The following is a 57,671-nucleotide window of genomic DNA, read 5'->3' on the forward strand; positions in this document are numbered from 1 at the left end:
AAATATCATGTCATGCTGGAGAAGCCGATGTCACCTGATCCAAAGGAATGTCTTGAGATGGAACAAGCGGCCAGAGATAATGACCGGCTGTTGACGATCTGTCATGTGCTGCGGTACACACCGTTCTGGAATACAATCAAGAGGGTGATACAAGAAGGGCGTATCGGAGAAATTGTCTCCATTCAGTTGAATGAGAATGTGGGTTACTGGCATATTGCCCACAGCTTCGTGCGAGGAAATTGGAACAATTCCAACACATCCAGCCCGATGATCCTGTCCAAGTCATGCCATGATATGGACGTATTATCCTGGCTCGTGGATCAGCCTTGCCTCAAGGTCAGTTCGTTCGGATCTCTTAAACATTTTCATGAAGGCAATGCACCGGAAGGTTCCGCTGATCGATGCTTGGATTGTGCTGTAGAACCAACCTGCGCGTATTCTGCACCAAGATTTTATTTGAGTGACCCGTTCAGGGGTTGGGCAGGACATTTTACACAGGAGCTGACGAAGCCGAATATCATACAGGGCTTGCGTGATACCGATTACGGCCGGTGTGTATACCGGAGTGACAATAATGTAGTAGATCATCAGGTCGTGAATATGGAATTTGAAGGAGGAGCTACGGCCATGTTCAGTATGTGCGGCTTTACATTTGAGCAGGAACGTAGAATCCAGATCATGGGTACGAAAGGAGAACTTCGCGGTGAGGAAGATCAAATTACGGTGTACGACTTTTTGACACATCAAAAAACAGAAATCACAATCCCTTCTCAAACCAGTGGTCATGGTGGGGGAGACAGCGGCATTGTGAGGAATTTTCTGGATGAGGTGCGTCACTATAACGGCCAGGAGAGCCTGACATCGGCTGCAGCTTCCGTCCGGAGCCATCTGATCGCATTCGCAGCTGAAAAGTCACGGCTGAACGGGGGCGAGTCTATCGATCTGAATGAATATGTCCGTCAGCTTATGGTGAAGGAAGAGCTATCTAAATAATCAGCAGTGTATCGATAAGCTGCCCCTCAAGGTATGAATATATTTTGAGGGACAGCTTTTTTACGCCTGTACAATCATCATGCCTCTAGGATGCACTCGACCTTCTTCACGGATCTTCACCACCATCCCATCCACTAAGATAAACAGGAATCGGCTGTCGACTAAGGGCCGGTTATTCCATGCCCCTTCCATAGGATCTAACTGTAAGCAGAGGTCTGACACAGTAGACTTGGAAAACGCCATGCCACAGAAGTTCGCCGGTAATCTGAGTAACTTTGCGAATTACTCCTTGTGTAATATACTTAGTATATTAATATTATGATGTCAGGGTGGTTTTGTGGAATTGCATTTATACGAGCAGATATATGTCTATATTGTACAAGAGATTAAAGAAGGTCGATTAAAAGAAGGAGACCGGGTCTCTTCTGAAAAAGAGTTGGCTGAACAATTTGGCGTCAGTCGTATTACATCTAAAAAGGCTCTGGAGAAATTGGCAGATTCTGGGGTTATTAAACGAATACAAGGAAAAGGATCATATGTGGCCGATGGTATAGTTGGAGGACAAGAACCGAAGCACTATTCAGAGGTGAAAACGACCTTGGTGCCTGAGGATGATAAGCGGTTAATCGGGTTTATTATACCGAATTTTTCTGACGAGTTTGGCCTACAACTTCTTAGATCGATGGAAAAGCGGAGTGCTGAGCATAATTATCAACTCATTATCAAGCGAACTTGCGGGGATCGGGATGAGGAAAAACGCGCGATCGACTTATTTATTGGTTTAGGCATCAAAGGATTAATCGTGACCCCCATTCATGGCCAACACTATAATTCGGAGCTGCTTCGACTTGTATTAGATCGGTTTCCAATTGTTTTAGCTGATAGATATCTAAAAGGAATTCCGGTTTGTTCCGTATACACAGACAATAAGAAAGCTGCCATGGATCTTACGCGTCATCTGATTAGCAAAGGTCATAAAAAAATTGCCTTTTTATCTCCGCCGGAAGAGAACACGTCAACATTGGAGGAAAGGCTGCTCGGATATACGTTTGCCTTCACCCAAGAAGGAATGAACTTGAACAAAGATTATGTATTGACGAACTTGAAGGGCACCCTTCCCATGAACATAAACGGAACAGCGATTGAAAGTGATAAAGAAACAGTAAAGCATTTTTTGAAACAACACCCTGATGTAAAGGCGTTTGTCGCGTCGGAATTTCTAATAGCTACCATGCTGGCTCAGGTCATCCACTCCATGGGGAAATCTCTGGAGGAATTCGAGATTGTTTGTTTCGACTCCCTGAACGATCACCTGGGTCAACCCATCTTCACTCATATTAAGCAGGATGAGAATCAGATGGGTGAATTGGCAGTGGATATGCTAATCTCTCAGTTGCATGGAACAGCAGTTCCCGAGCTGAACATTATTGAACATCGTATGGTCATAAAAAATAACAGGTAGGGTTAATACAAGCGCAGCTCAACAAAATCAAGCATTTTGTTAAAGGTGTCGAGAAGTCCCCAGGGGCTTATCGGCACTTTTTTTGATATCAGAAATATAAACTTTGAAGCATGGAGGACCTCCCAGACCTGGGAGCTTATCGAACCTTGAAACGTCGATTTATATATCTAATTATGGCCATACGTCATAAATATTTATGTCGTAATATTGCAATTGACATGCTTTATGATGTCATATTAATATACTTAGTATAACTGGTATAACCAGTAGAATTCTTATAAAAAATTCACTTCGTTCATCATTTTCTGATTTTAATAGTTCATATCATCAATCTTGTTAGCGCTTACATAAATCGTGGAACTATCAGAAAATGGAGTGGATTCTATAGGAATTCAAGTTAAACGAATGAATTTAACTTAAGGGGGACTTTGAATGAGGAGATCCAAAAAAATCGCATTTCCAATTCTTGTTTACTTTCTGGCTATGTCACTACTTGTAACCGCTTGCTCAACGAATGGAGGCTCAAGCGATCAGGCCGGAGAGGGGAATACAACGGTTACGATGTGGCATGGTCTTACCTCCATTGATTTAGATAATTTGAATAAAGTCGTGAAGGCATTTGAAGAGAAAAATCCTACCATTAAAATGAAATTGGTTTATACAGAATCCAGCGAGGGATCTGATCAGAAGCTGCTGACTGCAGTCGCAGGCGGCAATCCTCCTGACGTTGCACTTTTCGACCGGTTTAAGGTCGGTACTTGGGCTGCGCAAGGTTCTCTGACTGACTTATCCTCGATGGCAGCAGAATCCGGAATTCGCAAGGAAATGTATTATCCATTTGCGTGGGAGGAGTCCAGTTATCAAGGGAAGCTTTATGCCATGCCGATGGATACGGACTCTCGCTTGCTATTTTACAATAAGGATCATTTCAAAGAAGTAGGGCTGGATCCCAACAAACCACCACAAACGATTGCCGAGCTTGAAGCGGCCGCCGAAAAGTTAACCATCAAGGAAGGTAAACGTTTCAAACGGATCGGGTTCATCCCATGGTATTCGCAAGGCTGGCTGTATACTTGGGGATGGGCTTTTGGAGGAGAATTCCAGGACGCTTCCACCGGCAAAATTACCGCAAATGATCCTAAAGTCGTTGAAGCGCTGCAATGGATGACCGACTTCGGCAAAAAATACAATGTCGAGGATATTGCCGGATTCACAAGCGCAGCTGGCACGGAGGAAATGGATCCGTTCATTTCCGGTCAAGTCAGCATGAAGATAAGTGGAAACTTTACGGTGAAGGGTATCGAAAAATTTAAGCCGGATTTAAATTACGGTGTTGCACCAATACCGACCCCAACAGGTACTAATTTTACGACATGGTCGGGAGGCGGGTCCGCTATTATCCCTAAAGGCGCCAAGAACGTCGCTGCTGCTTGGAAATTCCTCGAATTCTTAGGGAAGGAAGAGGGGCAAACGTTATTAAACGCTGACTCTCAAATTTCCGTTATCGATTCGGTTAACGACAAATACGGTTACAAGGACGATCCGATTATGAAGGAATTTATTAATATTTTGCCCAATTCACACAACCGCCCGGTTATTCCTGAAGGACAGCTGTTGTGGAATGAGTTAGCTTCCGCAACGGAAAAGGCTACCCGCGGTAACGGTACTCCGAAAGAGAACCTGGATAGAGTAACAGAGACGGTTAATAAGGCTTTAGAAAAATACGACAAATAGGGTGCTCGGTAGGCAGGGAGTGAAGCGAACCTCTCTCCTTGCCTATTCATGAATGACTTTTGGAAGGAGAATGCACATGGCGAAACTAGCCGATTCAGCTCAAGTAAGCGCAATTCCATCGGCAAGGAAACGAGCACTCCACAGAACTAACGTGACTGGGTGGCTGTTTGCTTCACCTTGGGCTATAGGGCTGCTATGCTTTTATGCAATTCCGATGCTAATGTCCATCTACTTCAGCTTCACTACTTACAGCATTCTGCAGCCTGGTGAATTTGTCGGAATGAATAATTATAGAGATCTATTTCATGATCCTCTGTTTTGGAAATCCATATACAACACGATTTATTTTACCGTATTTTTTGTTCCATTAAGTATATTTTTCGGTGTGGCACTCGCTATGATGTTGAATATGAAGGTCAAGGGAATGGCTATATTCAGAACGATCTTTTTCTTACCTACTCTCGTGCCACAAGTGGCTCTGGCTGTACTGTGGATGTGGCTGTTACATCCAAACTTCGGATTGGTGAACGGGATGTTAGCGCATATCGGTATCGATGGGCCTTCTTGGCTTGGTGGTGAGGCGTGGTCCAAACCTTCGCTCATCTTGATGTCGCTTTGGGGTATTGGGCAAGCTGTCGTTATCTACCTTGCTGGACTAGGAGACATCCCTGATGAGTACTATGAAGCAGCACAAATCGATGGAGCTAACTGGTTTCAGAAAACGAGAAAGGTAACCCTGCCTTTGCTCACGCCCGTTATTTTCTACAACCTTGTCATGGGAATGATCGGTGCATTTCAACAGTTTACTCTTCCCTATACGTTGACCAAAGGGCAAGGAACTCCTGCAAATTCCATGACTTTTTACGTCATGTATTTATATGAGAACGGATTCAGGTATTTCAAAATGGGTTATGCCTCCGCAATGGCCTGGATCTTATTTATTATCGTCATGGCATTAACCGGAATTATTTTTATTACGTCTAAACGCTGGGTTCATTATCAAGGGAAATAAGGAGGAGGAAGTAAGGGATGAATCCTACCGCTATCAAAAGAATCAATCGTGCGTTAGCCTATGTATGTCTAATTATTGCTTCTGCATTTTTCATGATTCCGTTCATTTGGCTGCTTTCGACTTCTCTTAAACCACTCACACAAATCTTTACATTCCCACCAGAGTGGATTCCTCATCCAATTCTGTGGAGTAATTATTCCCGTGCCGTTGAGTATATCCCTTTCTGGACATATCTGAAAAACACGGCGATTATAACAATCGTTAGTACGCTTGGTGTGATCATATCCTGTCCCTTGGTTGCCTATAGTTTTGCCAAGTTAGAGTACCGTGGGAGAGGTTTACTTTTCTTTGTTACCCTCGCTGTTATGATGATTCCCGGACAGGTGACGATGATTCCTTTATTCCTGTTGTTTACTAAATTAGGTTGGGTAGGAACATCTCTTCCACTGATTGTACCCCAATTTTTTGGAGTGCCCATTTACATTTTTCTACTACGGCAGTTTTTCATGGGACTGCCTGATGCCCTGCGCGAAGCGGCCCGCTTAGACGGTGCTAGTGAGTTCCGCATATATTTACAGATCATGTTTCCACTAGCCAAATCCGCCGTTTTAGCGGTGGCATTGTTTCAATTTATGGGGAGCTGGACTGATTTCATGGGCCCCTTGCTCTATTTAACCAATGAACCATCTTACACGGTTTCGCTCGGATTGCAGCAATTTCAGAGTCAAAAGGGATCCGAATGGGGTCTATTAATGGCCGTATCCACCTTGATGACATTACCTATTATTGTTTTGTTCTTTTTCCTTCAAAAGACGTTTATTAGCGGCATTACATTTAGCGGTATAAAAGGTTGAACATCATTTGTATGAATAAAGCTCCAGCGATTCGGAACCTCAGTGTAGATGGAGCCTTGGCCTGCGAGATGGGTTTCGATGAGGCATGAGCAAAAGCAGCCCATCCTCTGATGAACTGCACCCCAATTGTTAGACACCATCTAACAATTGGAGGTGCAGTTTTTTTGTCAAAATTTAATTTAGACTTGAAAATAGAAGCTATTCATCAATATTTATCAGGAAATGAAGGGATTAAAAGCATTGCGAAATCCTTAGGAATTAATCATGAAATCCTGCGTATGTGGATCAAGCAATACGAATATCACGGTTTAAAAGCTTTTGAAAAAACCTATACAGCTTACTCTCTAACCTATAAACTAGACGTACTCAACTATATGAACGAAAATGGGACGTCTCCAAATGAAGCTGCGGTCATTTTCAATATCTCTTCTCCAGGGGTTATTCGAAGGTGGCGCAGTCAGTTCAATGAAAATGGGATCGACGCCCTAAAACCAAAGATAAAGGGGCGTCATTGTATGACGGATAAGAATAAAAAAGGACTTCAAAAGCAAGAACCTGCTGAGGGATCGACTGAAGCTCTACAAGCTGAATTAGAACGTTTGCGTATGGAAAACGCCTACTTAAAAAAGTTGAATGCCTTAGTTCAAAACAAGGAAAAATCACCAAACAAGACAAAGCGCAAGTCGTCTATGAATTAAGGCTTGAATTCCCGGTGGTTGCATTATTAGCGTTCGCTGAAGTCCCACGTAGTACCTTCTATTACTGGGTGAAGCAGTTTGACAAGCCCGATCTAGACGCAGACCTGAAACTCCTTATTCAATCCATTTATGAGGAACATCACGGGCGTTATGGATATCGTCGTATCTGTGATGAACTAGTTAATCGTGGACATCGAGTTAACCATAAAAAAGTACTGCGTATCATGAAAGAATTAGGCTTGAAATCAGTGGTGCGTATGAAGAAATATCGTTCCTATAAAGGAACTGTAGGTAAAATTGCACCCAACGTACTGGATCGTAATTTTCTAGCAAAAAAACCAAATGAGAAATGGGTTACGGATATTACAGAGTTCAAGTTGTTTGGAGAAAAGATGTATTTATCACCTGTTCTGGACTTGTATAACGGTGAGATTATTACGTACACAGTAGGGTCTCGCCCTACGTATTCCTTAGTCTCCGAGATGCTAAATAAAGCCTTTAAACGCTTGTCCAACGAGGATAAACTCCTCCTGCATTCGGATCAAGGCTGGCACTACCAGATGAAACAGTATCGACAGGCTTTAAAGGGACAAGCGATTACCCAGAGCATGTCACGCAAAGGGAATTGTTATGATAACGCAGTAATGGAGAACTTCTTTGGCATTATGAAGTCAGAGTTTTTTTATCTTCATGAATTTGAAAGTGTAGATCACTTCAAACAAGAGCTAGCACGATACATGGATTACTACAATCACAAACGCATCAAGTCAAAACTAAAAGGCATGAGTCCGGTACAATACCGGGCTCATGCCCAACAAATTGCATAAAAATATTTGTCTAACTTTAAGGGGTCACTTCACTGACGAGAACGAGCTGCTTATTACTTTTCTATCTCTTTTTCCATCTTAGAGTACTTATTCCCTCAAAATTGAGGTTTTTATAGGCTATCATTCAAGTGCTGAGAATTGGGGAAAATGGTATCAGGTTCTCGTTTTAACGGCTAGCCCACTAAACGATATAGGCCCAACAACATCGGCTCTTGTATTTGCAGTAAGGTTTTCTGCTGTGACTGTGTAAACATGAGAACCGGCTTTTACATTTCTATCTTCTGCCTGGAACGTAACTGCATAATTTTGTTCAGAACCACTAGATTCGATACCTTGTTGGGTGTTGAAAATCTCTCTTCCATCGCGGAAGACTCTAAAGAGTATTTGCGCAATGCCAGTGACACCTCGAACCCCAACGGTTGCTACTAAATCTACCCGATTAGGTTGAGCATTGACTGGAATCCGTAAAGTGATTGTTGCAAGGCGAGATCTTGCTGGTGAACGCCGGATAATAAACGAGTTTGCTAAGTTGAACCTACGGCGCGGCTGTACGGCAGCTTTATCGAGAATACGTACCAAAATATCAACTCCTCTTGTTTGATATCTTTAAGATATGTTGGACACATAGAGAGTGATTGGACAATGATATAAGATGTGTGTTAGGTCGTCTGATTCCCTAATAGGGATGAGGGGGCCTTCTTTTTTTCCCTTACAGTGCTATTTTTTATCATTGAAGCTGATCTTTATTTATTTTTCCATCAACAATTTCGATGATGCGATTGCATCTTTTGGCGACTTCCAGATCATGGGTTACGATAATGACGGTTTTTCCTTCCTGTTGGAGCTGCTGCAATAGATTCATGATCTCCTCTCCGGTTTTTCGTTCCAGATTTCCAGTCGGCTCATCGGCCAGAATTAATTCAGGTTCTCCGACCAAAGCTATCGCGAAGGTAAGTATTCATGCCCAGAGGCACTCCCTCGCCACTCATTTGCTGGAGAATGGGACAGAACTACGGTACATTCAGGAGCTACTCGGTTATACAAGAGCGAGAACAACTCAGCAGTTAGTAAGAAAAGTATTCAGCGTATTCAAAGCCCGTTGGATCGGATGGACATGGGGATTGAGTGATTCTCTAAATATTCCTTTTTCCCTAATTTTTTCTACGCAAATGCCACAACATGGGTTATCATATACGTAGTTCAGATACGTGACCGAATGTTTGGTATTTACGAAGTACATAAATTAGCTGTTATCTGCAATCAGGCTATAAGATAAAGCGTTTTATAGAAGGGGAATTGAATGATACAAATATTAGAAGAGCCGACAGGAGTAACATATAAACAATTAATATCTTTGGCATTTACCATATGTGATGAGTTCATATTAGTCAAAAGAGATCAAATTGAATTGAGTGAAAAAGCAAAACATTCATTGAGGAACTACAACACATATAAAAGAGATTACAAAGCAAGAAGAATGGTTAGTGACAATAGTACACGAAAATGAAGGATTTATAAAGACAACGGAACGCCAGGAGATATTAAAAATCAGAGCAATTGAAGGCATGATGATTTATTAGTATTTCGAAGAAGAGCCTGACAACATATAACATAGTATGCAAGCAGCGGCTCCTTCTGGAGCCTAGGTCTGCGGGAAGGATTTCGGAGAGGAATTTAAGAAGCAGATAACCCCACCCCAAAAGAAATAGGAGAGAATCTTATGGATCGCTTGGTAGTCATGACGGTTGGGAAAACTCATAGTGGCAAAACCACCTTTGCCAAAGAATTAGAATCCGTATTACAACAATCTATTGTAATTGATCAAGATAATCATGCTGAATTTATTAATGAGCACTACAAGAAACTTCGTCCTATAGAAGGTCCGAACACTTTAAAATTCTCTGTAACTGACGCAATTGTTAACTATGCTACGGAGCAAAGCAATTTCCACATTATTTTAAGTAACTCTAATTTGAATAAATCAGGAAGAGCAAAAGTTCTCCGATATTTTCATAATAAAGGATTTAAAAGTATAATTGTTTATTTTGATTTACCCAATGATTTACTGAAAGAACGTGTTATACGCTCCCAAAGAAGCAAAGCTATATTTAGAAGTGCATCAAGCTTTTTGGAAGTATTGGAGAGACAAGAAAATTTGTCAGAAATAGAACCAAGTAAAGATGAAGCAAATTATATATTTATCATTAATGACCTCAATAATACCGTGGGAATTATTCAACAAATAATAGCAATCACTGGTACTAGATGATTCGATGAAGGCCGATCCTTCAGATAACATTATATCCACGCTGCGGGGCTTACACCCCTTGATCGTCCGATGTATAATCATGGTAGATAATCGGACTTACACGAGCCGACCTAAGATAGGAGCTATCTAAGGCCAGCTCGCGTCGTGAATACAAAGACGTTATCGGGAAAAGTATTATGAGCTGAAAGATGACTTAAGGGAGTTCCAAACATGACAAAAATACCAAACGTTTTACCTCACAGGTATCCTTTTTTATTTGTAGATCAAATTCTTGAAATTGAACAGAACAAGTGGGTTAAGGGATACAAGAACATAACAATTAATGAATGGTTCTTTTATGAAAATAATAATTCAGTTCCAAGCACTTTGATTATCGAGGGCCTTGCCCAATTGGGGGCATTTGCAACAATGTCAAACAATAACGGGCTAGGCTTCTTGTCCGCTTTAAAGGGTATTGAAGTTCTAGGCCAGGCATACCCAGGTGATCGATTAGATTTGTACTATAAGGTTTTAAAGAACAAAAGAGGCTTCATTATTGGAGAAGGAGTAGCTACTGTGGGGAATAAAGTCATTATAAGAGCAGATGAAATTATGATATACTTACAAGCCAACACCGAGTATGTATATTGAGGAAAAGGAAAAAATCCGATAACAACGCATTCAAGTTGATGGACTGTCGTTCCTTGGTCCGCCCGGGGTTTTCGACGAGGTTCCGGGCTTTATTTCGGAAGAAGTGAAAATCGATATTCACACATCAGACTTCCGTCCTTGGACCAAGTAGGAGAACAGCACCTCAACACACGCTGGGTCGTATTGCAATTTTTGAATTTCTTCAAGGCAGTGTGCTGTGGTGTTGTAATAATGACAAAGAAAATGAAATTAATATGCCATCGCTATCAATCTTACCGTCCTACATTAACAATCCTTCTTGTCCACTCGGGCTCACTGGTCGCCGCACGCACCAGGCAGTCGGCACAGTCTTCAAAGGGAAGCGCCCCGAGCGGGTTGATGCGAGCCAGTGGTCCTGCCGTATAGTGCAACGTACCCTCCGCATATTGAAGCACGGATGCACGTACAATGACCCAATCCAGTTCACTCTGGATGAGTGCTTTCTCTGCCATACTTTTATCCTGAATCGCCTTCCGAAAGATGCTGCGCATCAGACACACCGCCAACCCGTTGAAAAGAGAAAGCTCTTTCCCATCGCTCAAATTAATGCCGCTCTGCATAACTATGCGCTTCACACCTGTACGCTGACAGGCTGAAACGATATTTGGAATTCCTTCGGACATGACCGTACCTGGTGAGAAATTAGCCGCGATTGTATGTATTCCAGCTCTGATATTTCCCAAGTTCTTCGCGGCGGACTCCGGCGACAAATTACTGGGAGGACCTATGCAGCTGATCACAACGTCTGCCCCCGTAATGGCGTTGACCATGCTATGTTCGTCTAATACATCTCCTTTTCTAACGGTGAGTCCCTCTTTTGGCGATAGGGATTCCGGCCGACGAGCAACGCCGATAATCTCGTGTCCTAAAGCAAGCGAACGGTCCATTACTTTCCTTCCAGTTCCTCCTGTAGCCCCAATAACTGCAATTTTCATGTTTGTTAACTCCATTCCCATTCATGCATAAATGCACGATAGTGTATTATTTATCATGTATGTATAATGGTATACAGAAATAAAAACGCTACAAGTCTTAAAAAGTCGGATTTCGTGCATTAGTTCACAGGTTCACTGAAATTGTGTAAGAACTATGAAGAAAACTGGGGGTTTTCAAGTGTTAAAGGTGGATCGAAGGGTACGTAAATCCCAGGAAGCCATCAAAATGGCAGTTATTGAACTGATGATTGAAAAGGATTTTGATCAAATCACGATACAAGATATCTCCGACAGAGCGGATGTTAGCCGCAGAACGATCTATCTTCATTACACGGACAAATTCGATCTTCTCGATAAGCTCATCGAAGAACATATTACGAACCTGCGCGAGATCTGTGAATCTACAGAAGATGATGCTGGTTATAACGATATGGGGTTAGTGTGGTTCGAATATTTTGAAAATCATTCTTTATTTTTCTCCGCATTGCTGGCGAGTAAAGGAAGTTCTTTTTTCCGAAATCAGTTTCTGGCCTTTTTCATCGGAGAATTGGAGAAAGGGAACAGTGTATCCGAAGGTGGAAGCATTGCAGCAATAACGGAAGGGATAAATGTTGAGGTTCAGTTTCTGGGGGCGGCGATTGTTGGCGTAGTAGAATGGTGGTTTAAAAAAGAAAAGCCACTTCCTCCATCCGTTATGGCGGAGCGTATAGGTGCATTGCTCGAAAGGAATCTGGATACGGATAATTGAAAGAAGCTGCATGCGATTGGTATCATGCAGCGGGGAGGAGCGCCACGACGACGTGATCGTGGCGCTTATTGGCGTGCATCACAGTTGCACCAACGTGATGCTGCACGTTTTGGGCATCACGAGTAGCCGTCGTGATGCACGCACATGCTGACATCACGGTCATGCACCCGTGATGTCAGCATGAGCCCCGCGATCACATATCGCGGGGTAACCTACCCATGAGGTGCTGCACCCAATGGGAGCAGCACCTCACCCTTACGCGGCTTGTTACTGTACAGCCGCGTCCCGCTTCACCTTTTACAAAAAAAAGTGAATCGCCCTTCTATTTCCCTGACGAAAGTTCTGGCTGGAAAGCAAGGCACATTAACAAGACAGCACAACCTAAGCGCAAAATAAGTGTGGTTGATAATCCTGAATTGACAATGCTGAGAGAAAATGTCATGTTTTTAACATAAAAGTGAAGCTATTTTGAACGATGAGTATATATCCCAAAAGCAAAGGAGTGAGCACGTATGGAAATTAAAAATAAAAGCGGTGATTTTCTTGGGAAAATTCAGATCGAATCGCTTGAAAGTGATCATATCATGGACCATATCATACGTGATCTGCGGCCGGGTGGATGGGAAGGCGATTTATATTGCGGATGCCACAGAAAACCAATTCACGCAGCAAACAAACTATGCAGCTGTTGAGTGGGAGCATGGCTTGGATCGGTTATCGGAAACATTATCTCTGTGGCGCCCAAGGTTTCCGGCTCATGTTGATGTGCACACCATTCAAGTCTATTATGGGTTCGATAATCTAACACCGGATGAGATAGATGAAATGGTGGAAGAAAGCAAAACATCTGGACAAAATGTTGTGGTGCGCGACCTGAAACCAAACACCAAGCTTGTGGGTGTCCGTATCACGTACAAAGAATACGGTACGTTTAAACTTAACATTTTCGGAACGACCAAAAGCCGAATTCAACTGTCTGACCATGAACTGTCTCAGGTGAAATCATTGCATGTACGGGGTGCGGAAGCATTTTACTTTTCAAATCACGGAACAGATCGCTTGATTTGGATTGAAGAGGGAAGCAGCAGAAAGGCGCTGCAGTATGAACTCATCGGCCAGCAGACGTCGGCAGAGAAATTAATCCAAATTGCAGAATCGATGAATGTTCAGTAATACAGTGAGAGGACAGATTAAAAGATGAGGTAAAATGATGGGTGTAAGGAAAAAATATAAACGCAAGATCATCGTTTTAGTCGATTGTTGTATTTGTACGTGGAACCGGATATTGATGATGAAGGGATCATTAAATATGAATTGTCACACCAGGCTTGATTGGGGAGATTATTGACTGGTGTCTTTTGAAAGACAAAGAGATCAGAAGGGTGAACTGGAAAGGCGAAATCTTTACATTAGAATGAAATGTTTAAATGGAGATGGGAGTCAATCATCTGATGAAGTCACAACAAGTCACAACATGTTTCTGGAGGAGTCATGGGGACAGACATTTGGTTTTATGTAGAAAAAAGACACTACCAAAGAGAATATCAATGGACGAATGGCAGCGTGATCGAGATTCCCAAGAGTGAAAAAGAACTGAATGATACAGCCCGCTGGGTCAGTGAGGATCGCTGGAAGGTTAATCCTAACCACTACCTGTACCCGGAAGAAGATATTTCTCAGCTCATACTAAGTGATCCAAGTGAATTTTATAGAGGGAATAGAAATTATGATCTATTTGGTATTTTGTCTAATACTAGAAATGACCGCAATCTTAAATTTATATCCTCTCCGCGAGGCTTACCGACTGATCTGTCTCCTGAATTACGCGAAGTTGCATTGGAGAATAAGGATGACTTCTATGACCACAGCTGGCTTCTAGTAGAGGAATTATTGCATTTCAAATGGGACGAGCGCTTTTATTGTGATACGTTCATGGAATACAGAAATGTTAAACACGTATGTTCCGATTTCATTCATGAAACTATCCCGAAACTGTCAGCGTTAGGAGAGCCCAAAGATGTGCGGGTGATTTTCTGGTTTGGTTAGTAAAAGCTAAATATGGAGGGAATGATTCCGAGCGTATTATGAAGGCTGTAGAAGAAGTGTTGGTTACCTTTAACGAAATGAATGAGGCCAATGATTATTTTATTGAGACGATGGAACGTGAAGAATTGGCTGATTTTATCGACAAGGCGGCTAGGCTGGCTGGATTAGAGATTGAAGAGGACGAAGATATTACGGAAGAATGGAGAGACTCAAACGAAGCTATACATTGGCAAACGTTAATAAAACATAGCGATTGTTTTCATGATCAATCTGGTGTGGGATAAATTCTGGAAGGGGGCAAAATATGTTTGCGGAGCTCTTTAACAGAGTACAAGAGAGAGCATGTGAGATTATTGGTTTCCATCGTTACACTCCGACTAGAGAAAAGTTGATAGAGGTCTCCAAAGACGGAATGCATAAGGGGAAACTAGCGGCCAAACGAGCACTAGTCAGAATGAGAGAATAAAAGATGTAAAAAGAAGTATGCGAGATGAGTAGAGCAGAGCAGTAAGTTTACTCAAGTATGGAGGTGTTTCTTTTGCAATCTTCTGAGCTTGTCCATCAATTTATGAATTGTTTTAATCAACTGAACGTATACGATATTTCACCCGTATTTGAAACGAATATGCCGGGATTTCATCATCATCCATCTCTCGGCATTGTGGAGAATCATCGCAACTTCTGCCATCATGGATACTATGCACAGACGTTAATCATATCAGAGCATACGGGCTCACATGTGGATGCCCCAGTGCATTGTCACGGAGAACAGGCAGCGATTGATCAACTTCCGGTGGATTGCCTGATTGGTCCCTACAAGAAATATGATCTGGAAAATTTCACTCTTGAAGCAGGCAAACCTGTTGGATTGGACATGATCCGAGAGGTAGAGAAGCGGGATAACTTCACTCTTCAGGCAGGTGATATTGTGCTGATTGACTTTGGCTGGGACCAATACTATAAGCCGGATGCGAGCGGCAAGGAGAGAGACTGGTGGGGGAAAAATGAGCCTGGACTCACCCGTGAGGTGTGCAAATATTTTTACGAGTCGGGCATTAAAGCTATTGGAGCAGATACACCAGGGGTAGATATTTGTATGGTGAACGGGGAAATCCTGAGCGCTCCAGGTCATGTAGAATATTTTTTGCCTAACCATATCTTGATCATGGAAGGGTTCAGCAGAATGAATCAGGCTCCAGCAGCAGGCATATTTATGGCACTTCCTTTGAAAATTAAAAATGGATCAGGCTCACCTATTCGTCCAATTTTATTGGCGTAGTCACCTGGGAGATTAGGCTGAAGGCTAGTAGACAAGGAGTTCTCGACATGAAAATAGAACCTAATAAAGAGTTTGCTTGTAAGCTAGGCATTATGCTGGGGAGTAAATTAATCTGGTACAAGCATTTTCAGCCTTTTTGTGATGACATGATCCTTGCATACACGAAACCGCCGTATTGGATCATCGAGTTAGCTGCGGTGCGTTATCAAGGCAGTGCTATTGAAATCGTTAACAAATACATTCATTCAGAACCTTGTATTACTTATTACAATAGTAAACATTTCGATCAATACATTGCTTGTTTGTACATAAAGTACGAAAGAAGAGAAATATCCTGGGCCAGCTTTCTGCTGGAATCTGGTCAGTATGCTGACAGTTGTGAAGCTGTGAAAGAGCCTTGTGAATACTTTTTTGATCTGTTAAGTCAATATGAAGCTGAAGAATTCAACATGGAGCTTGAACATAAACAAAGAGAAGAGATAAAAGATAAGTTTCGAAACGAAATTATTGAAATGCAGGAGATTAATGATGTGTTTAGGGAGTATTTTAAACAATATATTATGAAGGAAAGAGAAGTATCTAATTAACTTGGCAGAAGATTTCGTTGGAAAAATGATTCATGGGACACATAGCTTCGAACCAAATCTTTTATTCGATTCTGGTTCTAGGATGTATAAAAGCTATAAGGGAAGGCCTTATGACTTGGGAATTTTTTTGGTATGTGATTTGAATGGCAGCACCAATTCTAATGATAAGGGTGGATGAATATGGAACGAGGACTCATTATATTTTTGAACGGAACGTCAAGTGCGGGGAAGACAAGCATCGCGATGGAATTGAAAAATCAGGGAGAGGTTCCGTTTCATCATCTGTCTGTAGATCAATTTGCCCAAAATTATGATCAGTTTATCGACAATACATACCCAGATATGAAACCAACGAGAGAAGTGGAACACCATGTGATGACAGATATCCTGTTCGACCCTATCAATTCGTTGTACTGTGCAACCATTAAACTGTTTTCGGAAATGGGTTTGAATGTCATCGTAGATACGGTCATCAGCAATGACAAGTGGTTTAACGGTTTTTATGATTTACTATCGGATTATCCGATATTGTTTGTAGGTGTGCAGTGCTCGAAAGAAGAACTCACCAGAAGAGAGCAGAGCAGGGGAGATCGTGAGATTGGACTTGCCCATTCCCAGTTCGACTACATCTACTCTTATGATGAATATGATCTGGAAGTGAATACGGAAGAGCTTAGCTCAGCTGCATGTGCGGAAAAGATATTAAGTTATATATATTCCGAGCAGGAATACTTGGCATTTAAGAAGTTAAGCAGAAGAGAGGTGAAAACATCGTAATAGAAATGAATTTAAGACCAAAGCGGGTAAGCTGGCGTTTTGATGATGAGGTTAGGTCGGATCATCCGAGAGAATGCTGAACGTTTTTGATGAAGAAGATAAATTGATCGAGGCATCAAGGGAATATCCAGAGTAGCTTCGAAATGATGAGTTCTATATCAGATGTGTTAATACATGTTATGTTTCAAATGATTGGAAGGTTGTCTGATTCTCTATGGAATAGAGAAGGGCCTTCCTCTTTTTGATTTTATAATTTTGGTGGACAAGGGGGAGAACGCTATGAATCCTGAAGATCATATTCAACACATGTTACAGGCAATCATTGAAAAAACACAATCCATTATCAACGATAGTCATAAACAATCCTTCGGCTCTTTGGAGTATTTCTTGGAACATGTTCTATTGTATCGAGATAAACAGCAATACATGTCTAACGAGTGGCATATCCGCACACCGCGCTGGCTAGGGGAGTATGGAAATACGCCGGAGGAAGAAGAGCTTCTTTCAGACATTTACCGACTGCAAGCGTATATCGCTGAGAAATTAAAGGGCGGATAAGTCGCTCGCCATGTCGTATTAGTCCGGCCCAAATGTCGCAAAAGTACATGGTAACGCGATGCGGAGATCGTTTATACTCTCTTTATGTTTCGATAATGAAAATCATTATCAGTATTATGCATAAGGGGGATTCATCATGAATCAAGGAACAAAGGGGCAGGCTGCCGGAAGCAAGGCATATGCTGCGCACAAATCACGATTATTCATGGGCTTGATGCTGGCCCTTATTCTTGTCCTGACGGCTTGCGGTGCCGGAACAGGTACAGATAGCGGCAAACCGTCTGCGGCAACGCCAGCGGAGACACCTGCGAATGCAGAAACTCAGACTGACGGAGCTTTTCCCGTAACGATCACGCATATGAAGGGTGAGCTGACGCTAAACGAAAAACCTAAGAAAATTGCGGTGCTTGATGTTAAGTTTCTCGATCAAATGTTAGCTGTTGGCGAGAAGCCGGCTGGCAGTGTCATCGCTGGAGGCAACACCGATTTTCCTGAATACTTAGGAGATCAGCCGAGTGATGTACAGGTTCTGGGTACACGGGACGAGCCTAATCTGGAAGCAATTGTAGCCTTGGACCCGGATCTGATTATCATGACGGACTTCCAGGAGAAGCAGTATGAGAGTGTAAGCAAAATTGCACCTACCCTGGTACTTGATTTTTACGAAGACTGGCGTGATACGTTAGCCACAGTTGCTAAGATTACAGACAAGCAGGACGAGGCAGAGACGGTGCGTAAAGCGTATGAGGAAAAAGTTGCTGGATTGAAGACCAAGCTTGCGGAGAAGTTGGGTGATGAAACGGTAGCGCTGATTCGTCCGAGAAAAGAAGGCATTCGTGTTCATGGTATCGAGCATCGCACAGGTGGCATTCTTTATCAGGATTTGGGCTTGAAAATGCCTGCACTCGTTGAGGGAATCAAGGATGATACCTCCGTTGAAATCTCGATGGAGAAGGTTCCTGACATTGGGGCAGATCGTTATTTTGTTCTGTCGGATGAGCTGTTTGCCGCAGAGGCAGAGGCTATGATGAGTAATCCCGTGTGGAAGTCCCTTGATGCTGTGAAAAATAACCGCACGTATGACGTAAACTCAACACTGTGGATTGCATACTACGGACCGCTTGCGATTAATCTGATTGTAGATCAGGCATCGGAAGCCCTGCTCGGATCGAACTAATATGAACCCATATCTCTCGACAGACTTATGGAAAGAGACCGTGGAGGATCATTCGATTTTGCTTGGTGAGCCGCCTGAACATAGTGTCCGTACCATTGCTCTAAGTGAACTGCATGACGAAGCGGCATGCCGAGAGTATATCAGCTGGTTTCAGGAGTACATCGATGCCCCTGACATGAAGGTTGCCGCTTCCATGTTAGCCAAGCGAATTGGCTATCTGTGGACGGCTCCGCTGATGACCGCGATGACTTTTCATCACCAGCATGTTTCGTTTCAGCTGGAGAACAGCTTTCTCTATCATCCGAAGCTCGAAGAACATGAGGGCGGTACACGATTTCCTTTTCTAGCAGTGAACGGAATTGGGGCTGAAGCACTGACTGGAGACAGGAACGTGTGGCGGGAAAAGGTGGTCGAGGAGATGTTTGCGGTACAGCATACACCCCTGTTAAAGACGCTTGCTGCGATTGCGCCTCTTTCCATGAGTATTCTCTGGGAGAACATTATGGTACGCATTGGCCCGCTATATACGCCTGATGCCGACGAGACAGAGCAGGATAGTGAGCACATCCAGGCGGACTTTTCATATCTGACGCAAGTGGCGTCCGGGCAAGTGTTCGGTGTGAGAAAGAATCCGTTGACCCGCTTCACCGATTGTAAGGACAATGTGCACGTTGCGAAAAGCGAGCGGATCACCTGTTGTTTTTATTATCAAATGTCAGGGGAATATTGCAGAAAATGTCCGAAAATTGACAATGAGAATAAATCTCAATTAAAATGACAACAGCAACAACTTTACCTTTGCTATTGTCAGGAGATGAGAGAAATGCCGCTGCAAGAACAGACAAGTCTATGGAGTGATACGACGATCAAGATGCTTGACGGGTATAGCGGTACTTTGCAGACAGGCAGTGTTCTTAGCGAAACTCAATTAACTTCAAATGTGCTGCTGCTGGCATGCGGAGGGGAAGGGGAGCTTGCAATGAATGGTGAGGTTTGCCACATTGGAGCTTCTTTTGCCTGTCATGTGGTGGAGGGCACATCCTTCACGCTGACCGCCAGATCAGACGAACTTTATTATATCGTGATCATGTACAAGGCTTCTTCCATGGAAGGAGCCTCTCATGTTATACCCTCGTATCGCAAACACCCACTGCAAACTTCGTTTATTCAGAACCCTGTGACTCAAGCGGAATGGATCGAGAATGCGGAAAAAATCGTTGCCAAATGGCGCCGCGGCGAAGGGCTGGAACGTTTTTATGCCAATGCGTTGCTCCAGGTGATGATCTACGAACTGATCATGGAGTATGAATGTGGTCAAGGCGGAGCAGAGTCCGACATGGTGGATGTTGTCGTGTCATATATATCATCGCATTATCGTCAGAATCTGGAGCTGAAAGAGCTGGCAGCCCTTGCCGGATGCAGTGTAAGACAGCTGCAGCGACGATTCAAACAGGAGAAAGAGCTCGGACCAATGGAATACGTCATTCAGCTGCGCATGGAGAGTGCCTCGCGAATACTGCGTCATACGGATGTTTCTATCGGCGAAATTGCTGATAAAATGGGCTATCGCGACATGTATTATTTCAGCAGGGCGTTTAAGAAATATTATGGAATCCCACCACTGCATTACCGGCTTGCCGCCGCTTCGAAAACGGATGCAGACTATGTTCATTCCTTGCTGGGGAATCGTGTAGCTTCTTCGTATGAGTCGGCCCAAGGGCCTGTGATCTGCCATATGCGAGGGGAATATCTTGTCACCGAGTCACCACAGCGTATCGCTGTACTTGATGTCCAGTATGCCGATCATTTGCTTGCGCTTGGGTTGTCTCCAGCGGGAAGTGTAGGAGTAGGAAGTGCAACGTTCCATTTCCCGCAATATATCAGGGCAGGACTTCAGGCTACCGAATTGCTCGGAACGTATGAGTACCCTGATCTGCTTGCAGTGGAACGACTGTCTCCAGATCTGATTATTTGCACCGAGGTGCATGATCAGCACGTTGAACGTCTAAGCCGGATCGCTCCGGTTCTTATGTTTAAGCGTAATGAGAGCTGGCAGACCATTCTAAGCCTGTTCGGTGAACTAACTGGTAAGCGGGCAGAGGCAAAGCGAATACTTGCGGATTATCATCGACGAACCGCATTGCTGTCCGAAGAACTTGCTCCCGTGCTGGCAGGTAAGAGCGTGGCGCTGATTCGTCCGCTTGATTCTCTGGTTCGCGTACATTCTGCCTCGCATCGTACAGGTGCTGTGCTGTACCGTGACCTAGGTTTACCTGTTCCATTATTTGTGGCAGATACCTCCGACACGGCTTATCATATTTCAGTTGACAGGCTACCGGCTGTACATGCCAGCCACTACTTTTTGCTTAGCAATGAGATCATGCAGGAGGGCATATCCGCGACAGAGCAGCGTGTCTGGGGGATGCTCGATACGGATGAGCGACAGCAAATACACTCCGTAGATGCCGCGACATGGATCGGTTGTTATGGGCCAACAGGCATCAATGGCATTGTGGACCAGGTCGCTCAGGCGTTGTTGGCTTAAGCAGGCGGTTGCTGGCGCTAACCGCTTGCAGCGAAAGGCCGTACGCTGCTGGTCGTGGCACCAGCAGCGTGAAGGGCAGCGGGGCATATTACATGCTGCTGGTACATGTGCTGCTGCCAGGTAGGGCGGGCGGCTTGGGGTGAGCGCCGCGATCATTGACGCGGTGCATCCTTTGTGAGGTGCTGGCCGAATTGGGCGCAGCACCTCCCTCTTGATGCGGCTTGCCATTGCACAAGCCGCGATACGCTCTACCTTTTATAAAGTTGATATGTTCCAAAAGCACCGGAAGGTCGTCGGATTCTCTATGGGATGAAGAAGGGCCTTTTTGTTTTATTACTATAATGAAAGGTTCCACTGCATACTCGCATCCTGTACAACCCTGCATATATTCAGCATTCAAAGCCTATTGGATCATCTGGATAAGGGTTTAAGAAAACTAATAAATCTCCCCTATTCGCCAATTTGCCTGCGCAATTGTAACAATATGGGTTATCATATACCTAGTTCAGGCACTAGTAGATGGGATATGTTGTATTTGTGAAATACAAAAATTAGATATTATATGAATTCAATGACATGATTACGAGGTGATTTAATGAGAAAAAATATTGCAATAATCATACTAATGGTTGGATTGATAATAAGCATGTACTTCAACTATCAATTCAAAGCGTACAAAGACAATCAAGAAGTTGATTACGCGGTTAAACTAAATCATGGAACTCAAATTGGTATAAAAGAATCAATCCAGAATTTAGATTATGTGATAAAGAGCTTAGAAGACAATTCTTCGAAGGAAACAGTCATATACACATTAGGGAATCTGGCGGTATCTTTGAAAGTGGGTGAAGAATCATTCATCTTTCTGGATTCCGATTTCAAAGAAGATCAATTATCATCAACCGATTTAATCTATAATGTGTTTAGAGATATGTATTGGTATATAAGAGCAGATATCATAGACGACATTTTATCAAATAAGGTGTCGCTAGAAAAAGAATCGAGAAATCAACTTATTCAGGATATAGGAGTGCTTAAACAAGATTTAGAGTATATTGATAGTCAATTTAACGAGGATATTCTGAAAGAACAAAGTCCTAAGTGGATTGAAAACAAATGGAAAGAGTTAATTGGAGAGATTGTAAATAGGAATAAGGGTTTTAAGTTATATGAAGGAATTAAAATGAAGTACAATCTATAAGTAGTAGTTTGCGGAAGGCAATTGACATCTAGATAACAACATATCTACGCCGTTGCATTCCTTCTTGGTCTGTTGAGGATATTCGAAGAAGTAAAGTTGCTAGGTGACCCCTGCACTACCTTACCGCATCGCGGCAAGTTGCTGCAATCTTTAAGGTAGTGAGGGTTTGTAGATACACGAACGTTATTTGAAATACCACAAAACCTAATAAGGAGAAGCTATGAACGAAAAAGCTAAAGGCAAATTAAAAAAGCAATTTCTATTCATCGTTCTATTTATTTTTATAATCGTAATTCAAGTAACTACCAATAACTTAGCATATCATCCTCCTGCATGGACAACTGCGTTATCAATTTTTTGCTTTATTATATTTTGTATACTTGGCCTTGTAACATACCTTGATCTCAAGAAACAAGAGCAGTTCAACACAATTGGACAAATAGTAGATGTGAATAATAACATCGTAATAGTCAAAGGATTGGGACGAGGTAATACCAAAATTAAAATAAATGATAGTCACATCGTGAATATGATGCAGCCAAATGAACTGATTGAAATAACGAGATTAAAATATTCAAAAATGATAACGAAAATAGTATATAAAGACCAAGAGATCTATCCTTGAATTAGCATTGAAGAAGTGTGATATTTTACATAAAAACAGAGGATATATCTTCATACACAAGCATGATGGATATATATTACACTTAGTAGTAATTTTGTTGAATTATTGATGATGAGGATAGGGACAGCATATACACTCGGTTGATGCGGTGAAGGGGAGATAGTAAGAGTTTACAACAGTGATTTCAAGATGCTAACAATAGCACTTTATAAATAGATAAATAGGTTGAAAGTTCTAAAAAATAGTTCTTTAAGCACAGGAAATCTCTTCGATAATGTCACAAAATGGGTTATTATGTACCATGTAAAGGAGATATAGTATCCATTGAATATAAGAACATATTAAATTAATTAGTTATTGTCTAAAGTTCAGAACTCTGACTATTCATTTACAAAATCAGGTTTAATTTAAAATTGAAGATGGAAGTAGATTGGGCACAACTTTAAATAGTAATGATTGCAAGAGAACATTGAATAAAGATGCAGAAATGCTATCGTTCTGGAACGGGATTATTGATTATTCAAATTCCAATGTACAGTTTTGTGGGGGAGTTGAAGACAGCGGCTCATACGTGCAAGCCCTTTGTACAGCAAGCTGTGGTGCGGCAGACGAGGGTCTAGGAAATGATGAGACAACGCATCGCTATACAGCTTATGGAACTGAAAGATCCGTCCGCAGCGAGCACCCAACCGATGAGAAGATAGAGCTGGATGCAATAAGCAGAAAAACGGAACTTAACGCTTTCCCCCGGATAGACCACGTATTGCTTCGGCAAGATTGATTTTTCAAGTAAATCTAAAGGTCTGATCTCTTTTTCACGGAGCATATTACTCTAGAAATTCAGGATTAAATCTAAATGATAGGGGAAGTATTTAATGAAGAAATTATTACGTAAATTGATGGTGCTGCTTACCATTGCATTAACCTTCCAGACGGGACTGGGGAATTATATCACGCCGATGTCCTTTGCAGCCGCGGGTCCTGTATTGTCTGTAACTGGAGGTTCGGCTTCATTCGTGGCTGGAGATAATTCGTCCTCAACTCCGGTCGCTATCGACTCCGGCATAACGGTAACCGCGGATAGCAGCACTACCCTTGAAAGCGCAATAGTGGCGATTACAGGCAATTTTCATGCTGGAGAAGATGTACTGAGTTACATCAATGACGGGCTGACCATGGGGAATATTACAGCCAGTTATAATGCATCTACTGGCGTGCTGACGTTGACATCCGCGGGCGCCATTGCAACGTTGGCGCAGTGGCAAGCCGCTTTGAGATCAATTACTTATACAGATACAGCGATCACGCCAATTACGGCGACGCGTACGGTTAGCTTCACGGTGACGGACGGCGTCAATACAAGTAGTACGGCGACACGAACTGTAACGGTGACGGATACCGACCAGACACCAATTGTGACCACGAGCGGTGGGTCGACCCATTACATTTCTGGGAATAGTACAACTTCGACTCCGGTCGCTATTGACGGTGGTCTGACGGTATCAGACCTGGACAATACGACATTGAGCAGCGCAACGGTTAGCATCACGAGCCATTTCGAAGCGGGAAAAGATGTACTGGGTTACACCAATGATGGGGCGACTATGGGAAATATTACGGCGAGTTATGATGCTCTCACTGGCGTGCTGACGCTGACGTCTACAGGTGCAACTGCAATGTTGGCGCAGTGGCAGAGTGCGTTGAGGGGAATTACGTTCTCGAGCACGAGCGCAACGCCAGGGCAACGCATCATTAGCTACGCTGTAAGCGACGGAATGAAGACCAGCGCTGCTGCTACACATACAGTGGAAGTAACTGTGATCGTGCCACCCAGTCTGACCACAAGCAGCGGTTCGACTTCATTCTTGGCTGGAGATAACGTGATCTCGACACCGGTCGCTATCGATTCCGGTATAACGGTAACCGCAGATAGCAGCACTACCCTTGAAAGCGCAACAGTGGCGATTACAGGCAATTTTCATGCTGGAGAAGATGTACTGTCCTTCACTAATAAAGGGCCCAGCATGGGAGATATTACAGCCAGTTATAATTCATCTACTGGGGTGCTGACGCTGACATCAGCGAGCAGCACTGCAACGTTCGCGCAGTGGCAAGCCGCGTTGAGATCAATAACTTATATAAATACAGCGATCACGCCTAATACGGCGACGCGTACGGTTAGCTTCACGGTGACGGACGGCGTCAATACAAGTAGTACGGCGACACGAACTGTAACGGTGACGGATACCGACCAGACACCAATTGTGACCACGAGCGGTGGGTCGACCCATTACATTTCTGGGAATAGTACAACTTCGACTCCGGTCGCTATTGACGGTGGTCTGACGGTATCAGACCTGGACAATACGACATTGAGCAGCGCAACGGTTAGCATCACGAGCCATTTCGAAGCGGGAAAAGATGTACTGGGTTACACCAATGATGGGGCGACTATGGGAAATATTACGGCGAGTTATGATGCTCTCACTGGCGTGCTGACGCTGACGTCTACAGGTGCAACTGCAATGTTGGCGCAGTGGCAGAGTGCGTTGAGGGGAATTACGTTCTCGAGCACGAGCGCAACGCCAGGGCAACGCATCATTAGCTACGCTGTAAGCGACGGAATGAAGACCAGCGCTGCTGCTACACATACAGTGGAAGTAACTGTGATCGTGCCACCCAGTCTGACCACAAGCAGCGGTTCGACTTCATTCTTGGCTGGAGATAACGTGATCTCGACACCGGTCGCTATCGATTCCGGTATAACGGTAACCGCAGATAGCAGCACTACCCTTGAAAGCGCAACAGTGGCAGTCACAGGCAATTTTCATGCTGGAGAAGATGTACTCAGTTTCATCAATGATGGGCTGACCATGGGAAATATTACAGCCAGTTATAATGCAGTTACTGGTGTGCTGACGCTGACATCCGCGGGCGGAACTGCGACGTTGGCGCAGTGGCAAGCCGCTTTGCACGCAGTTACTTACAATAATACAGCCATTACTCCTATTACGACGACGCGCACGATCAGCTTCACCGTAAGCGATGGTACCAATAATAGCAGCAGCGCAACAAAGAGTGTTACCTTGCATGCATTAAGCAGTTTAAAGGCCACTTCGAATACGTTAAGCGTACCGACCGGGCAGACGGCATCCGTAGCGATTACAGCTATTTTTTCAAATCAGGCGCATATAGATGTGACCTCATCGGTAACCTGGACTGTTCGGAATCCGGCAATCGCTAATGTTACCAGCGGGAGGGTTACAGGTAAGACGCCGGGCAGTACTGTCGTAAGTGCTGTCTATGGAACCCAATCGGTAGATATAAACGTAACAGTAACCGGCACGCCAGTTTCGGGGTCAGAATCTTCTTCGAGTAGTTCAACCAATACAAGCAACTCAATCAATACGGACACCCCGGCCGAATCGAACCCTTTAACGCCGCCTGCTCAGGAGACCAAGACTTTTTACGCTCTTGTTGAAATTGATCGGCTCGCAGCTTATATACAAGATGCATTGGGCGGAAACTCTGTAACGTTCCAGGACGCGGCGTCCCATTGGGCTTCCAAAGATATTTTGTCGGCCGCCAAGCTAGGTATAATTAACGGCTATCCAGACGGCAGATTCAGACCGGATGCTTCTATCACGAGAGCAGAGTTTAGCACACTTCTCGTCAAAGCATTTGCCTTACGTTCAGGAAGCGGAACGATTGAGTTACGGGATATTCAGACTTCCTGGGCTCGAGACTCTATAGAAATTCTTGCTTCCAATGGAGTGATCAACGGTTACTCTGACGGAACGTTCCACGCTGATCACAGGATTACTCGAGCCGAGTTGGTTTCCATGATTTCGAAAATCCTGATTTTTCAGAACATTCAACCTGGCGATGCCGCAACATTCGTTGATGTAGCACCCCAGCATTGGGCTAAGGAGATCATTGAATTGGCAGCTAAGGCCGGAATTATCGAGGGGAAGGGCCAGAATCGGTTTGAACCGGACGCTAACCTCACGAGGGCGGAAGCCTTAACGGTTATAATGCACATGCTGAGAGAGAATCCAGCGATAAATAAATTGCTGGGTTAACCATGAAATAGCTTATAGCTTTTAAATTTGAGCAGATGTAAGACAAAGATTTGTCCCCCTCATTGTAGCAGGTATATAGAGAAAACCTGCTACAGTGAGGGGGCATTTTTATGTGTACAGATTTCCAAAAAGGACTATCAAGTTAGACAGAATGAGATTTTAATAAAAATCTAACCAGATTATGCTTAATGGATTGCTTTGGAAAGCCAAAATGGTGCGCCCTGGGAGGATTTCCTTAAACGGTTGGGTTCGTAGATATACTAACGTTACAAAAATGATAACGAAAATAGTATATAAAATCCAAGAGATCTATCCTTGAATTAGTAATCGAAGAAGTGTAATACTTTCCATAAAAATAGAGGATATATCTTCATATACCTCCAATGTAGAAGGAGAGAATGTAAATGAACAACATAAATTCTCATCATTGCAACCTAAATATAAGGTATGATCTGCCTGATGAGGTGTGGGATAAAGTTTCTAAAGTATATGAGAATATGCCAGGGTGGATGGGTTATAAAAGTGGAATTCCATATTGGTTTGGTACTGAAGAGGATGATGTCTTCATTGAAGCATCCGTTGAGCCTAGTGGATTATCATTTTATGCACAGATGAATAATGATGATTGGACTTCTTGGATAGAAGCATTTAAATTGAAAGCGTCAAAAATATTAGGTTTTGATGTTGGTGAACCTGAAGATGGATATATGTGATAAATGAAGGATATTTATAAAAAATAATAATGCGAGTAAAGTCGTTCGTTGCAATGGATCATTTTAATGTTATGTTGATCCGGATGCTAACAACGAAGGAATAATCACATTACATATCGTTTCTGAGGAGAAGAATTCGAAGGCTGGACCAAAGAATATATAGGATACAGAAGAGTATTAACACCGAAATGGAGCGATGAGATCATCACGCCCAAATTAATAGATGAAATTCTTTGACCTCTATCCTGAATGGAGTGTAATTGCATTTAAAAAAAATTTAGATTCATGTGGACTTTTTTGAAAACGCATACGTGAAAACAAGAGTATGTAAATATCATTTAAAATAAAAGGAGAGAAGCTAATGCAGATGAGTCGTGGATATCACACTGTAAACAAAGTAATCGCTTGTATTCTGTCATTCATATTTATCATTATGGCAATAGCGGCACCTGTCCACGCTGAAGAAGAACAGGTTGAGACTACACCATCCAGGATTCCTTTATCCAAGTTAGAGGAAACGATTGATGCTTATGTTGCCTCGTATGAGAAGTATACCGCTGCTGTCTCGGTTGTGGCTATCAAAGACGGAAAAACCATTGTGGATAAGGCATATGGTTACGCGGATATGGAGAATCAGCGAAAGGCGGATACATCTACGGTTTTTGAATGGGCTTCGATCTCTAAGCTGTTGGTCTATACGAGTGTGATGCAGCTTGTCGAGCAAGGAAAGCTTGATTTGGAGGTGGATATCCAAGAATATCTACCAGAGGGATTTTTCAAAAAGCTGAAATACGATGAACCGATTACCCTAATGAACCTGATGCATCACAATGCGGGTTGGGAAGATCAAACATTGACCGAAGTGTATTATTACGAAGAGAATGAAAATTATGATTTGGGAGAAACGTTGCGTGAAAATGAGCCGAAACAGATATATAAGCCGAATAGCGTCGTCGGTTATTCAAACTATAGCGTTGGATTAGCCGGTTACATTGTGGAATTGGTAAGTGGCCAACCTTATTATGAATATGTTAATCAACATATTTTTGAACCTCTTCATATGAACGACACTACGGTTCATCCAACGGGGCAAAATCGTCCAGACCTAGTGCAAAGAAGGAATGAGATCGAAGGGTATACGAAAGATTTGAAACGGATCCCTGAGAACAGAGTATTCGTAACGTTCTATCCTACAGGGGCAGCGATCGGGACAGCAGAAGATTTAGGGAAATTCCTTGCAGCGCTGATGCCTGTTGATGATAGCCATGTATTATTTGCAAAGAGGGATACGTTAGACGAAATGTTGTCAACAAGTCTATATTATGATGAGACTTCTATTCCGCGATTTGCGCACGGGTTCGTTGAGATGGAATACGTGGTGCCTACGCTGATGCATGAGGGGAATTTAAAAGGATTTTCAAGTAAAGTTGTCTTTGATCCAGCATCCAAATTTGGGATGGTGGTCATGACAAACATTGCGTTTGAGGAAATCTATTATTATGGACTTATTAGCAAAATCTTTGGTAATAGTACATACGTTAGTTCCGTTACTTCTGAAGGTGGGGGATATTTTCAATCCGCACGACGGGCTTCTTCTAGATTTACTGATTTATTCAGGCAGCTTGATATAACCAAATTTTCAAAAGCGGAGTTAAGTAGTCTGTATAATGTTGTCGAGCATAATGGGGTTGTTGAGAAAATTTCCTACACTCCTTACATGGATTACTTGCCTGTATCGAATTTGAAGGTGAACTTGATTGTAATATCTTTTATTCCTGTTGCGCTAGCCATCATTTTCAGTTTAAGTGTGTTGATCGGCTATTTAATCCGGATGCTTTTTTACAAACGAAATAAACGGGGAAATCATCCAACCCATTTTGTTAAATATTATCTTGCCATTAATTTTGCAGGTGCGGTACTTCCTCTTAACCTTTTCATCATACACACGAGACTCCCAAGTTATCCCACTCATTCTTCGCTACGGATCAATTTATTGTTTAATTTACTTTATGTGGTTCTAGCAGTGGCGTATCTTGGCTTGCTTATGTTCAAACTTCGGAAGAGCAGTTACAGCAAAAAGCAAAAGCTGATGTACATCATGTCTGGCATCTCGGCTTTCATCTTGGCTGCTTTTATTCTGGGATGGAATTTGTATGTTTAGAAGGGCAGAAGCTAAATGGATAACTTAAGCATATTGATAGATGCCATGGTTAGACTTCGTAATTCCGATCTTAGGGTGCGAGATGTCAAAGGTGAGCTATTCATAGATTAGGGATAAGGTGGTCAAAGAATGGAAACTAAAATTTTGTTTGGAGTTGGTTTAGTCTTTGAAACACCTGAATTCGGAATCATCGTTATGGGGGCCAATGAAGAGTTGGATGAACTTCTTCCGTCAACAATCAAAGAGATGATCGGTGACCAGATTATCATCAAAAAAACGGATGGGGAGGAGCAAATACTTGAAGTTGTCTCTACTCAAATTAACCATTCTATATCCGGCAAGAAGAATATCGGTATATGTTTGGGGAAAGGGATTTCCCCAGACGAAGTACCAGCTGGTTCAATCGTCTACTGTTATCGATGAGGACAAATTGATCAGTAGGTATGCTTTGTTGAAGCTACATGGAGTGGCAATTTTTTATTGCACTGGCTGTGCCCATCTTTACTTTTAAACATCATAAATGTTCCGAAAGCATCGGAAGGTTATCTGATTCCCTATATGGGATGTAGAGATCCTTCTTTTTTTATTTTTCAAAATTGCTGAGAAAGACATAGACTCAAACAAAGGAGAGTTTCCTATGAACGATGATACTACAACCGAAGAGACGATCACCATAACTAAAGGTTCTACTCATTCATTGCATATTCGTTGTCCCTATAACCATGCATATATTCAGCGCATTCGCCAGATTACGGGCAGAAAGTGGGAACCCAAACAGAAAATGTGGATCATACCCTACACTATTGCGGCCATCCAGGAGTTTACGAGCCAGTTTGATCCAGATGAAGTTCAGATTACCCCGGAGTTGTGGGTTGACAATGAAGAACTGCAGCAATGGAAAGCTAATAGGGGAAACAAGCAGTGGAGCAAAGAACCGTTACAGAAGGCACTAAAGTTACGAGGATATAGTCGCAAAACGATCAAAGCGTATTATAAACAGGTCGAGCGTTTTCTAAGCAGCCTTAGCCTTAAAAATAAGGATGTCACTACTTCCAATGTTCAGATGTATTGTTTAGGTTTGCTGGAGCGAGGAATTTCCCATTCAAGCGTGAATCAGACCATTAGCGCGCTCCGCTTCTATTGCAAACATGTGCTCCATCACCCCATGGATCTCTAGTATATTCGTCCCAAGAAGCAGACCAAGCTTCATAAGTGTTGTCCGAAAAGGAAGTAGTTGCTCAATTACTCAAATCCGTAACCAACCCTAAACATAAGGCCATATTGTTTGTGACCTATTCTTCCAGGCTTCGTGTAGGTAAAGTTATGCGTCTGCGTTGCAGTGATCTGGATATTGAAAGGAAAACACTACTTGTGAGACAGGGGAAGGGGCAAAAGGATCGGAGGACACTTCTTTCAAATCTCGCCTGGGATATCGTGCAGGAATACATAGATGAATACAGACCCAATCGTTGGCTGTTTCCGGGGCAATCTTCTGATCGACATCTTACTGAGCGGAGCGTGCAGAAGTTGTTTGAAGATGCAAGACGACGTGCTGGAATTGTGAAAAAGGTAAGTATTCATGCGTTGAGACACTCCTTCGCCACTCATTTGCTGGAAAACGGGACAGACCTGCGCTACATTCAGGAGTTACTTGGTCATACGAGTGCACGTACAACTCAGCGATATACGCATGTTAGTACGAAAAATATTCAACGTATTCAGAGTCCATTGGATCGTATGGACATGTGAGATTTCCTCATTTATCTCCCTTTTTCACCAAATTTTTCTTCGCATATATCGCCTCATAGGTTATCATATACGTAGTTCAGATATCATACAGGATGTGTGGTATTTACGAAGTACATAAATTAGATGTTATACGAAAATTCTTGAAAAGAAAAAAGCAGTTAGGATTTCCTAACTACCATATCTTTAAAATCGATATTCAATTGCAAAGTCGATAAAAAATCAACACCTAAGATTCCATCAAAACCATAAGGTTCTTTTGTTTGTCCAAGCTGAATGACGAAATCATTTAATATATGGTGGTTTAAGGTCAACGAGTGAACGGGCTGTTGAAATGAAAGTTCACTTTGACCTCCAATTCCATACATTCGAACAGCACGACCTTGTATAGGATCAATGGTTAGGCCAGTAGGTTCGATTAAATCAATATCAAAGATGGTAGTTGCACATCCTGTATCCAATAATACATTGGGAAGCAAGACAGATTGATTTTGATAAGTGAATAAAACTTCAATAATAGGAAGGCCATTAACTAATCTTATTTTCATCGAAGACCTCTAATTCCAATGAATTCTTGTTCTTGAACTTCGATGTTCTCATTGGCGGTGTGAAAGATATAGTACTCACGTGAAGGTTCAGAAGAATGATGTTTTTTGTAAGCATCCCAAGCAAGCTTAGTATCTTTATAATCATTAATGACAGAGAATTCTTCAATATTACGCATGTTATTAGCTGAGTAGGCTGAAATTGCTTCAACAAGAACCCAACGATCAGGAAACTGAACTCTAGCCTCAGACCATTTCATATCCTTTCCTCCTTTGATTCTTTACTTTTAATTGTACGTAGAATAGAGGAGAAGGGCAATAAAGAAGTTTAAGTGTAGTCAAAGGCGTCTGAATCTTCGTATAACATAATATTCACGCTGCGGACATTCGTCCTTGGTCCGGCATTCGCCTGACACCCGACATACGTCGGGTCGTGAATACAGGAACGTTAGCTGAAATTAACTAAAAGCAGAATTAGGAGACAAAACATGGAAGACATATTTATACAATCTGCAAGTGAATTAAAAAAAATGTTCACAACTAATGATAATGGATTCAACCCACTACTTATAACACTATTGTCAGGTGGATTTGGTTCAATTATCACATTAGTGATAACCTATTTTATGACATTAAATCGGGATAAAAATCAGTATAAACAAAGCAATAGGACTTATATTGTGGCTGAAGAAATTGATAGTTTAGGTTCAAGATTAGAAGGCTATAACAATGTCCATGACAAGGATTTAAGGATTATTGAAACCGATAATTTCATTGAATTAGATCAATTAGTACGGGATGGAGTGGTTCAAGGGGAGTTATTGAATTATCTTAGATTGAGAAATCTAGGCCCAGCGATGGTTATACAGTGTAGTATTGCACTTGAGATAGAGAGCAATCAAACAATCAAGGAAATTAAAAAAGTTGTTCCTATTTTTTTGAGTGATCAAGAATTATTTATTTTTGCTCAATCTCTAGAAAACCATCCGCATCCTCAATTGCTTAAGAGAGCAACTGTTGTATATAAGACAATTGCAAATGAGGAAATAAAGTATGTGTATGATGTAAGACGCGAACAAGGTAAAACAATATGTAGAGAACAATATTACGTTAAATCTCACTTTGGATATAAACTGTTAAACATATCAGAAGTAGATCAAGTGAGCTGGATATTTATTAATCATTATAGAAATTAAACGAACATTAAATGATACTAGATTATCCAAAGAAGAGTTAACTCAAGCTACCATCATGTTCACGCATCGGGTCATCCGGTTTTCGGCTCTGCGGGGGAACTTTGGGGAAGTGATGGCAGCCAACAACCCTACTGGCTAAGTCCCTCGAACCACAGTGACTGCTCATGAATACAAAGATGTTAGCTGAAAATCATGTAAAGGATGAGATTAAATGATTCATGAATATTTAGAATATCCAACCAAAGAACAGTGGATTGATATAGAAGAGCACTCAAAGATTAATCATTTATATCTCGATATAAAGCGGCCGGAAATCACTGACTTTTTTGCTCTGTTTACAGAACACGAATTGGCAAGTTGGGTTAGGTTATTTAATAATAGATTGGGTCAATCAAGAACAAGTTATATCTTTTTTATGCACTACTACAATAAAGGAATTCCTGATAAAGAATGGTATATCTCACCGGGAAGGAGGGACAATCAATTCAGTATTTCCCTCACTTTACGAAAGATGAAACAATTAATTATAAAGTAATGTTTGATTATTATGTTGATGCTTTCTATTATAAGTTTTTTTCAGCTTGGGATACTATTTTTCATATCATTAATATTCAATACCAATTCGATATAGAAACAAGTAAAGATTTTAATCGAAAAATATTAACGAATCTCAATAGTGTAAATCCAGTTTTAAAAAGACAAATTAATAAAACCAATAATTCTAAAGCATTTAAAAGATCAAGAGTACTTAGAAATGATATTACACATAACTTTGCACCGAACGATATCAGTTCTGGAATAAGTAAGAAAAAAGAAAATGGGAAACTGAAAAAAATAAGTTTTGGAGTCGGAAATTATACGCCATCAAATGAATTTGTTGAAAATATAGATGGAATAATTGAAGAATTTATCAAATTTTTAAATGTATTTAAGAGAAGTCTTGAGGCTACTGAGAAGAAGGGATAAACTTCAGCTAACATAATATTCAAGCTGCGGCTCCGATGGAGCCTGGGTCTGCGAGAAGGATTTCGAAGAGGAATTTCAGCAGCCAACCCCTTCGGGTTTCGTGAATACAGGAACGTTAAGTGAAATTCCAGTGAGAGCTAAAGGCTTGTAAAATGGTATAATATAACCATCAAAACAGAGGAGGGACAATGATGAAATGGCAAGAAGTTCAACAGATTTTCCCGAACCAATTCGTAAAATTCGAAGTTCTTCATTCTGAAGAAACAGACAATCACGAGATCATTGATGATGTGGCCGTGATTGGCCCGATCAGTGATGAAGAAGCGACTCGCGAATTATTGAACAGTAGAGACAAAACCTTGGTTTACCATACATCCAAAGATCAAATCGTTGTGAAGGTTCGGAAAAATATAGGATTAAGGAGAAATCTTTAAATGAATATTGAATATAGAGATGGGCTGTTATTCACGGAAATAACAGTCCATTTTAATAAGCAGAAGAAAGTGATATCGAACATCGTGATTGATACAGGAGCCAGTCATAGCTTGATTTCACAAGATGAAGTGGATGAGATTGGGATACTAGTGGGTATGGACGATGAAATTATAACCAGCTACGGAATTGGAGGTAAAGAGCATGCTTTCAGTAAGCGAATCGACGGTATACAGGTAGGAGATTTTATTTTAAAGGATGTATACATAGACTTTACTTCATTTAAATATCACAACATTAACGGACTTTTGGGACTAGATGTACTGACGGAAGGAGAATTTGATATTGATCTAAAGGAATTTAAATTACTTCGTTCATAAGAGATAAAAGACATAAGAGATAAGAGATAAAAGACATAAGAGATTGAGTGGTGATTCGAGGAAGACAGGAACATCACTTAACAAAATATTCAAGCAGCGGCTCCATTGGAGCCTTGGTCTGCGAGGTGGATTTCAAGGGGAGGCATTTCAGCAGCCAACCCCTTCGGGGTTCATGAATACAAGAACGTTATAAGAAATAACCGCAAAGAATAAAACCTTTCATCAAAGCTCAGATGTACTTTAAGTTAAACCAGCTTAATACATTTTTGAACTTCAACGAGCTATCTGTATGGTAAAGTGTAGATTATCAGTAATTTTTAAGGGCAACTTGCTTGAATGTGGAGGGGATAATTGGTGTTAGAATTAGCGATGAATGAGCTCGAGACTGCTCGCTTTTTATGCAGCGGTATAAGTAATACAGTTCTTTTTGCAAATATAGAAGGAAAGATAGGAAGGACATGGATTGATAGTAAGAAGAAGCCCACTTACTCCGTAATTATTGCAGGAGATTTCGCATTCTTACTTGGAAGTGTCGAAGCATTGAAAGAAGTAGATGTTCCATTGCGGTTTGTTCTTGAAGAATGCAGGAGGAAAATCATAATTACAAATGAGTTTTCTTGGATATCCCTTTTATCTCAACATTACTCAGATTCATTTCAAAAGTTTAACCGGTATTCCTTTAAGAAAGAACCGACTTTCCAAGTAGAACAGTTAGAAGAGAACATAAAAATGATAGATACTGCTTTCAAAATCGTACCCATAGATGAACATAATTACCCAATGGTACTGCAAGATCCCTTTATGGCAGATTGTTGTTGTTTCTTCTCTTCCTTAGAAGAATTTATGCAGCATGGAATTGGATTTGTTATTCTCAAGGATAATCAGATTATTACTGGTGCTTCTTCTTATACTTATCATGAAGGGTGTATTGAAGTTACAATTGGGACACATCCCTTGTACAGGCGCCAAGGTTTGGCACTAGCTTGCGCATCAAGATTGATTCTTGAGTGCATGAGCCGAAATATCCACCCAAACTGGGATGCAGCCAATTTAGAGTCAGTTGCTCTTGCAGAAAAATTAGGTTACAAAATGGAAAAAGAATACGAAGTGTACTCTATATAAACAGTCACACTATGGGGACGGCGTTAAGATAACAGGACACGGTAGTTGAGTGTTGCAAAGAAAATACTTGTAGGTAATTCAAAGAAGGCCGATACATCTTATAACAACATATCTACGCTGCGTCGCTATCGCTCCTTGGTTTGCCCGAGGATTTTCGAAGAAGTGGATTCAGGCAGACACCCCTGCAAGGCTAAGTGGCGGAGCCACCCAGTCGCTTTGCTCCTTTAAGCCTTTCGGGTTCGTAGATACATGAACGTTATGAGAAATTATTGCAAGAAAAAAATCAAAGATAAATAAAAATGATTGAAGGAGAAGCCTAAATGAAGATTGCAATTCTAACTGATATTCATGGTAATTATCCGGCATTGCGTGCCGTATTCTCTGATATTGATTCCCGCGGGGATATTGAACATACATATTGTCTGGGTGATATGATTGGCATTGGTCCTAATTCTAACGAAGTGCTTGAAGAGATAATGAATCGAAAGGATGTAACGGCGGTTTCAGGTAATCATGAAGAAGCGGTTTTAAAACTATTGCAAGGGAAGGATACCTTGCCGGGTCATGAAATGATCGCTGGACATCATAAGTGGGTAGGTAAGAATCTCAAAAATGAAAATATCAAGTTTATAGAAGATCTTCCTCAAACATTAGATGTTGAAGTAGGAGGGCAAAAAATATTAATAACCCATTATCATATGAATCAAGAAGAAAGAGAAGTAATAGATGAGAGCCCGACAGGATTGGCATTAGACGCAAAGTATAAAGGTTCACCATACAATCTCGTTTGTTTTGGTCATCATCATCCAATCCATTACTTTAAGACAGATCAAAGAGTTTATTTGAATCCTGGAGCTTTAGGTTGTAATGAGCATGCGATTGCAAGATACGCGGTAGTAGAACTGCAAAAAAGAACAATGAATATACAACTTATAGGAACCACATATGACAATAAAGCATTTTTGGAGTCTTTTGAACAGTTACAGGTTCCAGACAGAGAGTTTATGATAAAAGCATTTCATGGGAATCAACTTGAGAGAGATTTCAAAGATGGCAATAACATCTCATAACATAATATTCAAGCAGCGGCTCCTTCGGAGCCTTGGTCTGGGATGGACTTCGAGGAGGAATTTCAGAAGACAACCCCTTTGGGGTTCATGAATACAGGAACGTTATAGGAAATCAGCAAACACACGAAGAGAACTTGTTTTATTCAACATATTTTTTGAGAAGAAGTGATTGAGTGAATAAAGACATTCTACTTGAATGGGACAGTAAGCATAGTGCGATGAAACGCACGAAAGAAAATTACTGGAAAACCTTTAGGAAGTGGCGTGACGAGAACAAAAGCGATTATCATGATACTTTTATGGGAAAGTTATATGATGAATTTATAAGTCTTGAAGAGCGTGCTATATACCTAAAATATAGTTTTAATACAACAGAAGCCGTGCTATTTTGCTCGATTAATATCTTTTACATAGAAGAGCAAATAGGAACTTATGATATAGAGTTCTTTTTGAACGGTGAGATCGCTGATGATTACCTGGATTTTGGAGACGTATTACTTAAAGATCGTATGATTAAAGTAAAGTATAATTTGAAGACTGCAAGAAGCGCCTTAAAACTGGGATTTGAAGTATCAGATATTTTGAAAATCACAGAAATTCCACTCAAATATATAGAAATATTAAAAGAAAAATATAGTTGATATAAAGGGAATGGTATAAGAAGTATAAGTGATTCGAAGAAGCTGCTGACATTCGTCCTTGGTCCGGCCTTTGCCGGACACCCGACATGCGTCGGGTCGTGAATACAGGAACGTTATAAGAAATCATTGTAAGAAGAACTAGAAGGAAATTAAATACAGAAACTAAGGGGGAATGGATAAGATGTATAAGAACATTTACAATTTAACTATGACGTTCAAGAATCCTCAGCATAGATCCAAGCTTAACGATCTATCTGTTCAGAAGCAGATTCAAGCATTAGTCACTCAACTTAACACTTATTATCGGAGCGCAACTAAACAACAAGTTAGTCTTAAAAAACACTTGAAAATTTCGTTTGTAAATAATGAAATGCTAATCACTCTTAGCACTGAAAAGCCTCTACCTAATCCTCAGAGACGGGGACAATGTTTGCGGCAGTTCTCAATACTTTTGTTAAAGAACGGATTTGATCAATTTCTTACTTCCTATAACCCAAAGAAATTATTATTTACATAAGAGAGGAAATACGTGATAAAAGTAGTACTTGTTAAGCGATTGAAATCCTGAAAATTGAATTACTTGCATAAAGATTTGTTTTGGCGGACATGGTTAAGTTCTTGTAAGAGGTAATTTTCATATAAACTACATTAATTTGAAGTTTTATCATCCAAATAGAAACATTTTCTCTATGTATCGCGTCTAAACTTACAAATAAGCTTAATTTTAGGAGGATTACAAATGTTCAAGAAAATATCTCTTACAATGTTGGCAGCTTCTATGCTTGTCCTGCCTAACTTCAGCTCATCTAGCTTTGCTGCTGATACACCAATCACTATAGACAGTGGTATTTTAAAAAACAATCGAGTACTCATCCCGCTAAGAGCTGTTTCTGAAAACCTAGGGGCAGACGTGAAATGGAATCAACAACAAAAAACCATTACCATTACTAAAGAAAATACAGAAATGGTTCTCACCATTAATTCAAATAAAGTAATGCTTAATCAATCGGAGATTCTATTGGATGTTCCAGCAGAACTAAATTACAATTCCACATATGTACCTGCTCGTTTTGTAAGTCAAACTTTAGGAGCAGACGTAAACTGGAATCAACAAGCGAGTCAGGCGACGATTACGTTAGATGGGAAGCAACTCCAAGTAACCATACAAAAACCACAAGTTCAAATTCCAAATGCAAAAAAAATCACGGATAAGCAAAGACAGGTATTCGTAAACAAATTAAATGAAGCAACGGATCTATCATCAATTAAGCAAATCCGAGCGACCTTCAGCCCATATTTTACGGATAAATTTATCAATGAAATCATTCGTAGCAAAGGGTTGAAATATGATTTTAAATTTACAACAGTTTATCAATCGGCCATCAGTTATACCAACACCAATACCGCCAAATTAAGCCAGTCTTCGGGTCCCGATTCTAAATATGCTCCTAATGAAACACTCTACAGAACAGCTAAGCTTGTATATACCAGTAAAGGCTGGAAAGTGGATGGGGTAGATTTCTCTTTGATCAAAGAAGTATTGAATCCGTAACACTACTTAACAAGAATAAGACGGCTCCACATAGGAGCCGTCTTATTCTTGTTTGTTATTACTGTAGCGTTACTACAGGATTCAACGTAACTTCAAAAGCCCGTTTCCAGAGATAATCAGGATCTCCGTATGCAAGTGTTGAATTGGCATATCCTGCAAACGACCAAGTTCCTCCCGTAATTTGTCGTACATTATAAGAAGTTCCTGTACCGTTAATAAGGAAAGCACTTTTTCCGGAAAGTGTCGTTCGATGCGTTTGCATTCTGTTTCGCAATACACTTTGCAAATGTGAATAATCTGCAGGACTATTAAATAGAAGCATATTCTGATCCGCAATTGTAGCAACATTAGTATATAGCGAATTCGCTCTAGAGTAGGTACGAATTTCGTCAATAGCAACCGTTTTGTAATAGTAGTCTTTTAAGAAACGTTTGAACAAGAGAGAACCGTGTGCATTTACTGCTGTGCTAAGCGCATTGAGATCTGTTTCAGTGACCAAATATGCATATCGTGCTTGTCCCATTCCTAAGGCTATACCGATCTTATTTCCTGGTGTATTCCAAGCACTGTAACCTAAGATACGTCCGGTGTGTTGACTACCCAACAGTCCTTCTGTGACCGTAGCGTTTGCTGAACCTCCTCCAACAAAATCAATTACCACGGTCGGAACGCGATTTGTACTATTAGCCACAATTCGATTGACGGCTGCTGTAACTTGAGCAGCATCTGTAACCCCAATGATTTCGACAGTTGGTGAACTGCTCACGGACTGACCGCCAACAATATCAATGTGACGAAGAATATTTTGGTGCACATCCATATATTCATACTGACTAGTAATTGTGGAACCATGAGGGCCGAAGTACTGAACTGTATACCTTGGTCTTACCCCATTAAGATATAGCTGATTTGCCATTCTGGCCATCAAGGCATGACCCAATCCATCCGCATCAGGGAGAATAATTGCTCGGTCCGGATTTTGGCCGTTTGTACCACCAAGCCAGGCGTTAATACGACCCTCAACAAAATTAATCTCATTAATCTGCACCCCTTGGGTATTCGCATCATCAACTCCTACAGCTAGAAAATCAATATATCCTGCCTGTGCTAATTGCTCTAGAATGTAACGATTACTTTTAAATTTATGTTGTCTAGTGTTGTAGTACTGTTCTTTATTGAAGTTTGTAGTACTACCATATGAACCGGTAGGCGACAAATTGTAACCTGCAATAATATCTGCAAACTGTGAAAAACTTCTTCTCGGCTGCAACATAAACGTACGTGATTCATTGTAAGCGGCAAAAGACAGTCCGCCTGCAAAGGCAGTTGTAGCTAGACGCATAATTGTATCTAACACATAGATTGGCTTACTCGGATAAGATTGTTTTACTAGTCGAATAACATCCAACAGATCCGTTGTGGCACTATCGTAGGCCGGGTAAGCTCCCCCAGGACTCGTACGCAATCGTCTACTAGCAATGAGACCTCCGTAGGCAAGCATATCTGAAGATATAATAAACCCGTCGACAGAGGCAGCATTATTTAAGATGAACTGACGGATATTCGCCGGATTTCCGTAAGTCGGCGAAGATGTCGAGACCAGTGTGGATCCAGAAGCTGTCTTTTGGGAATCCAGACGGTTTGTAATATCACTTAAATTTGGGGTAATTACGTTAATTCCTGCTGATCTACCTAGCACGATGACATCATCCAAATTCACTGGTCTGTCATCCAACGGTACATACAATACATTCTTCATATTCCTATACTCCCTTAGTTTGATATAGGCTCAATAACAAGGGAAGAAAGAAATGAAAAGGATCTCTTCCCCAATCCCATCTCATTTCTATTTGTTTGTGCCTTCACTTATAAGGTAGTCTGTAGCCCTAAAATACAACCTGAAATATAAAAAAACATAAATTCGTTTTTTAACCGCCTTTTTTTAGACTTCTAAAAATGAGATTTGAGATATAATCAAAAAAAGAACATTTGTTCCTTTTAAATCTTTGAGGAACATAATCACAATTTTAGGAGGGATCACAACTGGGAGAACAACAAACAATCTACCAACGTTATAAGGAAGAACTATATCGAATTGGATGGAGAGTACAATATCGTGCTAAAAATATTAAAAAAAGGGAGCTTCCTATATATAATGATCAAATTTTAAATACTAATTTTACTAAGCATGCGGAAAATAAAATATTAGTGGAACAGATATTAAAGTATCTTCCTGAATCAGGAAAATATGTGATGATTAAGTTATACATAGAAGGTTATTCAGAAAAAGAAGTTGCGAGTCAAATGAATATAAGTCAACAGGCGGTGAACAAATGGAAGAAAAAGATGCTCAAACATTTATCAGAGACAGTGAATTTGTAAGTATTTTAGGAGCAGCAAAGGACAAAGATGCTGAATCTATTCTTCTTCTCATTGATTTATTCAAAGAAGACATCAAACTTATCAGTAGATATATCCGGTTACCCGAAGAGGAAGCTGCTTCAGAAATCATTTGTGAATTCCTTGAATTTGTTTTAGATCATTCTTAGTGGTAGATATAAAGTTTTGGTCAGGCAGATTTGCATTGCATCATCAGAAGAAAATCGTTCTCCGATGAGTTACAGGAAAACGGTTTTTAACCATTCATTAAACTAATGGGGCAGGACAGTTAGTTAAACATAAAGAAGAGGACACATCCCATTTAAAGGGAGAGTCCAGTTCTTTTTTTTGTACATCTAATCCAAGAATGTCATGGTATCGCACGGAGCGATTTATTTTCTAATTTAGGCAATAGGAACGTATCATATTTAGGTAAAAAGAATGTATCATAGTAATATTGAAATTCTCGACTAATTTCCTCCCTTAGGTCGTTTAAGGCAGTGAGGGTTCGTGAATACAAAAATGTTATAGGAAATCAGCAATACAAATTTTAAGTAGGGAAGGACTCATAACTTGAATGATTCCTATGAGACCATTTCAGAATAAGTTGACTTTTTAGCATATAGGTTTATATTTTTTTATGCTAAACAATAAAATAAACATTCACAATATATGAGTTTATATTTAATTAATTATTTGCAATTCATTTCCTAAATTTTTTATGGGTATAGCAGTAACTCACAAGCTATACCCAACCTTTTTCTTCCCCAAGCAAATACCCCACAGAAACCTCCAAAGCCTTAGCAATCATCACCACTTCATAATCCTGAACAAGACGATATTGACCTTCTAGACGCGAAAGACTTGTCTGACTGATATCCAAACCCAATGTTTGCAGTCTGGCGAGGAACTCTCGTTGTTTGATGCCCTTACTTTTACGAATAGCTACGACTCGGGAGCCGATTATGTTTTTATCGCCAGGTGGTTCTTGTCTATGCTTCATTATGTACACCCCTCATTTCAACCAAATTGTATGAGAAATAATAGTTTTTTTAATGCAAACCGATATTCGCATTAAAATTGACTGCTCACGTCTAGTCTTAACAAGACATAGTGCAGTTTAGACCCATCAGAGAGGTGGATGTATGAGCCAGTTGCTTGACTTATTGGAAGAGGAACGGCGCAAACTTAATCAGCTAGGTGAGGCATCCTTGAAGCAAGCGATTCCGTTGTGGGACAATCCCGAGGTTCAGGAACAGAGCCGAAGGGTGGATGAACTGGTGGCACGAGTGAGTGAAATGAAGGCGAGACATCACCGAGTTGTACGAGGATGAGCGAGGTACATAATGCTTTGGGGAGGGGAAGCAATGGATTTTCCGCCGTGGTTGCAACAAGCGATCCAGGCAAGGTTAGATGAAGTATCTGCCAGAATCGAGCATGACCCTGAATTGAGTCGTGTACGTGAGAAAAAGGACGAAGCGTTCGAAGGATTGTTTGCTGGCAAGGATATCGAGCAGACAGCTGAATATATCGAGTGGGAAAATCGTTATATTGTCAGCAAAGGCATAGAAAATGAGCGGTTGTATATGCAGGGACTACGAGATGGTATTCAACTCACAGTATCCTTACTGGGTCAGTCGATGCCAGAGGAGACCGATACAGAGGCTTGATCCACTAAGGCGAACCCATAAGTCAGGCGAAGCTACCTTGATCTTAATTTAAGAACCGGAGCGGAAGCGTGAATCTAGCGCTTCCGCTCCGGTTTTAATGCTCTACTTTTCCAAATTCTAAATTACAAATTATTACTTCGATGCAGATTGTAACGTTATATATGTATACAGCTGCACACCATGAATTAACTCTGCGAAGGCTTGGAAGGAGCTGATAAAGGAAAGGAGGGCGTTGAGTATGTGTTAAGTTTAAAGAAACAAAGGCAGAAGTGAGGTGTGGTTATATGAAATAAAGATCTAAATACTTAATCTTACTTTTTATGTTTATTGCGATTGTGTTTGTTCTGTTTATCTTGAATTTCAACAAAAAGGAGCCAATGAGCCAGTTGTTAATGGCAATATTATTCAAGTTGAAACTTTGATCTGGATGCCAAATCAACGAATTTAAAGACAATGACAGAAGGATCGATATTTGTTGAGGGTGAGAAGGAGCATATTATCATATAAAAATAGTAGCACATGTAGAGATTGATCCCGCTGACTGGGGTGGTGTTGCATTTTATATCCCTGATCAATGGAGTGTCTCCAGCATCACCAGCAGTTATCCTGAACATCAATCGAAGTTGAAGCCTGCTGAGTATGTATACACCTGGATGAATTCTTCTGATGACTCTTCATGGCGCACGATGATTGAAATTGGGAGAGAACGAAATTATATAGCAAATGGCGGAGGTACTGGAACGATTGTGATCGAATTAAGTCCGGATAAAAAGGGTATGTCCCTCTCTGAATCAATAAAATTTGGTATTGAGGTTGGATCAGAAGAGAAAGATGGAAAAAGAGTTATGAGTACAGATTATGTTGAAGTTCCTGTATTTTAAAGTGCTGGATTAAATTGATTTAGAAAACAAGCCGAAGTGATGGAAATGTACGCTTCGGCTTGTTTTTTATTCTTTTATTTTGACCTGTGTTAATTCTTCAATTCTACTTCCCGCTTACCGACTTGTACCAATCATTGCATTGCTATTGAAGTAGTTTCATTTGCAATATTACCACTTTAGCACCGGCCCAGTTTTTATGGTTGCGTAATTCAGCCATATCTTTAAAGGGAATATTAAGAATGTATTTAATATAACTGAAAGTCTTTGTAAAAAAAACGTCTCCTATATTTATTTAGACATGGATACAAAAGCATAAAGTATTAATAAAACTGCAATAACTCCTAAAATCGTCCACAAAACTTTGTTGTTTTTCATATTCTATTATCCACCTTTTATTAAAGTATTTTCAATAAGTGTTTCAAATTACCTAATTAATGGTAACGTAATATATACCGCCATGCCAATACAATATATATAACCATTAGGGAGGAAATCATTCAATGTTAAAGAAAATATCAAAGAGCGTACTTGCTTTAATTCTCGTAACAACCTTGTTTTCTTCATTAACTTATGCAGATAACTCAGGGGAAAGTAATGAATACACACCTGAGATGTATGTAGATTATTTGACGGAACTTATTAATAATGGAGATGTGGGAGCAAGTGAGAGTCTGAATCAATTTAATGGGTTGGAGCCATCAAAACAGGAGACATTCTTGCGGTTTATAACTTCTATTGACTATGCTGAAGCCATAGAGGATATTGCAACGGGGGAAAAGGAAACAACGTACAATTATAATGGAGAAGAAGTTCCGGTCACGGTAGTTGATGAATCATCATCTAATGGGACTCAGGGCGGAAAATCTTCTACAAATGCTCTAGCAGCAGCTAACACAGCTGCTTCAGCGAGTAAGTCTTTTACATTTAGTGTTTTTGGAGTAGATACAACTACAATTACTCTGACAGTCAGCTGGGAGCACAATGGTTCTGTTGCAGTTAGACCATTACAGGTATCATATGCCCATGTAAATAGAAATCCCGCATTTATTTTAAGTGAAACTTCAAATAATAACCCAGGTTATATTTCTGAAGGTTATTTTCATGGTAGTGGAACTTGGACAATGAGAGCTACAGGCGCTATAGGTTTTGTTAGTGATACTCTGGGGATAAATATTAAAGCATCAACCCCAGCTCATAGATATTACTCCTTTAGCTCTACAAAGGGAAACGTTAAACCTATACCTTGGACGGCGTTTTAATAACAATTTATGTAGTTGGTATGGTGGCAAACATAACTTAATAAGTGTGATCCCTGCTATAATAATAAAAATCAACAAACCAAAAACAAGCCGAAGCGATAGAATTACACGCTTCGGCTTATTTTTAATTGTTTCTTTTAACCGAAATCTTACTTCCCACTCACCGATTTAAACCATTCATTCACTTCTTGCGTGATCTGATCTCCGCCATTGGCCTTCCAGTTGGTGACGAATTGGTCAAAGGCATCAACTGGCAGTTGGCCGTAGATGATTTTGTTGAAGGTTTCCATCTCGGATTGGCGGAGCAGGTTCCATTTGGATACCATCGTTGGTGTTGCAGCGCCAGTAAAGTAGTTTTGTTTACGAATGTCGATCTGGGACATAACGACTTTACCTGCATACCAGTTTTCCGGTTTACGGAATTCGGCCATTTGTTTCTCGTACGGTGTTTCAGGCTTCTCGCCGTTGGCCAGCTTCACGAGTGTTTTCATGTACAGATCCGGGATACGAGCCGGGCCGGTCAGGAAAGGGAATTCGTTGGAGAAGTCTTTGATCTTCTCTTTGTCACTGGTCGGTTGTCCGTCAATGATATCCCAGTCGTAACCTTTGGCGAAGCCGTATTCATACTCACTGCCCGCAGCCGGGTTAGCCAGGTTATCGAGCAGGTAGTTGTAGTACAGGAAGATGGCTTCTGGATGCTTCGCATCCTTGTTAATCATGATACTTGCGTTGACACCAGAGTTCTGCCACTTTGTGCCGATCTTGCCGTCTGGGCCAGCCGGAACAGGGTAAGCTTTATATTTTGAGCCAGGTACGTTCTTCAGCAGGTCCGGTGCCGGCCAGTCGGGTACCCAGTTTGCGCCAGGCAGAATGCCCGCTTTGCCAGCCGTCCAGCTTTCAGCGGATTTGCCTTCGTCCCACAGGGCGGAGTCGGCGTGGATATAACCTTTGTTCATCCATTCAGCCAGCTTGGCAAGTGCTTGTTTCGCACCCGGGTTAACGGAGCCGTACTCCAGATTGCCGTTTGCGTCTTTGTTCCATTGCTCCTCGATTGTGCCATATGCACCGAACAACCAATCAAGTTGACCCATCCAGGTGTTGGTGTTATTTTTCAGCGAGATCGCCAGCGGGAATACTTTGTCTGGAGACAGACCGTCCGGGTTCTCGTTTTTGAATTTGTCCATGATGTTCTCAAGGTCTGCAATGGTTTTCGGAGCTTCCAGGTTCAGCTTCTCCATCCAGTCCTCGCGGAGCCAGAGCAGCGTATCGTCGTTATCCGTATACTCCATGATCGGCATATTATATTTCTTGCCGTCCTTGGTGAACGGATACCACAGCTCAGGATGTGCTGCTGCGTGATCTTTCAGGGTCTGACTCGCGTACTTGTCGAACAACTCATCGATGGCGATGAATTGACCGGAGTCGATCAGCTGATTGGTCAATACCGCATTGGTCGGTACGGATACGAAATCAGGCAGCTTCTCGCCAGAGGCGATAGCCAGTTGAAGCTTTTGTCTGTATTGATCGTCATTGGCCGGATACCAGGTATCTTTATGCTTCATACCCAGCGTTTCCAGCATCCAGCGATCGTGAACGTTATTTTCTTTGGTATCCCCTTGAACGTATTTCTTCGGCATTAATACCGAACTGAATTCGATGGGTGGATCGTATTTTCCTTTGGCAAAAGCAGCTTCTGCTTCAGCTGAACCGACGGTCGCCGGTGTATCATCTTTGGTACCATTGTCACTCGCTGTATCGCTACTGCCGCACGCAGTGATCGTGATGAGTGCGATAACCATGAGCAGTGACCACCATGTTTTGAATTTGATCATTGTTCAATCCCCCTACGATGTATGATCTTTACAGTGTAACTGTACCAATTTGGGCGGGAGGGCATCTATATGAGTTTGTTAGTTTCGATAGGACTCTATTATGCAAGTTCAAAAAATTCGGTTTTCAGTACCGAGAAGATGGGATAAAGCTAGAAATGGAGTAGCGGAGCGTAGGCAAACTACGTGAGCAACTACAATGTTTCCAAAGGAAACATACTTCGTAAGCCTCCCGCTTATTTCGGCTGAATCCCATATTCGATGCTGATGATGCCGTGAGGCATCCTTCGTAATCAAAAGCGGAATTTTTGAACAACCTCTAAATTATGCAAATTAATGTTGGTCTCGGTACTCTTGCGGCGTGACGCCAAACTGGCGCTTGAACACTTTAATAAAATAAGCCGGGTCCATATAGCCAATCTCCATGCTGATTTCATATACTTTTTTGGTAGTCGTAACGAGCTTGTGACAGGCCCGATCCATGCGCAGGCGCGAGATATAATCACTAATGCCTTCGCCCGTTTCAATCTTATAAATCTTGGACAAATGGGTCGGATGCAGATTGACATGGTCGGCCAGTACACGCAAAGAAACATCCAGATGCAGGTTTTTATCCGTAAAATCCTGAATCTTCTTCACATACTCGGAACGGATGTCTTTGATCTCGTTGGACGTGCCTTCCTTGAGTTTGCCAAGTACACTGAGCGACCATTTGCGCAGTTTACTGATGGTAGTAAAGGCTTCTCCACTCTGTAACAACCCGACATCGTCACCCATTAAATTAGCTAAAGTCAGCCTGTTCCGGTGTGCGAGATTGGTGAACGAAGCCGTAATTAGAAATCCAGCCTCCATACAATGCTCCCACGACTCCGACCATTTCTCATCCAGCTCCGCACAGACGGCTAGTATTTTTTCTTCTGCCGCATCCCATTGACCACTCTCTAACAGATGAATGAAAGTGGGTGGGGTATACAGGACATCCAGCGGACCTTGTGCCGACGGAGTCTCCACGTCGCTGACCCGCATGACGAATTCACGCTCGTCCCCGACAATTTGCCGGAAATAAGCGGAGGCCTGCCGAAAACGATCATATAGCTGATCGGGAAACGCGAACCATTCGGTGATGACGATGGAGAGGGAACCCTTCAGAAACTGTTTAACTTTGGACTGAAGCTGTACCGAAAGCTTCTCCAGTATGGTTTCTTTGCCAATGTCGGTGTCGTTCACTTTCAGTTGAAGCAGAAACACCAGATATCCATGCTCCTCCTTCACGCCCCACACTTCCATAAACTCACCCATAATCTCTTCCGCCATATTGATGACCGCATATTCGAGCAAGGTTTGATCGTTGTTGTCATATTGCCCGAATTCTTCTTCCATACGTACAAGCATTAACGCGCAATCGCCGGCGTGGAAGGGCAAATCGTAATTGGCAAGTTTTCGTGCCCATTCGCTGGAGGCAATTCGATGTCCTTGCAAAGCCTCAAGCAGCAGTCGACCCCGCAAATGCGGTAGGTTCTCTCGAAGGGTAAACTGGGTTCGTTTTAGTGAGCTTACGAGTTCCCATTCGGTGTTTAATTGATCGATGGCTTTTTGAACGGCTCCCATCAATTCATCGTCTGTTGGTGGTTTCAGCAAGTAATCTACGGCCTCGAACTGGATGGCTTTTTTGGCGTAATCGAATTCGGAATGTCCGGATAAAAGAATGCACTTTATTTTTTTGTCACGGACTCTGATCCGTTCGATCAGTTCAATACCTGTCATTTCAGGCATTTGAATATCCGAGATCACAATATCTATAGGGTGGGTATCGATCAGTTGAAGTGCTTCGTGTGCTGAGTATGCTTTGTGTACCTGTTCGATCCCCAGCGTATGCCAGGGCTTGGTCATGGACAGATTATCAACCCAGTGTGCTTCATCGTCTACGATGATCATTTGCATGGTGTTTACTCCTTAAAAGTAGAATCTCTTTATTTCACGTGGTCACTACACGGTCAGAACCATCTCTCAATCGCTGTTATCCCCAGATTTTTTTGAATCTCTAATCAATGGGGAAATCCGGGGATAAAGGCGAGCGCTTCGCTTTTCGAGATTTGTTCTGCCCGTTCCGTTTAGCGTGTAATGTAGCTTAACTTAAATTCGTATCGGTATTTCCTCTATCGGAATCTGTATCATCTTTCGGTATCTCCCAGACCATCTCGGTTCGGAATCCGCCGAGAGGGGATGGACCGAATAGAAGGTAGGACTGATTGCCGAATAAGTGCATGATACGCTGATTCGTGTTCCAGAGGCCACAGCCCATTTCCTCCTGCAGCGGCTGCTGCATTTTAAGATTCAACGCCTCCAATTGATCCGGGCTCAAGCCAGGTCCGTCGTCATCAATGTAAATTTTACAGAACCCGTTCGAGCTCTCGCCAGTAATTCGAATTTCACCGGATGAATACGACTTCGCGACGCCGTGAATGACTGAATTCTCCACAATAGGTTGCAGCATTAATCGTGGGACCGACTGTGCAAGCATATCCTCAGGGATGTCGATATGGTATTCAATTCGGCCATTACGCAGCTTCTGGATATCCAAATAGTTGATGAGCAGATTGATTTCTTCTTTTAGAGAAGATGTCTCCCGCTCCACTCTTGTGGTATAGCGATAGTAGGCACTGAGGTTATGCGCCATGGAGACGACGGCTTGCTCGTCCTTCATCTGGGCCATGTTGATGATATAACCAAGACAATTATATAGAAAATGCGGATTGATCTGCGCCTGTAGCTGTTTCAGCGTAGCTTCCTTGGCTCTGATCTTTTCCTGGAACACGTTCTCGATCAGGTCTTGAATCTGATGTGACATATCATTGAATCGATGGAACAAAAACGAGAATTCATTCTGATCCTTGCTATGCAGACGTACGGAATAATCTCCGCGCTGCACACGGCGTAAGCCCTGGATCAGCTTTTTGATCGGATATTGAATGTTTCGATATAACAGGATCGAAGCGGAAATGCCCACCACAAACAGCAGAATCATAAAGAGATAGAACAAGTTCCGACTGAGCGAGATCGGCTGTAGAATCTGATAGAGAGGTACCACATCGACCAAATGCCAATCCAGATAGGAAGATTTCACCGAGCTAACCAGATACTTTTTCCCGTTCAGCTTGACGACATCCTGTGTGGTATCCTCTGGCGAGTGCTCGTCCAGATAACGAATAAGTTCCTCGGATAGTTGCTTGTCTGCACTGCGATTCAGAATGGGCGAATTTCCTTTGTGATAAAAGAAGGGATCACCTTGCCCACCTGCTTTATACGTATCCAGCATGTTCTGAATGTTCTCATAACTGAAGCTGGCTTCAATCACCAGATTGCTTCCCGTCAACATGCCCGGCTGGGCCAAGGAATCCGTAAAGAACCAGTAGAAGGATTTCATATCCTCTTTGGACTCGGCACCATCACCGTATGTCCATTGTCCGCTCATATTTCTTTTTAGGTAATCCTCATCATACCCCGTTGTTCTATTATAGTTGGCAATGACATCTTGATTCTGTTGTGAATGCACAGCGTATCGAGTAGGCCATATATCGGTAACACCGGATTGAAGCATCAGCTTTTCCTGAATAACATATCGGGTCTGCATCTTGTCATAACGATCATTCCAAATGTTCAAGCCATTAAATGCTCTGACATTGGGATCTCTTGAGAGAATAAGACTGAAATCCATCATCTGATTGATTCGGGAATCGATCTGACTGGACAAAAACGTGAGCTGCTTCGTATTGGAGACCTGTAGCTCTTTGCTTACAACATCATAAGTGACGTTGTTCGAGTAGGTATACATGATAATAATGGGGATGAACAGAACCACAATTAAACAGTTTATTTTGGCAAACAGACTAAACCGGGATCTGGACGTTCTTCCCAATGATATAAAGCGCTTCCATATATTCATAAAAAGTCTCCTTCAAATTCGTGTGTAAACAACCTCTTCAGATGATGTTCCTAACAAAACACTATCAAGCCTAACAATGTTATATAGCAGACCTCAGTATGGCTTGATACTATTTATATCAGAGAACCCCATCACACACAAAAACTTTTTTTGGGAACAGGAGCAGTGCTATGGAGGCTAAATTGGAGGGTAAGCGGGTCCCGCAGGCAAACGTTGGGAACAAGCTGGATAAAAAGAGAAAAAAACGCTACAAGCAGCCATGGATTCTGCACTTCATGGTGTTGCCGGCAGCCATTATGGTCTTTATATTTTCATACATTCCGATGTCCGGGATTTTGATGGCATTTCAGGATTATAAACCTGCCCTGGGATTTTTCAATTCCGAATGGGTAGGACTGAAGCACTTCAGGTACATGTGGGAAAATGATTATTTCCTGCAAATTACGTGGAACACGCTGTTTTTTGCCTGCTCCAAGATCGTCATGAACTTAATCATTCCGTTTATATTCGCCTTATTGCTCAACGAGGTACGGAAGATGGCGCTGAAAAGAACGATTCAAACGCTCGTGTATCTGCCACACTTTTTGTCTTGGGTTACGCTGTCAGGCATCCTGATCGACATTCTGGCGCAGACGGGTATTGTCAATCAGTTCCTAGTCTCCGTATTCGGCATTAAGCCGATCTTCTTCCTGGGGGATGGCAGCTGGTTCCGATTCACGATTATTGCGAGTGATGTCTGGAAAGAGTTTGGATTCAATACGATCATCTTCCTCGCGGCACTGTCCGGCATTAACCCTGCACTCTATGAAGCGGCTGAAGTGGATGGGGCAGGACGCTGGAAGCAAACGATGTATATTACCATCCCGGCACTTATTCCCATTGGGATCGTAATCGCAACCCTGGCACTGGGTAATGTGCTTAACGCCAACTTTGACCAGATCTTTAACTTATATAGTCCATTGATTTACCAGCAAGGGGATATTATCGATACGTTTGTGTATAGAGAAGGTCTGCTTAGTGGGCAGTTCAGTTTCGCTACCGCTGTGAATCTGTTCAAATCGGTCATCAGCCTGATCCTGATCGTGATCTCGTACCGACTGGCTTACCGATTCGCCGGATATCGAATTTTCTAGAAAGGATGACGAACTCATGTATCATAAAACGATGCCTTACCGCATATTCAGCATAATCAACAATGTGTTACTGACCATCCTTTCGCTGCTCTGCTTGCTGCCTTTGTATCACTTACTCATGGTATCACTGAGCGCATCTGCTCCTGCCAATGCTGGACTGGTCACGTTCTGGCCAATTGGATTCACACTGGAGGCGTATGCGAAGACATTTGCCAATACGAACTTCCTCTCCTCCTTGTGGGTGTCTGTGGAACGGACGGTACTGGGTACTGGACTTGCGTTAATCGTTAATACGCTTGCAGCCTATGCGCTTTCCAAAGAGACGCGGGTTTTCCGCGCACGTAACATCTATCTATGGTATTTTGTCATCACGATGCTGTTCAGCGGTGGCCTCATTCCGGGGTATATCCTCATTCTGAAGCTGGGTCTGATGAACACATTGCTGGCCTTGATTTTGCCTGGGTTGGTTGCGGTGTTTAACATCATTCTGTTACTGAATTTCTTCCGTACCGTTCCGAAGGACCTGGAAGAAGCCGCATTTATCGATGGTGCAGGACACTTGCAGACGTTTATCAAAATCTATCTGCCCGTCTCCGTACCCGTTATTGCAACCGTTTCTCTCTTCATGATGGTGGGACATTGGAACGCATATTTTGACGGGATTATCTACATCCGTGATGCGGAAAAGCTGCCACTGGCAACATTCATGCAGACGATTATCGTGCAGGCCGACATGTCGAAGCTTGATCCAGAAGCGGTGAAGAACCTGTCCCAACGGACGATTCGGGCTTCTCAGATCTTTATCAGCGCGCTGCCGATCCTGCTCGTGTATCCGTTCTTGCAACGGTACTTTGTAACCGGGATTGTAGTTGGGGCTGTGAAGGAGTAGAGTCGAGTAGCGGTACGAATAGGTGTGAAAAAGGAGTTGCTGAACTGGTGGAAGGCCAGGGAGGTGGCTTCTTTTTTGTGTATGGAAAAAGAACGTTGCACGTATGTAGTGTATTACCTTTATTTGAATAAAATGGTACGATGAGAGCTAATTAAAAATTCTCCTTATTATTCATATCGAAGGGTGTGTACGAAGTGAAGAAGATGATAATCGTTACCTTGGTTTTGTCGTTATTAAGCGCTTCTCTTGCTTTTGCAGCGACAAGTGCACCACAGAAGATAAGTATAGTTTTGAATGGAAAAGAACTAAAGACCAGAGCAGGGACAGAAGTCAAAATAATTGACAATCATGCTTATATCCCGGCCAGTGTTCTTCGTGATGCAAGATTTGCGGTAGAGTATAAGAACTCCAAGCTTAATTTAGTGAATAGCTATTCTCATTACACCAAAAATTTAATAGAAATGCATCTATCCAACTATGAATTTACAAGCCAATTCAACAAGATCGAGCAAGAAGTGATTGATGTCCTTAGTAAAGTGATATTAGAAGAGCAAGTTGACATCTCCAAATTACAACAGTTAATAAAGGAAGCCGAATCCAATGTCGTGATCCGTCCAGAGGTATTTACTCCAGTACAAGACTATAATTCCTCTGATTTATCTGATGCGTTTTATAGTTTGGAGGCATATAAAAAAGCAAGTATTGAGCTAATAGCCTATGTTCATACCGGGGACAAGGAAAGATTAAAGTCTTTCCACGAAGAGAGAAAAAAGGCGCTTGAGTATTACGATTCTTACACATATATGTATGATCATATTTTTAAATTGAGCTATATTAGTGCAACAAAATAGGAAGAAGAATATCTCTCAAATCGCTTGATCAACGTTAAATTTATGCATTTTGGGTGAAAGGTGAAATGTCAATGATTCAAAACCATAACTCATGGTCTGTTTGTATATCCAGTGATATTGAATTGAACTTTTTGATCTATGTAGCGAGTACGTATGGCCTTCTTAAAGAGGAGATCAATGAGAATAATCTATGGCCATCCCGGCAAAGGGTAGAATCAGATCAACTTCATCAAAAACTTGAAATACAATGGAAATGGTTCTGGGATCGCAGCATTCAACAGAAGGCACATAAAAATAATCATCATGTATCATTTGTGCTAGGACTGCCCGACTTTAAGTTAGTTGAACAACATGAATTAAGGGAGGTATTGGTTCATTTATGGCCATCCTTTAGGCAGTGGTGGTACATGCCTGCGGGCGGGCAAGCTGCAATGAATTACTGGGAAGGGATACCTGACCTTATACGTTATGTTCAAGAATTTGAAGATGAAGTGGGTAGAAAAATTAAACCGTTTCACTTAAATGTGGATTTAATCTATAACGGTCCCAATGAGCTGATTGAAGTAACGGAAGAATACATTATTATGCCAATCAAAATTGAATATTTAATGAAGAGGGATTGGTGGATGAGTAGGTTTACAGAACGATATTAAGAACAAAGCAATATGAAGAAGCTGGTCCACCACTCTATCCATCGAATGAGGACAATATATTGTTAAGGTGAAACATTTGCAGTTTTCCAAGAGTGATCACAAGAGTAATCATAGGGTAGGTTTCATTTCAATGTACTCCGATGACGGGGATGTAAATTTTCCCGAATCGAGCTAATTCCAAATTCAGAGAGGATGAATACGATGATGGATCAAAACTTGAAACAAGCAATAGTCAGGGGAGAAACTTCGCTGGGCATTGAATTTGGATCCACACGAATCAAAGCTGTACTCATGGATCACCATTTCAATACCATCTGTTCCAGCAGCTATGAGTGGGCAAATCAATTGATCGACGGTTATTGGACCTACGATATGAATGAAATGATTCACGGGCTGCAACAAACCTATCATCAATTAAAGCAAGAGATTCAGAATAATTATGGTGTAACGATACAAAAAATTGGCTCAATCGGATGTTCTGCTATGATGCAGGGTTACATTGCACTCGATCAAACAGGGGAGTTATTGGTTCCGTTTCGTACATGGCGCAATGCCACAACGGGTAAGGCTGCATCAGAGCTAACCGAGAAATTCCAGTTTAAAATTCCAGAGCGCTGGAGCATCGCACATTTGTATCAAGCGATTTTGAACGGAGAAGAGCATGTCACTAACATCAATTATATTACGACACTATCAGGTTACATACATCGGCTGTTGACTGGCAGTAAAGCTATTGGTATAGGGGATGCCTCAGGTATGTTCCCAATTGATGAATCCACACTGGAATATCATGAAGATATGGTGAGGAAGTTTGACGATTTAATTGCTGACAAAGGCTACCCGTGGAATCTTAAAGATATTTTACCTAAAGTCTATACTGCCGGTGAACATGCCGGATATCTTAGTGAAGCTGGTGCACGACTGTTAGATCTATCGGGTAACTTGGAATCCAATATTCCACTGTGCCCTCCGGAAGGCGATGCTGGAACAGGCATGGTCGCTACGAATAGTGTCCAAAAACGTACGGGTAACATTTCCGTAGGTACATCGATTTTTGCCATGATTGTATTAGAGAAAAACCTGTCTACGGTATACCCTGAGATTGACATCGTGACTACACCTGAAGGCAATCCTGTGGCTATGGTTCTTGCGAATAACTGCTCCAGCGATATTAATGCTTGGGTAAACATGTTCCGTGAGTTTTATGAGGCGATGGGACAGAAGCCCGATATGAACCAATTATTCAGTGTGTTGTTCAATGAAGCACTGAAAGCTGACGCTGATGGCGGTGGCTTACTGAGCTATGGCTACTATTCAGGCGAGAATATTACAGGAATTGCAAAAGGTCGTCCGTTGTTTGTGCGTTCTCCAGAGAGCCGCTTCAATCTGGCAAACTTTATGAGAGTCCATCTATTTGCTGCGTTTGCTGCACTAAGGCTCGGGCTGGATATTTTGACACAGAAGGAGCACGTAACGATTGAGCACATTTGGGCGCATGGCGGATTGTTCAAAACCCCACGAGTCGCTCAAAAAATGTGCGCATCCGCACTGAACATTCCCGTTTCGGTTATGTCTACCGCTGGTGAAGGTGGCGCATGGGGAATGGCTATTTTGGCTTCCTACATGGTTAATAAGCAGCAGCACGAGGGTTTGGCGGAGTACCTTAATACCAAGGTGTTTATTGATGCAGAAGGACAAGAGGTTTCTCCAAATAGCGAGGACGTGAATGGATTTGCCTTGTTCATGGAGCGTTACACGGAAGGACTGGCCATTGAGCAGTCAGCAGTAGATCATTTCGTGGAAAATGGGAAGAAAGCCTAAGATGTAATTATATTTCTTGAAAAGAGGAAATTGAAACGAAGCTCGTTGCCTACACTATGCTGCCCTGCTATAATTTCGATATATCTATCGTATTGGGGGTTATGACGTGGCAATATGGATGATGCCGGATTGCTCGTTCGCTAGAAAGCCTTACGCAAAGCCTGAATAGGGGCGGACTTTGTGTAGGGCGCGACAAAAATGAGATTGTTGCCCTGAAATCAATATCAACATAATGGTTCATCCCGCAGGCTTTGCACCTTATTTGTTCTTCCAATAAAAATAAGGGGCTGAACGCCATGCAAACACCATTTATTCAGAATCATCAATTTAATTATATTCAAAAACAAGCTGATTTCCTGCTCAAAACGCTACGCTCGGTTGTGGATCCAAAAGTATTGGAAACCGTCCGTTATACGGTCGGCACAAATGCGGTGAGCATCTTCGATGAACTTACTCTGGAACAGAAGCAACTGCTGGAGCAGTTATCCACGTATGAGACGACACATGAGTTGCAGACCTATCTGAACCAGCTGGAAGCATATCTGATTCCATTTCCGCAAGTATCCGCGAAGCAAATTCAGAAGCTGTTTCCCAAGGTAAAGAAGCTCAAAGTGCCGGATCTGGAATCCATCGATTACGCACGTACAACTTATCTGAGATGGACCGACATTGCTACCGATCGCTTGTTCATCGTGTATCCGTATGAAGGCAGATTCCTCGGAATTGAGGGACGGCTTACAGCCACGAACAAGAAAGGGTAT

General features: G+C 41.9%; 59 protein-coding genes and 3 pseudogenes (2 of these 62 running past the window's edge). 51 read left to right on the plus strand and 11 right to left on the minus strand.

Features of this window, described 5'->3' with window-relative positions; genetic code table 11:
• Window positions 1-993, plus strand: partial view of a Gfo/Idh/MocA family oxidoreductase gene (locus MKY42_RS08070; RefSeq protein ID WP_339850282.1) — the 3' portion only. Its footprint begins 279 nt before the window's first position; only the last 993 of its 1,272 coding nucleotides appear in the window; its start codon lies beyond the left edge, outside the window; it ends in the stop codon at window positions 991-993.
• A 72-nt stretch (window positions 994-1,065) separates the two neighbouring features.
• On the opposite strand, the pseudogene MKY42_RS08075 reads toward MKY42_RS08070, so the two are convergent.
• Window positions 1,066-1,282 (minus strand): annotated as a pseudogene (locus MKY42_RS08075) (transposase); the annotation flags it as partial.
• Window positions 1,283-1,330: 48 nt separating this feature from the next.
• Here MKY42_RS08075 and MKY42_RS08080 point away from each other — a divergent pair.
• The 5 genes from MKY42_RS08080 to MKY42_RS08100 all read left to right on the plus strand — a co-directional run bounded on the left by MKY42_RS08080 (window position 1,331) and on the right by MKY42_RS08100 (window position 7,580).
• Window positions 1,331-2,455, plus strand: coding sequence for a GntR family transcriptional regulator (locus MKY42_RS08080; RefSeq protein WP_339850283.1), 1,125 nt, complete (start codon window positions 1,331-1,333; stop codon window positions 2,453-2,455).
• A gap of 432 nt (window positions 2,456-2,887) precedes the next feature.
• Window positions 2,888-4,189, plus strand: a complete 1,302-nt coding sequence (locus MKY42_RS08085) for an ABC transporter substrate-binding protein (protein ID WP_179265444.1) — start codon at window positions 2,888-2,890, stop codon at window positions 4,187-4,189.
• Window positions 4,190-4,265: 76 nt separating this feature from the next.
• Window positions 4,266-5,201 (plus strand): sugar ABC transporter permease, encoded by a 936-nt coding sequence (locus tag MKY42_RS08090; RefSeq protein ID WP_339850287.1) that lies wholly within the window; start codon window positions 4,266-4,268, stop codon window positions 5,199-5,201.
• A gap of 17 nt (window positions 5,202-5,218) precedes the next feature.
• Window positions 5,219-6,055 carry a carbohydrate ABC transporter permease gene (locus MKY42_RS08095; protein WP_090894683.1) on the plus strand — a complete coding sequence of 279 codons (837 nt, stop codon included), beginning with the start codon at window positions 5,219-5,221 and terminating at the stop codon, window positions 6,053-6,055.
• Window positions 6,056-6,219: 164 nt separating this feature from the next.
• Window positions 6,220-7,580, plus strand: a protein-coding gene (locus tag MKY42_RS08100; protein ID WP_339843955.1) for an IS3 family transposase whose coding sequence is annotated in 2 segments (ribosomal slippage) — window positions 6,220-6,676 and window positions 6,676-7,580 — 1,362 coding nt in all. Because the reading frame shifts where the segments join, the coding sequence is not laid out codon by codon here.
• A gap of 153 nt (window positions 7,581-7,733) precedes the next feature.
• Here MKY42_RS08100 and MKY42_RS08105 read toward each other — a convergent pair.
• Window positions 7,734-8,159: an exosporium protein C gene (locus MKY42_RS08105; protein ID WP_090894686.1), complete on the minus strand. Its 426-nt coding sequence runs from the start codon at window positions 8,157-8,159 to the stop codon at window positions 7,734-7,736.
• Window positions 8,160-8,307: 148 nt separating this feature from the next.
• Window positions 8,308-8,520, minus strand: a pseudogene (locus tag MKY42_RS08110) (ABC transporter ATP-binding protein); the annotation flags it as partial.
• On the opposite strand from MKY42_RS08110, the gene MKY42_RS08115 reads away from it, so the two are divergent.
• The 3 genes from MKY42_RS08115 (at window position 8,441) to MKY42_RS08125 (ending at window position 10,479) form a co-directional block, all read left to right on the plus strand.
• Window positions 8,441-8,779: a tyrosine-type recombinase/integrase gene (locus MKY42_RS08115; protein ID WP_339850291.1), complete on the plus strand. Its 339-nt coding sequence runs from the start codon at window positions 8,441-8,443 to the stop codon at window positions 8,777-8,779. The pseudogene MKY42_RS08110 and the gene MKY42_RS08115 overlap by 80 nt on opposite strands.
• Before the next feature lie 521 nt (window positions 8,780-9,300).
• Window positions 9,301-9,849: an ATP-binding protein gene (locus MKY42_RS08120; protein WP_339850293.1), complete on the plus strand. Its 549-nt coding sequence runs from the start codon at window positions 9,301-9,303 to the stop codon at window positions 9,847-9,849.
• Window positions 9,850-10,059: 210 nt separating this feature from the next.
• Complete coding sequence (locus tag MKY42_RS08125; protein WP_090894699.1) at window positions 10,060-10,479, plus strand: 3-hydroxyacyl-ACP dehydratase FabZ family protein; 420 nt, start codon at window positions 10,060-10,062, stop codon at window positions 10,477-10,479.
• Window positions 10,480-10,751: 272 nt separating this feature from the next.
• Here the strand turns inward: MKY42_RS08125 and MKY42_RS08130 are convergent, their stop codons facing one another.
• A complete protein-coding gene (locus MKY42_RS08130) occupies window positions 10,752-11,453 on the minus strand; it encodes an NAD(P)H-binding protein (protein ID WP_090894701.1) in 702 nt (233 codons plus the stop codon).
• Window positions 11,454-11,631: 178 nt separating this feature from the next.
• On the opposite strand from MKY42_RS08130, the gene MKY42_RS08135 reads away from it, so the two are divergent.
• From MKY42_RS08135 to MKY42_RS08235, 21 genes and pseudogenes are all read left to right on the plus strand, one after another.
• Window positions 11,632-12,201, plus strand: coding sequence for a TetR/AcrR family transcriptional regulator (locus MKY42_RS08135; protein WP_090894703.1), 570 nt, complete (start codon window positions 11,632-11,634; stop codon window positions 12,199-12,201).
• A gap of 573 nt (window positions 12,202-12,774) precedes the next feature.
• Window positions 12,775-13,374 (plus strand): DUF4367 domain-containing protein, encoded by a 600-nt coding sequence (locus tag MKY42_RS08140; RefSeq protein ID WP_339852799.1) that lies wholly within the window; start codon window positions 12,775-12,777, stop codon window positions 13,372-13,374.
• Between the two features lie 318 nt (window positions 13,375-13,692).
• On the plus strand, window positions 13,693-14,247 hold the full coding sequence (locus MKY42_RS08145) for a hypothetical protein (RefSeq protein WP_090894708.1): 555 nt from the start codon (window positions 13,693-13,695) through the stop codon (window positions 14,245-14,247).
• Window positions 14,248-14,255: 8 nt separating this feature from the next.
• Window positions 14,256-14,456: pseudogene (locus tag MKY42_RS08150) on the plus strand (hypothetical protein); the annotation flags it as partial.
• 329 nt (window positions 14,457-14,785) lie between these two features.
• Window positions 14,786-15,526 (plus strand): cyclase family protein, encoded by a 741-nt coding sequence (locus tag MKY42_RS08155; protein WP_177185639.1) that lies wholly within the window; start codon window positions 14,786-14,788, stop codon window positions 15,524-15,526.
• A gap of 47 nt (window positions 15,527-15,573) precedes the next feature.
• The gene (locus tag MKY42_RS08160) at window positions 15,574-16,113 is read left to right on the plus strand and encodes a hypothetical protein (RefSeq protein WP_090894715.1); all 540 of its coding nucleotides are present in this window, start codon (window positions 15,574-15,576) and stop codon (window positions 16,111-16,113) included.
• A gap of 180 nt (window positions 16,114-16,293) precedes the next feature.
• Window positions 16,294-16,890 (plus strand): AAA family ATPase, encoded by a 597-nt coding sequence (locus MKY42_RS08165; RefSeq protein ID WP_339852802.1) that lies wholly within the window; start codon window positions 16,294-16,296, stop codon window positions 16,888-16,890.
• 279 nt (window positions 16,891-17,169) lie between these two features.
• Entirely contained in the window at window positions 17,170-17,448 is a 279-nt protein-coding gene (locus MKY42_RS08170) for a hypothetical protein (RefSeq protein ID WP_339850301.1), read from the plus strand.
• 136 nt (window positions 17,449-17,584) lie between these two features.
• The gene (locus MKY42_RS08175) at window positions 17,585-18,625 is read left to right on the plus strand and encodes an iron-siderophore ABC transporter substrate-binding protein (RefSeq protein WP_339850304.1); all 1,041 of its coding nucleotides are present in this window, start codon (window positions 17,585-17,587) and stop codon (window positions 18,623-18,625) included.
• Window position 18,626: 1 nt separating this feature from the next.
• On the plus strand, window positions 18,627-19,403 hold the full coding sequence (locus MKY42_RS08180) for a (2Fe-2S)-binding protein (RefSeq protein WP_090894723.1): 777 nt from the start codon (window positions 18,627-18,629) through the stop codon (window positions 19,401-19,403).
• A gap of 45 nt (window positions 19,404-19,448) precedes the next feature.
• A complete protein-coding gene (locus MKY42_RS08185) occupies window positions 19,449-21,170 on the plus strand; it encodes a helix-turn-helix domain-containing protein (RefSeq protein ID WP_090894726.1) in 1,722 nt (573 codons plus the stop codon).
• Window positions 21,171-21,178: 8 nt separating this feature from the next.
• Window positions 21,179-21,313: a hypothetical protein gene (locus MKY42_RS08190; protein WP_339850310.1), complete on the plus strand. Its 135-nt coding sequence runs from the start codon at window positions 21,179-21,181 to the stop codon at window positions 21,311-21,313.
• Window positions 21,314-21,765: 452 nt separating this feature from the next.
• Window positions 21,766-22,371, plus strand: a complete 606-nt coding sequence (locus MKY42_RS08195) for an oxidoreductase (protein ID WP_339850313.1) — start codon at window positions 21,766-21,768, stop codon at window positions 22,369-22,371.
• 220 nt (window positions 22,372-22,591) lie between these two features.
• Window positions 22,592-22,996: a hypothetical protein gene (locus tag MKY42_RS08200; protein WP_179265433.1), complete on the plus strand. Its 405-nt coding sequence runs from the start codon at window positions 22,592-22,594 to the stop codon at window positions 22,994-22,996.
• Between the two features lie 430 nt (window positions 22,997-23,426).
• Complete coding sequence (locus tag MKY42_RS08205; protein ID WP_179265432.1) at window positions 23,427-23,777, plus strand: hypothetical protein; 351 nt, start codon at window positions 23,427-23,429, stop codon at window positions 23,775-23,777.
• A 94-nt stretch (window positions 23,778-23,871) separates the two neighbouring features.
• A complete protein-coding gene (locus MKY42_RS08210; protein WP_339850318.1) occupies window positions 23,872-27,078 on the plus strand; it encodes an S-layer homology domain-containing protein in 3,207 nt (1,068 codons plus the stop codon).
• Between the two features lie 404 nt (window positions 27,079-27,482).
• A complete protein-coding gene (locus MKY42_RS08215) occupies window positions 27,483-27,791 on the plus strand; it encodes a hypothetical protein (RefSeq protein ID WP_179265430.1) in 309 nt (102 codons plus the stop codon).
• 433 nt (window positions 27,792-28,224) lie between these two features.
• Window positions 28,225-29,952 (plus strand): serine hydrolase domain-containing protein, encoded by a 1,728-nt coding sequence (locus MKY42_RS08220; RefSeq protein ID WP_339852805.1) that lies wholly within the window; start codon window positions 28,225-28,227, stop codon window positions 29,950-29,952.
• A 129-nt stretch (window positions 29,953-30,081) separates the two neighbouring features.
• Entirely contained in the window at window positions 30,082-30,375 is a 294-nt protein-coding gene (locus tag MKY42_RS08225; protein ID WP_090894742.1) for a hypothetical protein, read from the plus strand.
• Window positions 30,376-30,589: 214 nt separating this feature from the next.
• The gene (locus tag MKY42_RS08230; protein ID WP_339850324.1) at window positions 30,590-31,129 is read left to right on the plus strand and encodes a phage integrase N-terminal SAM-like domain-containing protein; all 540 of its coding nucleotides are present in this window, start codon (window positions 30,590-30,592) and stop codon (window positions 31,127-31,129) included.
• 35 nt (window positions 31,130-31,164) lie between these two features.
• Window positions 31,165-31,701: a tyrosine-type recombinase/integrase gene (locus tag MKY42_RS08235; RefSeq protein WP_339850327.1), complete on the plus strand. Its 537-nt coding sequence runs from the start codon at window positions 31,165-31,167 to the stop codon at window positions 31,699-31,701.
• Between the two features lie 158 nt (window positions 31,702-31,859).
• Here the strand turns inward: MKY42_RS08235 and MKY42_RS08240 are convergent, their stop codons facing one another.
• Window positions 31,860-32,246, minus strand: coding sequence for an aspartyl protease family protein (locus tag MKY42_RS08240; RefSeq protein WP_091002191.1), 387 nt, complete (start codon window positions 32,244-32,246; stop codon window positions 31,860-31,862).
• Window positions 32,243-32,503, minus strand: a complete 261-nt coding sequence (locus MKY42_RS08245) for a hypothetical protein (protein ID WP_091002190.1) — start codon at window positions 32,501-32,503, stop codon at window positions 32,243-32,245. The genes MKY42_RS08240 and MKY42_RS08245 overlap by 4 nt, the downstream gene beginning before the upstream one ends.
• Window positions 32,504-32,731: 228 nt before the next feature.
• Here MKY42_RS08245 and MKY42_RS08250 point away from each other — a divergent pair, with 228 nt between their 5' ends.
• The 9 genes from MKY42_RS08250 to MKY42_RS08290 all read left to right on the plus strand — a co-directional run bounded on the left by MKY42_RS08250 (window position 32,732) and on the right by MKY42_RS08290 (window position 39,602).
• Window positions 32,732-33,439: a hypothetical protein gene (locus tag MKY42_RS08250; protein ID WP_339850336.1), complete on the plus strand. Its 708-nt coding sequence runs from the start codon at window positions 32,732-32,734 to the stop codon at window positions 33,437-33,439.
• Window positions 33,440-33,650: 211 nt separating this feature from the next.
• Window positions 33,651-33,974, plus strand: coding sequence for a hypothetical protein (locus MKY42_RS08255; protein ID WP_339850339.1), 324 nt, complete (start codon window positions 33,651-33,653; stop codon window positions 33,972-33,974).
• A complete protein-coding gene (locus MKY42_RS08260) occupies window positions 33,974-34,405 on the plus strand; it encodes a Cthe_2314 family HEPN domain-containing protein (protein WP_339850342.1) in 432 nt (143 codons plus the stop codon). The genes MKY42_RS08255 and MKY42_RS08260 overlap by 1 nt, the downstream gene beginning before the upstream one ends.
• Window positions 34,406-34,596: 191 nt before the next feature.
• The gene (locus MKY42_RS08265) at window positions 34,597-34,839 is read left to right on the plus strand and encodes a hypothetical protein (protein WP_090894744.1); all 243 of its coding nucleotides are present in this window, start codon (window positions 34,597-34,599) and stop codon (window positions 34,837-34,839) included.
• The gene (locus MKY42_RS08270; protein WP_179265426.1) at window positions 34,840-35,217 is read left to right on the plus strand and encodes a retropepsin-like aspartic protease; all 378 of its coding nucleotides are present in this window, start codon (window positions 34,840-34,842) and stop codon (window positions 35,215-35,217) included.
• A gap of 354 nt (window positions 35,218-35,571) precedes the next feature.
• Window positions 35,572-36,339 (plus strand): GNAT family N-acetyltransferase, encoded by a 768-nt coding sequence (locus tag MKY42_RS08275; protein ID WP_179265425.1) that lies wholly within the window; start codon window positions 35,572-35,574, stop codon window positions 36,337-36,339.
• Between the two features lie 320 nt (window positions 36,340-36,659).
• Window positions 36,660-37,409 carry a metallophosphoesterase family protein gene (locus MKY42_RS08280; RefSeq protein ID WP_090894756.1) on the plus strand — a complete coding sequence of 250 codons (750 nt, stop codon included), beginning with the start codon at window positions 36,660-36,662 and terminating at the stop codon, window positions 37,407-37,409.
• Window positions 37,410-37,582: 173 nt separating this feature from the next.
• Entirely contained in the window at window positions 37,583-38,050 is a 468-nt protein-coding gene (locus tag MKY42_RS08285) for a hypothetical protein (RefSeq protein ID WP_179265424.1), read from the plus strand.
• Window positions 38,051-38,789: 739 nt separating this feature from the next.
• Entirely contained in the window at window positions 38,790-39,602 is an 813-nt protein-coding gene (locus tag MKY42_RS08290) for a stalk domain-containing protein (RefSeq protein WP_179265423.1), read from the plus strand.
• Between the two features lie 58 nt (window positions 39,603-39,660).
• Here MKY42_RS08290 and MKY42_RS08295 read toward each other — a convergent pair whose 3' ends face one another.
• Window positions 39,661-41,361: a DUF4127 family protein gene (locus MKY42_RS08295; RefSeq protein WP_090894765.1), complete on the minus strand. Its 1,701-nt coding sequence runs from the start codon at window positions 41,359-41,361 to the stop codon at window positions 39,661-39,663.
• A 494-nt stretch (window positions 41,362-41,855) separates the two neighbouring features.
• Here MKY42_RS08295 and MKY42_RS08300 point away from each other — a divergent pair, with 494 nt between their 5' ends.
• The gene (locus tag MKY42_RS08300) at window positions 41,856-41,984 is read left to right on the plus strand and encodes a helix-turn-helix domain-containing protein (RefSeq protein ID WP_256221938.1); all 129 of its coding nucleotides are present in this window, start codon (window positions 41,856-41,858) and stop codon (window positions 41,982-41,984) included.
• The gene (locus MKY42_RS08305) at window positions 41,936-42,151 is read left to right on the plus strand and encodes a hypothetical protein (RefSeq protein ID WP_090894768.1); all 216 of its coding nucleotides are present in this window, start codon (window positions 41,936-41,938) and stop codon (window positions 42,149-42,151) included. Before MKY42_RS08300 ends, MKY42_RS08305 begins: the two co-directional genes overlap by 49 nt.
• A gap of 575 nt (window positions 42,152-42,726) precedes the next feature.
• Here MKY42_RS08305 and MKY42_RS08310 read toward each other — a convergent pair.
• Window positions 42,727-42,984 carry a helix-turn-helix transcriptional regulator gene (locus tag MKY42_RS08310; RefSeq protein WP_090894770.1) on the minus strand — a complete coding sequence of 86 codons (258 nt, stop codon included), beginning with the start codon at window positions 42,982-42,984 and terminating at the stop codon, window positions 42,727-42,729.
• Window positions 42,985-43,126: 142 nt separating this feature from the next.
• Here MKY42_RS08310 and MKY42_RS08315 point away from each other — a divergent pair, with 142 nt between their 5' ends.
• The 4 genes from MKY42_RS08315 (at window position 43,127) to MKY42_RS08330 (ending at window position 45,791) form a co-directional block, all read left to right on the plus strand.
• Entirely contained in the window at window positions 43,127-43,315 is a 189-nt protein-coding gene (locus tag MKY42_RS08315; RefSeq protein WP_339850354.1) for an aspartyl-phosphate phosphatase Spo0E family protein, read from the plus strand.
• A 33-nt stretch (window positions 43,316-43,348) separates the two neighbouring features.
• Window positions 43,349-43,651, plus strand: a complete 303-nt coding sequence (locus tag MKY42_RS08320) for a hypothetical protein (RefSeq protein WP_339850356.1) — start codon at window positions 43,349-43,351, stop codon at window positions 43,649-43,651.
• A gap of 686 nt (window positions 43,652-44,337) precedes the next feature.
• Window positions 44,338-44,532 carry a hypothetical protein gene (locus tag MKY42_RS08325; protein ID WP_090894776.1) on the plus strand — a complete coding sequence of 65 codons (195 nt, stop codon included), beginning with the start codon at window positions 44,338-44,340 and terminating at the stop codon, window positions 44,530-44,532.
• Between the two features lie 500 nt (window positions 44,533-45,032).
• On the plus strand, window positions 45,033-45,791 hold the full coding sequence (locus MKY42_RS08330; protein WP_090894778.1) for a hypothetical protein: 759 nt from the start codon (window positions 45,033-45,035) through the stop codon (window positions 45,789-45,791).
• Between the two features lie 149 nt (window positions 45,792-45,940).
• Here MKY42_RS08330 and MKY42_RS08335 read toward each other — a convergent pair whose 3' ends face one another.
• From MKY42_RS08335 to MKY42_RS08345, 3 genes are all read right to left on the minus strand, one after another.
• Window positions 45,941-47,623 (minus strand): ABC transporter substrate-binding protein, encoded by a 1,683-nt coding sequence (locus MKY42_RS08335; protein WP_090894780.1) that lies wholly within the window; start codon window positions 47,621-47,623, stop codon window positions 45,941-45,943.
• 330 nt (window positions 47,624-47,953) lie between these two features.
• Window positions 47,954-49,561 carry a response regulator gene (locus tag MKY42_RS08340; protein WP_090894782.1) on the minus strand — a complete coding sequence of 536 codons (1,608 nt, stop codon included), beginning with the start codon at window positions 49,559-49,561 and terminating at the stop codon, window positions 47,954-47,956.
• Window positions 49,562-49,748: 187 nt separating this feature from the next.
• On the minus strand, window positions 49,749-51,563 hold the full coding sequence (locus MKY42_RS08345) for a histidine kinase (protein ID WP_339850363.1): 1,815 nt from the start codon (window positions 51,561-51,563) through the stop codon (window positions 49,749-49,751).
• A gap of 275 nt (window positions 51,564-51,838) precedes the next feature.
• On the opposite strand from MKY42_RS08345, the gene MKY42_RS08350 reads away from it, so the two are divergent.
• The 6 genes from MKY42_RS08350 to MKY42_RS08375 form a co-directional block, all read left to right on the plus strand.
• Entirely contained in the window at window positions 51,839-52,696 is an 858-nt protein-coding gene (locus tag MKY42_RS08350; RefSeq protein ID WP_181393273.1) for an ABC transporter permease subunit, read from the plus strand.
• Between the two features lie 16 nt (window positions 52,697-52,712).
• On the plus strand, window positions 52,713-53,585 hold the full coding sequence (locus MKY42_RS08355) for a carbohydrate ABC transporter permease (RefSeq protein WP_090894785.1): 873 nt from the start codon (window positions 52,713-52,715) through the stop codon (window positions 53,583-53,585).
• A 194-nt stretch (window positions 53,586-53,779) separates the two neighbouring features.
• Complete coding sequence (locus tag MKY42_RS08360) at window positions 53,780-54,436, plus strand: hypothetical protein (RefSeq protein WP_090894787.1); 657 nt, start codon at window positions 53,780-53,782, stop codon at window positions 54,434-54,436.
• A 71-nt stretch (window positions 54,437-54,507) separates the two neighbouring features.
• Window positions 54,508-55,089, plus strand: coding sequence for a hypothetical protein (locus MKY42_RS08365; RefSeq protein WP_339850366.1), 582 nt, complete (start codon window positions 54,508-54,510; stop codon window positions 55,087-55,089).
• Window positions 55,090-55,293: 204 nt separating this feature from the next.
• Window positions 55,294-56,910 carry an FGGY-family carbohydrate kinase gene (locus MKY42_RS08370; protein ID WP_179265951.1) on the plus strand — a complete coding sequence of 539 codons (1,617 nt, stop codon included), beginning with the start codon at window positions 55,294-55,296 and terminating at the stop codon, window positions 56,908-56,910.
• A gap of 296 nt (window positions 56,911-57,206) precedes the next feature.
• Window positions 57,207-57,671 carry the 5' portion of a FusB/FusC family EF-G-binding protein gene (locus MKY42_RS08375; protein ID WP_090894791.1) on the plus strand. Its footprint extends 177 nt past the window's final position, so only the first 465 of its 642 coding nucleotides appear in the window; the start codon lies at window positions 57,207-57,209; the stop codon falls past the right edge of the window.

It is taken from the genome of Paenibacillus sp. FSL W7-1088, assembly GCF_037969855.1.
GTDB lineage: Bacteria > Bacillota > Bacilli > Paenibacillales > Paenibacillaceae > Paenibacillus.

What these genes read in the sequence shown, in the direction of transcription:
- MKY42_RS08265 (WP_090894744.1), top strand. Translation starts at nt 34,597, where the DNA reads ATGAAATGGCAAGAAGTTCAACAGATTTTCCCGAACCAATTCGTAAAA.
- MKY42_RS08090 (WP_339850287.1), top strand. Translation starts at nt 4,266, where the DNA reads ATGGCGAAACTAGCCGATTCAGCTCAAGTAAGCGCAATTCCATCGGCA.
- MKY42_RS08230 (WP_339850324.1), top strand. Translation starts at nt 30,590, where the DNA reads ATGAACGATGATACTACAACCGAAGAGACGATCACCATAACTAAAGGT.
- MKY42_RS08315 (WP_339850354.1), top strand. Translation starts at nt 43,127, where the DNA reads ATGAGCCAGTTGCTTGACTTATTGGAAGAGGAACGGCGCAAACTTAAT.
- MKY42_RS08280 (WP_090894756.1), top strand. Translation starts at nt 36,660, where the DNA reads ATGAAGATTGCAATTCTAACTGATATTCATGGTAATTATCCGGCATTG.
- MKY42_RS08120 (WP_339850293.1), top strand. Translation starts at nt 9,301, where the DNA reads ATGGATCGCTTGGTAGTCATGACGGTTGGGAAAACTCATAGTGGCAAA.
- MKY42_RS08170 (WP_339850301.1), top strand. Translation starts at nt 17,170, where the DNA reads ATGAATCCTGAAGATCATATTCAACACATGTTACAGGCAATCATTGAA.
- MKY42_RS08165 (WP_339852802.1), top strand. Translation starts at nt 16,294, where the DNA reads ATGGAACGAGGACTCATTATATTTTTGAACGGAACGTCAAGTGCGGGG.
- MKY42_RS08115 (WP_339850291.1), top strand. Translation starts at nt 8,441, where the DNA reads ATGATCTCCTCTCCGGTTTTTCGTTCCAGATTTCCAGTCGGCTCATCG.
- MKY42_RS08085 (WP_179265444.1), top strand. Translation starts at nt 2,888, where the DNA reads ATGAGGAGATCCAAAAAAATCGCATTTCCAATTCTTGTTTACTTTCTG.
- MKY42_RS08320 (WP_339850356.1), top strand. Translation starts at nt 43,349, where the DNA reads ATGGATTTTCCGCCGTGGTTGCAACAAGCGATCCAGGCAAGGTTAGAT.
- MKY42_RS08305 (WP_090894768.1), top strand. Translation starts at nt 41,936, where the DNA reads ATGGAAGAAAAAGATGCTCAAACATTTATCAGAGACAGTGAATTTGTA.
- MKY42_RS08220 (WP_339852805.1), top strand. Translation starts at nt 28,225, where the DNA reads ATGGCAATAGCGGCACCTGTCCACGCTGAAGAAGAACAGGTTGAGACT.
- MKY42_RS08295 (WP_090894765.1), bottom strand. Translation starts at nt 41,361, where the DNA reads ATGAAGAATGTATTGTATGTACCGTTGGATGACAGACCAGTGAATTTG.
- MKY42_RS08255 (WP_339850339.1), top strand. Translation starts at nt 33,651, where the DNA reads ATGATTCATGAATATTTAGAATATCCAACCAAAGAACAGTGGATTGAT.
- MKY42_RS08325 (WP_090894776.1), top strand. Translation starts at nt 44,338, where the DNA reads ATGATTGAAATTGGGAGAGAACGAAATTATATAGCAAATGGCGGAGGT.
- MKY42_RS08355 (WP_090894785.1), top strand. Translation starts at nt 52,713, where the DNA reads ATGTATCATAAAACGATGCCTTACCGCATATTCAGCATAATCAACAAT.
- MKY42_RS08340 (WP_090894782.1), bottom strand. Translation starts at nt 49,561, where the DNA reads ATGCAAATGATCATCGTAGACGATGAAGCACACTGGGTTGATAATCTG.
- MKY42_RS08270 (WP_179265426.1), top strand. Translation starts at nt 34,840, where the DNA reads ATGAATATTGAATATAGAGATGGGCTGTTATTCACGGAAATAACAGTC.
- MKY42_RS08250 (WP_339850336.1), top strand. Translation starts at nt 32,732, where the DNA reads ATGGAAGACATATTTATACAATCTGCAAGTGAATTAAAAAAAATGTTC.
- MKY42_RS08160 (WP_090894715.1), top strand. Translation starts at nt 15,574, where the DNA reads ATGAAAATAGAACCTAATAAAGAGTTTGCTTGTAAGCTAGGCATTATG.
- MKY42_RS08290 (WP_179265423.1), top strand. Translation starts at nt 38,790, where the DNA reads ATGTTCAAGAAAATATCTCTTACAATGTTGGCAGCTTCTATGCTTGTC.
- MKY42_RS08260 (WP_339850342.1), top strand. Translation starts at nt 33,974, where the DNA reads ATGTTTGATTATTATGTTGATGCTTTCTATTATAAGTTTTTTTCAGCT.
- MKY42_RS08225 (WP_090894742.1), top strand. Translation starts at nt 30,082, where the DNA reads ATGGAAACTAAAATTTTGTTTGGAGTTGGTTTAGTCTTTGAAACACCT.
- MKY42_RS08175 (WP_339850304.1), top strand. Translation starts at nt 17,585, where the DNA reads ATGAATCAAGGAACAAAGGGGCAGGCTGCCGGAAGCAAGGCATATGCT.
- MKY42_RS08335 (WP_090894780.1), bottom strand. Translation starts at nt 47,623, where the DNA reads ATGATCAAATTCAAAACATGGTGGTCACTGCTCATGGTTATCGCACTC.
- MKY42_RS08180 (WP_090894723.1), top strand. Translation starts at nt 18,627, where the DNA reads ATGAACCCATATCTCTCGACAGACTTATGGAAAGAGACCGTGGAGGAT.
- MKY42_RS08240 (WP_091002191.1), bottom strand. Translation starts at nt 32,246, where the DNA reads ATGAAAATAAGATTAGTTAATGGCCTTCCTATTATTGAAGTTTTATTC.
- MKY42_RS08210 (WP_339850318.1), top strand. Translation starts at nt 23,872, where the DNA reads ATGAAGAAATTATTACGTAAATTGATGGTGCTGCTTACCATTGCATTA.
- MKY42_RS08300 (WP_256221938.1), top strand. Translation starts at nt 41,856, where the DNA reads ATGATTAAGTTATACATAGAAGGTTATTCAGAAAAAGAAGTTGCGAGT.
- MKY42_RS08310 (WP_090894770.1), bottom strand. Translation starts at nt 42,984, where the DNA reads ATGAAGCATAGACAAGAACCACCTGGCGATAAAAACATAATCGGCTCC.
- MKY42_RS08185 (WP_090894726.1), top strand. Translation starts at nt 19,449, where the DNA reads ATGCCGCTGCAAGAACAGACAAGTCTATGGAGTGATACGACGATCAAG.
- MKY42_RS08365 (WP_339850366.1), top strand. Translation starts at nt 54,508, where the DNA reads ATGATTCAAAACCATAACTCATGGTCTGTTTGTATATCCAGTGATATT.
- MKY42_RS08345 (WP_339850363.1), bottom strand. Translation starts at nt 51,563, where the DNA reads ATGAATATATGGAAGCGCTTTATATCATTGGGAAGAACGTCCAGATCC.
- MKY42_RS08215 (WP_179265430.1), top strand. Translation starts at nt 27,483, where the DNA reads ATGAACAACATAAATTCTCATCATTGCAACCTAAATATAAGGTATGAT.
- MKY42_RS08350 (WP_181393273.1), top strand. Translation starts at nt 51,839, where the DNA reads ATGGTGTTGCCGGCAGCCATTATGGTCTTTATATTTTCATACATTCCG.
- MKY42_RS08330 (WP_090894778.1), top strand. Translation starts at nt 45,033, where the DNA reads ATGTTAAAGAAAATATCAAAGAGCGTACTTGCTTTAATTCTCGTAACA.
- MKY42_RS08130 (WP_090894701.1), bottom strand. Translation starts at nt 11,453, where the DNA reads ATGAAAATTGCAGTTATTGGGGCTACAGGAGGAACTGGAAGGAAAGTA.
- MKY42_RS08145 (WP_090894708.1), top strand. Translation starts at nt 13,693, where the DNA reads ATGGGGACAGACATTTGGTTTTATGTAGAAAAAAGACACTACCAAAGA.
- MKY42_RS08245 (WP_091002190.1), bottom strand. Translation starts at nt 32,503, where the DNA reads ATGAAATGGTCTGAGGCTAGAGTTCAGTTTCCTGATCGTTGGGTTCTT.
- MKY42_RS08095 (WP_090894683.1), top strand. Translation starts at nt 5,219, where the DNA reads ATGAATCCTACCGCTATCAAAAGAATCAATCGTGCGTTAGCCTATGTA.
- MKY42_RS08200 (WP_179265433.1), top strand. Translation starts at nt 22,592, where the DNA reads ATGAACGAAAAAGCTAAAGGCAAATTAAAAAAGCAATTTCTATTCATC.
- MKY42_RS08370 (WP_179265951.1), top strand. Translation starts at nt 55,294, where the DNA reads ATGGATCAAAACTTGAAACAAGCAATAGTCAGGGGAGAAACTTCGCTG.
- MKY42_RS08125 (WP_090894699.1), top strand. Translation starts at nt 10,060, where the DNA reads ATGACAAAAATACCAAACGTTTTACCTCACAGGTATCCTTTTTTATTT.
- MKY42_RS08195 (WP_339850313.1), top strand. Translation starts at nt 21,766, where the DNA reads ATGAGAAAAAATATTGCAATAATCATACTAATGGTTGGATTGATAATA.